We start from the raw sequence: 57,671 nt of genomic DNA on the forward strand, positions 1-57,671 counted from the left end.
TTCTCGTCCCAGGCGTCTTCGGTCGCCTTGCGCTTGTGTTTGCGCTTGACCGTGTAGGAGCCCTGCAGGCCAATGAGAAGGGAGGTCAGGCGCTGCTGCCCGTCGAGAACCAGTGAAACGCGGTCGTCCGCACTGAGGCCGGAGGGTTCGTTGTGAATGGAGCCCATGCGGAAATGGGTCACGAAGCGATAAATCTCCCAGTCGTCACGGCTGCCGGGCGGGAGGTCCCAGAACATCAGGGCGCCGATCGGATAGCCGCGCATGAGCGAGTCGAAGAGCCGAATGATCTGCTCGGGCGTCCATACGTAGGGGCGCTGGATGGCGGGGATGAAGAGTTCGCGGTTGATGCGGTTGAGCGTTTCGGCAACGGTCGTGGTCTGGTAACCCATGTATGCACCGGGGATCGAAAAGGAACTGGAAGGGATTGCGTGAGTCGGGAGGGTGACGACGGAATCTGCGGGCGTGTTGCCCGGTTCGAGGAGGTCTTGCGGCGCCTTTGCTGGCTGCGGCTCTGCAACGATCCCCTTCTGCTGGAAGTCGCCGTACCAGACGAGAAAACGAACGAGCCCGTCGAGCGTATGGAAAACCCAGTACAGCACCGGACTCCCGACACGCAGCCGCGGGCAGTTCTTCCGGTTGAGGTTCGAGTTGCGCGACTTCTCGGCCGCGTAGGCGCGCGCGGGCGCCGCCGGCGCGTCGTCAAGCGAGACTTGTTCGGTCCAGACGTAGATCTGCGCTCGGTCTCGCTCAAGCGCAATCTGGCGCCCGTTGGGCATGTCGAAACCGGCAATGTAGTTGCTCGGGGGCGCAACGCGGCGCGCGCGCGTCGCACACCAAGCCTCAGCCATTTTGACGATTTCGCTCATGTCAGAGCGTCTCCTGCGGGCGAACAGCACGCTCCAGCAGCAGGCCGAGATCCAGATTCTTGCTGGTCTCGGCCCAGTCCGGCTCCTGCTGGAAGGGCTGACGAACGTAATACGGTCCTTCTTGGTGGTCGCCATCGACAAGTACGATTCCGAGGATGAACTTGTCGGCCTGATTCAGTCCGTAGAGGATCTCGTTGCGGGTGACGGTGATGGTGGTGGCGCCCTTCGCCCGCCCCTTGACCTCGATGTGGCGCGAAGGCGGAATGCGGCCGTCGATGGACTGCGGGATGCTGGTCACATCCCAGCCGCATTTTTGCGCGGAGACGTCGATCACGTCGTGGCCTAGTGCACGCTCGGCGTCCATTACCGCCTGCATGGCGATGCGCTCGATGCGAGCGCGAGCTTCGGCGTCGGCCGACCAGCCACCTACCTCCTGCGACACGCCCTTGCGCTGCATCAGCAGGCCGGCGGGGATCACCAACGCGCCACCCAGCACAACAGGCGTGGCAGAGACGACGTGGCGCATGGCCTGCAGTTCGCGCTGGCGCGACTCAAGCCGGGCGGTGAGATCGTCGATCGTGCGGCGCACGTTCTCCAGCGTCAGCCGTACATCCTTACCGGCGGCCATGTCGTCCTGCAGCTTGATGTAGCGGTCGGACCAGAAGTTGATTTCCTTCACCAAGCGCTCGCGGACAGCCCCGAGCGTTTTGTCGACCGATTGCTCGCGGCGCTGGCGCACCTCGTCGAAGTGCATGGGCACGAGTTGTTGGGAAGCATGGGCGAGGGCGAGTTGCTCGAGATCTCGCGCGATCCAAGGCGCTGCAAGCACATCCTGTATCAGGGCCATGTCGGTAGGCTCAATGGGCTCCAGGTCCAGGTGTGGCGCCCAGCCGGCGTTGATCGCGTGGCCCTGCGGGTCGATCTCGACGAACTGCAAACGGCGTGAAACGACACGAGTCTGGTCTGCCCCTTCCCTCACCGAATGGTCGATGCTGAAAATCAGCCGCGGCGTAAGTCCCATGTCGGCCGGATCGATCAGCACCGCGCCCTGCTTGAGCTTGTTGCGATGCTGCTCCAGCACGATGTCGGTGACGGCCTGCATCAGCGGATGGCCGGGATGGATGAGGCTTGCCATCTTGGCCTCGGCTCGGCCGGGTACGCGGACGTGCTCCTTCTCGAAGCACACCCGCTCATAGCGACGCAGCACAGGCTCGTTGTAGCGCCGGTCCCGACCCGCGATCTGTCGATCACGCTCACGGATGACCGCCGGCACATGGGTGATCTCGGAGCGGCCGGCTTCGCGCGGACGCAGTTCGCCCCCGAGCGATTCGAATGCTTGGTTGAAAAAGGCACGGATAAAGTACGGCTGCAGCTTGCGGGCTTCGGCCTTCTCCATCTCTTCCTTCACCGCATAGAGGCGCTGCGGGTCCATGACTTCTTCGCACAGCGCGTTGCGACGGATGATGCTCTGCAGGTGGTCGGTGTCGAGCGCGCCCTCGATCTTGCGGAAGAGCTCGGCCTTGCGGGCGGGGTCTTCGCCGTACTTGATGGCCTCGATGAGGAGCTCGCGCAGGCTCTTTTCCTCGAACACTTCGCCCAGAATGTCGAACACCCTCCCGCCCAGGGCCTTGCGCTCGACTTCGAGCTTGTCGAACAGGCGCTGGAAGACGTCGCCTTCGCGGGTCTCATTGGCGACCATGTTCCACAGGTGGCAGATCTCGGTCTGACCGATACGGTGGATGCGGCCGAAGCGCTGCTCGATGCGGTTGGGGTTCCAGGGCAGGTCGTAATTGACCATGAGGTTAGCGTTTTGCAGGTTCACGCCTTCGCCGGCCGCGTCGGTGGCGATGAGCACGCGCACGACCGGGTCGTTGCGGAAGAGCTCCTGCACCTTGCGCCTGTCCTCGCGCTTGACGCCACCGTGGATGACCTCCACTGCATCTTCGCTACCCAGCACGCCGCGGATCTTCACGGCGAGGTAGTTCAGTGTGTCGCGATGCTCGGTGAAGACGATGAGCTTGCGCTGACGGCCATCGGCATCGCGCATCTCGGGCGTGTCCTGGAGCAGGCGTGAGAGTTCGTCCCACTTGCGGTCCTGGCCGGAATGCACCACTTGGCGGGCCTGTTCTTCCAGCCCTTCGAGGATGACGATCTCGGCCTGCAGTTCGACGATGGTGCGGGCGGCGGTGGCCTGATCGACGACGGATTCTTCGAACTCTTCGTAGTCTTCCGGGACGAGGTTGTCGGGAGCATCCCAGATGTCTTCGCCGGCGCCGTTGGTGAACACGCTGTTGGCGAGCACTTCGCCGCGCTGGCGCAGCTTCTCTTCTTCGACCCGGCGCTGCAGCTTGGTCCGGCGGCGGCGCAGCGACTGGTAGATGGCCTCGGGGCTTGAGGCAAGCCGGCGCTGCAGCGCGGTGAGCGCGAATCCGACCGTGCCGCGGCGCGCGCCGTCTTCGAGCTGGTCGGCGCGGTTCATCTCCGTCTTCACGTAGTCGGTGACTGCGCCGTAAAGCGCCGCTTCTAGATCCGAGAGGCGGTAATTGACCGTGTAGGCGTGGCGCTCGGGAAAAAGCTTCGTGCCGTCGAAGCGCAGCATCTCTTCCTTGACCATGCGGCGCATGAGGTCGGACACATCCACCTTGTGCGCCCCGTCGCGGAACTTGCCGTAGAAGCGATCGGAATCGAGCAGCGACAAAAAGAGCTGGAAGTCCTCTTCCTTGCCGTTGTGAGGCGTGGCGGTCATCAGCAGGAAATGGCGGGTGATGCTGCCGAGCAGTTCGCCGAGCTGAAAGCGCTTGGTCTTGTTGATCTTGTTGCCGAAGTAGTTGGCCGAGAGCTTGTGCGCCTCATCGACCACCACCAGATCCCAGCGCGTGAGCTGCAGCTTCTGCAGCAGGTCGTCGTTGCGCGAGAGCTGATCGACGCGGGCCACGAGCAGATCGGTGTCCTCGAACGGATTGCCGCTGACGCTGTTCTCGACGAGGTCGCGACCGAAGATGCGGAACTCCAGCCCGAACTTCTCACGCATTTCGTCCTGCCACTGCTCGACCAAGCTGCCAGGGGCGACGATGAGCACGCGCCGGGCATCGGCGCGCATCAGGAGCTCGCGGATAAACAGGCCGGCCATGATCGTCTTGCCCGCGCCGGGGTCGTCCGCCAGGACGTAGCGCAGTGGCTGACGCGGCAGCATGGATTCGTAGACCGCGGTGATCTGGTGCGGCAGCGGTTCGACGTTGGAGGTATGTACCGCCATCATCGGGTCGAACAGATGCGCCAGATTGATCCGCCACGCTTCTGCCGCGAGCTTGAACGCTTCGCCGGGCGCGTCGAAGGCCCATGGGCGGCCTTCTTCGGCGACGGACAAATTAGCCTCGTCGCTGCGGAACACCATGCGTTCGCCGAAGCGTCCATCGGCCGTCTTGTAGACCACAGTGAGCGCGTCGGGGCCGACCGGCTCGGTGGCGACGACGCGGACGATCTGACCCAGCTCGATACCAACCAGCGCGGTGTTCGGGGTGATCTGTTCGAGCTTGAGCATGGATGGTCGGGAGAGCGTGGCTGGGTGCGGAGGATCGACTCGGCATTATACCGATCGCAACCATGGCCCAAGTCGGACCATGGCTGGACGAGTTGCCGCACGCACTTGCGTTGTTTCGGCCTGATCACGAGGCGGCCGCAGTCAGGCGCATGGATCCACTTTGCCCCGCGGATCTTCGTGGATACCGGACTGGACACCGAGGCGACGGCCTCAAGGGGGCCCGGCAGCTCTGATGGCACTCCTCACGGGCTTGGTGAAAACCCATACGACCGACTGAACGCCCTCAACGCAAAGACTCCTGTAGTGGTGATTTGAGAACCTACATACCCGTCGGGCAGTGCACGTGGGCTGATCCGCAATCCGGCCACCGAGAAAGCGCTCGCCGGGCTAGCACGGCTGAGGGAGCGCGAGCTCGTCGGCGCCAGACGCCCGTTTGCGGCAAGATGAACTATCCTGATTCCATACCATGACGTTGGCGAGGCGGCATGGCGCATGTCGCACTGCCGCCTGCCGCGGGCAACCGGGAGGGAATAGCGATGACGCCGTCTATTGGAACCCAGCTTCAATCGTTCTCGCGACGCACATGCAGCCGCATCCAGCCTAGGCCATGGGAAACGGCAGCCCGAACGCTGGCGCTGGTCGTGATGGCCCTGCTGTGCATCGGCAGCGCCCAAGCGGACACGGCGCAAACCGCTGAAGCAGGCCCTGCAAGCGAACCGACGCGGCCCCTCGCCTACGTGGCGCTGCGCAATGCAGCAGCGGTGCTCGCGCTCGACATCGACAGCGGCGAAACCGTAGCGCGCATCCCAGTCGGGCCTCTGCCGCTGGGGACCACAGCAAGCCGGGACGGAACGCGGGTGGCCGTGGTGACGCGTGAACGCACGGCAGTCGAGCTGATCGACACCCGCACGCAGGAAGTAATCGGCCAGTGGCTCTTTCGCGATCTGCTGCGCACGGCCTACGAGGCCAAGCTGAGCACCGCCGGCCTGTCCGACCCGACCGAAGGGCAGATTGTCTCGGTACTGTCGCGCTACACCATCGGCTCGGTGATCCTGTCGGGCCGGGGTGACACGCTGTTCGTGATCGGCAGGGAGGGCACCATCCTGCGCTTCGACGTCGACAGCGGCAAGGCGGACATGTTCGGCTTCCAACTCGGGATCTCACCGGAGTTCCAGGCCCTGTTCGGACCGAGCCTGCACATCTTCGATGCGGTCGGCAGACTGTCTGCCGACGACCGGCGACTGTTCGTTCCGGATGCGAACCGCAACGGCATGATGATCCTGGATGCAGAGAAACTCGAGGTCATCGGCGAACTGCCCGGGCTGATATACGGTAACTTCGACCTCGCCCGGGACGACAGCCTGCTCGCCATGCTCGCCTTCCACTTCGACGTGGCCGACCTGTCCGCCTTCACCGTTCGCCGTGTCGGCCGGGCCGATTACAACCCGACCCACGGCGGCTTCGCCGGCGCAACCTCCTCGGCCCACTGGCCGGTCGCCCTTTCCCCGGACGCGCACATTCTTTACGCGCCCCGGAACGACGCGCTGGGCCGGGGAAGCGCAACCAAGCCCACCATGGTTGTCGCGCTCGACACTCGCAGCGGCAAGCGGCTCGCAATGCGCCACATTGGCGATCAGCCCACCGACGGCCTGGCGGTATCGCCCGACGGCCGTCGCGTAGTGGTCGTGGCGCCGGCGAGCAATGCCGTTCATGTCCTCGATGCGCAGAGCCTTGCGCCGATCAGGGTGATCGAGGTGGGGCCGACACCGCAGGCGGGGGTGCACTTCGTCGTCAGTGCGGGCAAGTAGTCCATCGCCATCTCGAGCGCCGGAGCAACCTGCGTCTGATTCGCCCCATGAATGCGACCCCCGTCACGGCGGCTTTCGGCTCAAGCGCTTAGCATTCCCATTTAGCCCAACTGGACCCCCTCGTCATTCTCGCATTAGAGGACGGCGACGTTCGACTCGATCATGATCCTGAAAGAAGCCGACCCCAAGGACTCTCAGCTCACCGCGCTGGAAACCTACCTCGCTGCCCCAGGCGTTCCAGAAGCGACCCGGCAACAGATAGAACGCGAGTTGAAGATTCTCCGCGCCGGCATCAAGGGCGAGCGCGAATCCGCCTACGACATCGATTTCTACAGCGGCGCGAGCAAGAACCGCATCGTCATCCACGACCTGCGCATCGAGCACAACGGCCGCGTCGCCCAGATTGACCATCTCATTCTCAACCGCCTGCTCGAAGTCTATGTGCTCGAGACCAAGCACTTCAGCGAAGGCGTGTCGATCAACGAGCAAGGCGAATTCTCGATCTGGTTTGCGGGCAAGCCGCGCGGCATCCCATCACCGCTCGAGCAGAACGAGCGCCACATCGCAGTACTTCAGGACGTCTTCAAGACACTCGAAATGCCCACCCGCCTCGGCTTCCGGCTGCAGCAGAGACCACGGGCGACACCTCCGCAAGCACCAGCAAGCTGACCACCTCCAAGCTCGCCAAGGCGCTGAATCTGAAGACAACTGAGCTGACCGAGCGCCTGGTCGCCCGCGGCCTGCTGGAGCTACGTGACGGCAAGACCTACATAACCGCAGAAGGCAAGGCAGCGGGTGGCGAGTTCCACATCAGCCAGAAGTTCGGCCCCTACTTCCTGTGGCCAGAGAATCTGGCCGTGCGACAAAGCGCACTATCGCATGTAGTTGATCACGCCACCGGTTTCGGATCATCGCGCAGCCGTCCTGGAGCGCTCCCCGGGACCATCGCACGAGAGTGATCATGAGTTTGAAGGAGAAGTGCGCGAACGCCTTCGGAAGGCTCGCGGCTTGCACCGCTCCTACAGCAGGCCGCGGCACGCCTCGCCCGTGGGACGAGCGCCGGCCGCGAGCTTTCCGCGCCGGGCCGCCTGCTTCACCATGCAATCCCCCGTCCTGCGATGAGCCCGGTCGCCATGCCCACCGTCCTCCACCTCGACGATGACCTCCTCGTCGTCGACAAACCTGCCGGCCTGCTCTCCGTCCCCGCCCGTGGCGCGGACCGCCAGGACTGCCTGGCCGCCCGCATCCAGGCACTTCACGCGGACGCGCTGATCGTGCATCGCCTGGACGCCCCCACCTCGGGGCTGGTGCTGTTTGCACGCGGGCTGGAAATGCTGCGCCGGATGAGCCTCGCCTTCGAGCAACGTACCGTGGGCAAGCAGTACGTGGCGGTGGTGCACGGGCACCTCGCACTGGATGAGGGCGAGATCGACCTACCGCTCGGCGAGGACGCCGCCAACCGTCCGCGCCAGATCGTCGACCACCTGCACGGCCGGCGCGCGCTTACCCGCTACCGGGTGCTGGCACGCATGGGGGAGGGCGCCGAGGCATGCACGCGCGTGGCGCTCAAGCCAGTGACCGGCCGCGCCCACCAGTTGCGCGTCCATCTGCTCGCCCTCGGCCACCCCATCCTGGGCGATCCGCTCTACGCGCCGCCCGCCAGCGTCGCACGCTTCGTGCGCATGCACCTGCACGCCACCCGCATCGCCTTCATCCATCCGCGCACCCGGGTACCACTGCAGTTCGAAAGTCCGGTACCGTTCTAGGCTGGCCGGGAAGATCGCCGCATGCGAAATGCGCGTCTCGATCCGCGCACCTGCGCATCCAGGCACCGGATTTGCTTCGATGACAGCGCGCCCGCCTGCGCGGCAGCGCCCCCACCCGACCCGCCTCATTTCAGTGCTCATCCAACCATGAACCGCACCGACACCGATCACCAGGCCCCCAGCGCCTGCTTTGCCTACGGCTCGCTGATGTGCGACGACATCATGACCGCCGTCTGCGGCACCCGCAGCACTCGGCGTCCCGCCACACTGCACGGTTACCGTCGCCGTGCGGTAGTCGGCGCGACGTGCCCCGGTGTGGAGCCGAACGCCGATCACCGCGTACAGGGCGTGCTCTACCTCGAGCTCCCGGACTCAGCGTGGCCGCGCCTGGACGGCTTCGAGGGCGATGAGTACGAGCGCCGCATCGTCGAGGTCGAGATGGCCGACGGATCTCGCCTGCGGGCGTGGACCTACGTCTTTCGCCCTTGCTTCGCGCACCGGCTGGCGCCAGACGACTGGGATTTCGAGCAATTCCTGCGCGAGGGCAAGGCGCGCTTCGTCGCCGACTACATCGGCTTCGACACCCTGCAGGCACGATGAGCAACCGCCGCGCACCCGCCTACCTCGCCGGCTACCCGCCCGCACTCGTGCATCAGGTGACGACCCTGATCGAGCAGGGGCGCTTCGCCGACGCCATGCGCAAGCGCTACCCCGACGCCCACACCGTGCGCTCGGACAATGCGCTCTACGACTACGTGCAGGCGCTCAAGGCCGAGCACCTGCGCAGCGCGCCACCGCTCGGCAAGGTGCGCTTCGACAACAGCCTGCACGTCATCCACGGCGCGCTCGGCACCCACACCGCCATCTCGCGCGTGCAGGGTGCACGCCTGCAGGCCAAGCGCGAGATCCGCGTCGCCACGCTGTTCCGCGCCACGCCGGAGGCCTTCCTGCGCATGATCGTGGTCCATGAGCTGGCCCACCTGCGCGTGCGCGAGCACGACAAGGCCTTCTACCAGCTCTGCCAGCACATGGAGCCCGACTACCACCAGCACGAGTTCGACCTGCGCGCCTATCTCAGCTATCGCGATGCGGGTGGCGAGGCGCTGTGGGGGGCCTGAGCGCCGCACACGCTCCCGGCCTGCCGGTGTCCGCTCCGCAAGAATCGGGTTGCACCTGCCAGGCGCGTCGCCATACTCGGGGCCAGCCGGGCCAGGCGCGCTGCGCGCCTGGCAGCCACCCACCGGGAGGACACCATGGATGCACTCGACCACCACGCACGCCATTACGACACCGTGGCGCGGGCGATCGCCTACCTCCGCGCCCGCGTCAGCGATCAGCCCGGGCTGGACGAAGTCGCCGCCGCCGTACATCTCAGCCCCGCGCACCTGCAACGCGTGTTCACCGAATGGGCAGGCATCTCGCCCAAACGCTTCCTGCAGCACCTCACCAAGGAATACGCACGCACACGCCTGCGCCAAGCGCTGGACATCCTGTCCGTCAGCGCCGAGGCCGGGCTGGGCAGTCCGAGCCGGCTGCACGACCTGATGGTGAGCTGCGAGGCCATGACTCCGGGCGAGATCAAGACCGCCGCACGCGGCATCGACATCGGCCACGGCATCGCCCCTACGCCCTTCGGCGCCGCGCTGGTGGCGTGGACACCACGCGGCGTATGCCACTTCGCCTTCCGCACGACCGACGACGCAGCCCTGCTTGCCGGACTGCGGGCCCAATGGCCGGCCGCCAGCCTGCACCGAGACGACGAGGCCGCCAGGCGCCTGATGCACGAGATCTTCCCACAAGCGCCAAGCCGCGGCCGCGTGCATGTGGTGCTGCGCGGCACGAACTTCCAGATCAAGGTCTGGGAAGCGCTCATCCGCATCGAACCCGGCCACATCCTGTCCTACGGGCAGCTCGCACACGAAATCGGCATGCCACGCGCCGCACGCGCAGTCGGCACGGCGCTGGCGGCCAACACCATCGGCTACCTGATCCCCTGCCATCGCGTCATCCGCGACAGCGGCGAAACGGGCGAATACCGCTGGGGCAGCGAGCGCAAGCTGGCAATGCTCGGTCGCGAGGCGGGCAGCTGCGCGCGTGGGCACGGCGACTGAACGCTGACGAACACCGGGAGTGGCCATACCGCCTCATGCCTGGCATGCATGTAGTTGCAGGAATGCAACGCGCCCCATAAACACCAGTAATGCCAACCATTCTCATTGTTATACTCCGCAACATACACGTCGGTAGCCAGCCACCCGATCGTCGCACCCAAGTGCCACATCAACCGGGAAGCCAGCCAAGGCCTCAACAGCTTTTCAGCCAAGCCTCGGAGTCTTCCCAATGTCCATGCGCGCCCCTCGCCGCAGCCCTCGCCCCCCGCATCGGCTGCTCGCCAGCCTCATCCCCTTGACGCTCGCTGCCGGTCTTGCACCGGCCCACGCCAACGAAGCCACCCGCCTGGACACCATGGTCGTCACGGCGGGCGGCTATGAGCAGGACATCAAGGATGCGCCCGCGAGCATCACTGTCGTGACGCGGGCCGAACTCGAACAGCGTCAGATCACGAACCTTGCCGACGCCCTGCGCGGGATCGAGGGCGTCGACGTCGATGGCCTGGATGCGCGCAGCAACAAGACCGGGAATCGCAGCATCAGCCTGCGCGGACTGCCCGCCGAATACACCCTCATCCTGATCGATGGCCGGCGCCAGAACGTCCCCGGCACGGTCGCACCGAACGCCTTTGTTGACTCGGCCAGCGTCTTCTTCCCGCCGGTCGCAGCGATCGAACGAATCGAAGTGATCCGCGGCCCGATGTCCACGCTCTACGGTGCCGACGCCCTCGGCGGCGTGGTCAATATCATCACCCGCAAGCCGGGCAACGACTGGGCTGGCAGTGTCAGTGTCGACGCCACGCTGCAGGGCGACTCTGCCTTCGGTGACAAGTACGGACTGGAGGCTTACCTGTCCGGCCCGCTCAAGGCCGACATGCTGTCGATGCAGCTATACGGCCGCAAGTTCGAGCGTGAGGCCTCGGATATCCGCTTCCCGGGGCAGGACACCTCATCCGACCGTCAGCGCACCATGGGCCAGAACCCGGTGCGTGCCACGGTCAACACAGCCGGCGGCAAGCTGATCCTCAGCCCGAACAGCGCACACGAGCTCTACTTCGGATTCGACGTCACCCGTCAATCCCTCAACAACGACCGTGGCCAGATGGGTAGCATCCGCCCTGGCGACGGATATGCGCCGAAGCTCGGATTCAACCGCGAACAGCTTTACCTGGGGCATACGGGCCGACTCGACATCGGCCTCATCGAGACCTCCATCACCCGCAACACCACCGAGACCACCGGCCGCCGGATTCCGAACGCCGCTGCATCGGCCGCCTCGGGCCGGCGCAACACGCCGCGCACGCTGGAGTCCGAAACCACCGTCTTCGACACCAAACTCGTCACCGGCCTGGGCAATCATCTGCTGTCCGTCGGCGCCCAGTACATGGACGCCCGCCTGACCGACGGCATTCCCCAGACAACGTTCAAGAACACCCAATGGGGCATCTTCGCCGAGGACGAATGGTCCCTGCGTGACGACCTCGCACTTACGCTCGGCCTGCGCCACGACCGCCACGACGTGTTTGGTGGCCAGACCACACCGCGGGCCTACCTCACCTGGAAGGCGAACGACAGCTGGACGCTCAAGGGCGGCGTGGGGCGTGGCTACCGTGCTCCCTTCCTCGAACAGTTGCACGATGGCATCGTCGGATATGGCAACCAGGGCCAGGACCCGCTGTTCGGCAACCCCAACCTGCAGCCGGAAAAGAGCACCAACTACGAGCTCGCAGCGCTCTACGATGCCGGCCCGCTTACGGCCCAGATGACGGTGTTCCACACCGACCTGAAAAACAAGATCGAGCGCCCCACGGGTGCCGGCGCGAACGTCACCGCCAACGTGGGCGAAGCGCGCATCCAGGGGGTCGAGTTCAGCGCGCGCTGGCTGTTGACCCAGGCGCTGACCCTGTCGGGCAACTACACCTTCATCGACAGCGAGGTCACCACCTCGAATGTGTTCGGCATCAACAAGGGCGACCCCCTGTTCGGAGTACCGCGCCACAGCCTGAATGCGAAACTGGACTGGCAGGCTACGCCCAAGCTCAACGCCTTCCTCGCCGCCGAACACCGCAGCAAGCGCTTCCGTCCGGCAAACTTCCATGAGCCTCACCAGGGCGGCAACGCACAGCCGGTCGACAAGAGCTTCCTCGGCGACTTCGAGGGCTTCACCGTCTTCAACCTCGGTGGTGCCTATGCGCTCACGCCCAACGTGAAACTGAACGCAGTGGTCTACAACCTGCTCGACAAGGACTTCAACAAGTACAAAGGGCCCTACGACTTCTGCGGCAACGCGGCCTGCACCACGGTCGGCGGCCAAACGTACAGCAACATCTACAACAACATCTACGAACCACGCCGGCTCTGGTTGTCGGTGTCGGCGTCGTTCTGACGTAACGAATCGGGGGGCATGATTGCCCCCCGATTCGCTTGTCGGCCCGGGAGCCCCCGCGTCACACGGCGCAGAGCGCCAGTTCAGAACCTGCGCAAGCCCTCATCCCCTGACAAGACACGGCTCAAGCCAAACCCCTTAAACCCACCGGCGACGCAACAAGCCAAGCAGGCTGAGGCTGAGCCCGGCCAAGGCCAGAGAGCCCGGTTCGGGGATCTGCACCGGCGCGGTCGTGATCATCGCTGCGAACTGGACCCGCGTCGTCGCATCCTCCGGCGTCACGAAGCCCAGGCACGGACTGCCGGTGGGCAAGCTCTGAGCGTTGAACACATAGTCACAGGCCGTCTGCGGCAGCGGATTGAGACCGCTCGTCAGCTCGAAGAAGCTGATGAAGTACTGCTGATCGATGCCGTCGCCGGTGTCATAAGTGAACATGAAGTTCAGCGCGTCACGGTCGAGCACGAAGATGTCGCCGCAGCCGTTCAGGTTGACCCCGACGCCGTTCGCCCCACCGTCTGCACAGGGGTTGGCGCCATTGGGCGTTTCCTCGAAGTAGACATTGAAGGTCTGCGTCACCGACGGCAATCCCGGCCCTGCAGGCACCAGGGGCGTCAAGGTCAGCGTCGACGCGATTGCGAAGCGCTCCGGGCGCGGGCTACCGGCCACGATCGGGTTGTTCAAGTGCGACAGGAAGATGTTGCCCACGGCGGCACCGTTGGTGTCCACAGAGGTGACAGCCGGACTGTTGGTAATATCGACACCGCTCTGCGGCCCTGTGGAAGGGCTTGGGTCGCCCCAGCGCAGCTGATGGTCGGTAACCGTCGTCCCGGCATCACCGAAGCGCCAGACGATGGAACTCGCATCGAACTTTGCATCAACCGTCACCTCCCATTGCGTGACGATAGCTGCCTCCGCAAGCGGCGCGGACATCATCCCGACCGAGAAGCCGGCGATTGCCAGCGCGATCAGGTGTGGCTTGGTGGTTTTGCGCGTGCCCATGACGATCTCCGTTATCCGAGTACCCGATCAAAGTCAAGCATCAACCAGGCCAGATTTAATTTTTCTTTAATATTCATGTGCTTGACAAAATAACCGGGGGCTCTGGCAAACCCGACTGTAAAAATACTCGACAATCGAGCGCAGTCTCCCCATCGCGAGTGCTGCCTTCTGCCCGAACGACGACTGATGAACCCGGCTGCACCCGGGCCAAGTTAATGGGACAATCCGCGCCCCGGTCCGGGTGCACCACGCAGCAACGGGCCGTCCATCGGACACATCCAGCCTCGAGGAAAACAACAATGGCAAGACACTGGGCAGCATTCATCGCCCTCGGACTGGCGAGCGCGACCCCCGCTTTCGCCGCCGGGCAAGCCGATGCCAAGGGTTTCGTGGAAGACAGCACGCTCAACGTGCTGCTGCGCAACGCCTTCATCAACCGCGACTACCGCGACGGCAACCAGGACAAGCGCGAATGGGGGCAGGGCGTGATCGCCAACTTCGAGTCGGGTTTCACCCAGGGCACCGTGGGCGTGGGCGTGGACGCCTTCGCGGCCTACGGCCTGCGCCTGGACAGCACCCGCCGCCGCGCCGGCGCGGGTGGCATCGACTTCTTCAAGCAGGAAGACAGCACGGGCAAGCCCGCAAGCGACCTGGCCAAGGGCGGTGCGTCGCTCAAGCTGCGTGTGTCCAACACCGTGCTGGCCTACGGCGACCTGCGCCCCTCGCTGCCGGTGCTGAACCACGACGACTCGCGCCTTCTGCCGGAGAGCTACACCGGCACCCTGCTCACCTCGAGCGAGATCGACGGCCTCGAACTGGTCGCCGGCCGCTTCCATGCGCAGTCGCGCAAGAGCGATGAAGGCCGCGACAGCGGTGGGCTGAAAGGCATCGACGTGATCGGTGGCAGCTACCAGTTCAACGACGCGCTGAGCGCGGCGCTGTATTTCTCCGACGTCGACAACGTGGTGCGCGACAACAGCTTCAAGCGCCAGTACGTGAACCTGAACTACGCGCTGCCGATCGCCAGCAACACGCTGAGCTTCGACCTCAACGGCTATCGCACCAAGTACGACGTGTCCGGCGACAAGAACCGCATTTGGAGCCTGGCCGCAACCTACGAGACCGGCCCGCACGCCTTCACGCTCGCCTACCAGCGCAGCAGCGGCGACGTCGGCTTCGACTACGGCTGGTACCAGAAGGCCGGCGGCACCGGTAACGGCGGGGCCTCGATCTGGCTGGCGAACTCCTACTGGTCGGACTTCAACGGCAAGGACGAAAAATCCTGGCAACTCGCCTACGCGGTCGATTTCGGCCAGTACGGCATGCCCGGCCTCAAGTACCGCGTCGCCTACGTGCGTGGCAGCGACATCGACACCGACGTCACCACCCGCGGCAAGGAGCACGAGTTCTTCAACCAGATCTCGTACACCGTGCAGAACGGCGCCGCCAAGGACCTGAACATCCGCCTGCGCACCTCGGCGCTGCGCGTGTCGAGCGATGCCGCCGACTACAACGTCAGCGGCCGCGAAGTGCGGGTCTTCATCGACTACCCGTTCAACGCGTTCTGATCCGCCTGACGCGCATGGGGCAGGGCTTGCCCCGCCGCCCCATGCGCTGCGACCGGATCCGATGCGCTGTGCGCCTCGCTCAGGGGCGCACAGCGCACACCGCCCGGGCGCTCACTTCACCACGAGCAGGCTGTCGTCCCACTTCGGGTGCTTGTCCAGCCCAAGCAGGTTGGCCACGGTGGCGGCGATGTTCGACAGACCGGCGCCATCGGCCTGCTTCAGGCCCAGCCTGCCGCCGCTGACGTTGTCGTACAGGATCAGCGGCACCGGGTTGAGGGTGTGCGCGGTCTTGGCCTTGTAGCTGCCATCGGCGTTGCGCGCCGGCTCCTTGGTCTTCTTGTCGAGCTCGAACATCTCGTCGGCGTTGCCGTGGTCGGCGGTGATCAGCGCCACCCCGCCGGCAGCGTCGATCGCCGGCAGCAGGCGCGCCAGCGCCAGGTCGACCGCCTCGATCGACATCGTCGCGGCGCGGAAATTGCCCGTGTGGCCGACCATGTCGCCATTAGCGTAATTGCAGCGCATCACCGCATACTTGCCGGACTGGAGCGCAGCGATCATGGCATCGGTGATCTCGGCCGCCTTCATCCACGGCCGCTGCTCGAAGGGTACGACGTCGCTCGGCACCTCCTCCCAGGTCTCACCATCGAAACGCCCGGAGCGGTTGCCGTTCCAGAAATAGGTGACGTGGCCGAACTTCTGCGTTTCCGAGCACGCGAACTGCGCCAGGCCCATCTTGCTGAACCACTCGCTGGAGGTATCGGTGATCGCCGGCGGGGCGACCAGGAAACGCTTGGGCAGTTGCAGGTCGCCGTCGTACTGCAGCATGCCGGCGTAGGTCACCTTGGGCACGCGCACGCGATCAAAGGCGTCGAAGTCATTCTCGACGAATGCGCGCGTGATCTCGATTGCGCGGTCGCCACGGAAGTTGAACAGGACCACGGCATCGCCATCCTCGATGGTGCCGATCGGCTGACCGCAACCGTCACCGTCGAATTCGGCGATGACAAACTCGGGCAGGTCCTGGTCGATGGTGCCAGGGTGCTTGTCGCGCAAGGCCTTGACCGCCTCGGCCGCACTGGCGAACTTCGGCCCTTCGCCCAGCACGTGGGTCCGCCAGCCGCGCTCGACCATCGGCCAGTTGGCGTCGTAGCGGTCCATGGTGATGTACTGGCGGCCGCCGCCCGAGGCGATGCGGGCGTCGAAGCCGTCGCTGCTGATCCCGGCCAGGAAGGCCTCGAAGGGTTCGACGTAGTCCAGCGCGCTGGTTTCGGGCACGTCGCGGCCGTCGAGCAGGGCGTGGATGCGCACCGTGCGCACGCCATCGGCCTTGGCCTGCACCACCATCGCCCGCAGGTGGTCGATGTGGCTGTGCACATTGCCATCCGAGAACAGGCCGATGAAATGCAGCACGCCCGCCTTGCCCGCAGTGCCTGCCCTGGCTGCGGCCACCACCTCCTGCCACGCCTTGCCCTCCCAGATCGCGCCGCTGGCGATCGCGTTGGCGACCAGCGCCGCGCCCTGGGAATACACTTGGCCGGCACCAATGGCGTTGTGGCCCACCTCGGAGTTACCCATGTCCTCGTCCGACGGCATGCCGACCGCCGTACCGTGCGCACGCAGGGTGATGTTCGGATACTCGGCGAACAGGCGGTCGAGGGTCGGCTTGCGCGCGGCGTCGATCGCACTGCCCACATCGTGCCTGGGGATGCCATAGCCATCCATGACAATCACGACAACGGGGCCCTTTACGCCGGCGAAGGCGGGGAGTTTCTGCAGCATGGTCGCTTCCTGGGATCTGAAGATGTCGATGGCGGCAACCGGCGGCCTGCCCGGTGCCCATGTCCAAAGGGCGGAAGATAGCATCAACGCGGCGCTGCAACATCCCGCCCGTTGCAAGGCCACGCTCGAACCCCACGCAATGGGATGCATCCCATTGCCGAGTGGCGTCGATCGAGACAAAATAATAAAGTATTACCTTTACAGGGAAAGCCGACGACATGAACACCAAGACCCAGAACGCATTGCGTGCCGCCCTCCAGCATGAAGACTCCGCGCTCGAGAAGCGCCTGCCCGAGCCGGCCCAGACAGAAGCGGCCGCGACCACGCAGCCACCTGTAGCCGACGTGCAGGAAGCCAGTTCCACCGCTGCACCGGAGCCGGTCGCAGCACCTGCGGGAGCTCAGAACGGCACTGCCGACACCACCGCCGCCAACAGTACGCCGGTTGCCACTGCGGCGGCCGGTGCAGAGCCCCCCGCAGCACCGGCTGCCAGCGCGCAGGCGCCCGCTGAGCCGGTCGCAGCCGACAAGCCGCAACGCGAAACCTTCGTGATCGGCGAGAACGACTGCAAGCGCCTCAAGGTGCTGCGCGCAGACCTGGCCGACAGCGGCAAGCGGCCCGGCAAGTCTGAGCTCGTCCGCGCCGCGATCGGCGCCCTCGCCGCTCAGGGTACGGACGCGGTAAGGGCACTGCTGCGCGCACTGGCGCCGCTCGGCACCGGCAAGAAGGCCAAGGCCGCAGAGAAGAAGAAGGATGAGTCCAAGCGCAAGAAGACCGCGGCCAAGAAGGCCGGCGGACGCAAGGAAGCCACCGCCAAACGCAAGACCAACAAGAAAAAGCGCTGAGCGGCGCCGAGCGCAGGGTCAGTGCTTCTTGCTGCGCTTGCCCTTGGCGACCTTGGGCAGGGCGGCGATCACCTGCGCGACACCCGCGGTGTCGCGCTCGGCCAGCAGGGCGAGCCCCGCGCGCAGGATCTCCGACTTGCTCACCAGCACGCCGGCCTTGCCCAGCGCCTCGCGCAAGGCCTTGATGCGGCGGTGCTCGCTCGCCGGCATCGAAAAGGAGTCGCGCTCCACTTTCTCGTGGCGATCCTTGCGCTCGGCCTCCTGCGCTCCCAGCGTGTCGATACCGTCGTCCATCTCGCCGGCCACCCCGCTGGTCACCTCGCTGGCCGCAGGCTGCACCGGCACCTTCGCCGGGCCGGCGCTCGCACGTCGTTTACGCGTCGTCGCTGCAGTCATGCTCACCCCTCGATCAGCCGGACGACGGCCGAGACCAATCGATCGACTTCTTCCTGTGCCGCCGCTGCGGCACGGCCCAAGCCATAGACGGAGGTACCGCGCACCGCACTCAAGGCATACGCACTACGCTGCGACAAGGCTGCGTCCAGCACCGGCAGCTTGAAATCCTGCAACACCTCGAGCACATCGCCGGCGAGCGCCGTACGCATGACGCGGTTGGGCAGCAGCACGCCGCAGAGGGCAGGGCGGCTGCGCTGGCGATCGAGGATCAGGCGTTCGATGCCGCGCGTTGCCCACAGATCGGTCGGGCTTGGCACCACCGGCACCAGGGCCACATCACATAGCTCCAGCGCACTCATGGTATGTGGGTGTTCGATCGACGGCGGGCAATCCATCACGACCACATCGACCCGCCTCGCCACCGGACGCAGGGCCTCGGCCATGTCGACAGCAGAGCCCTTGAGCTGCAGCACCTCGCTCGCAATCGGCGCGTCCGCCGGGGCAAGCTCCGCCCAGCGCGATGCGCTCTCCTGTGGGTCGAGGTCGGCAAGCGCGACCCGGTAGCCCTGCAAGCCGAGGCCTGCCGCCAGTTGCAGGCTGACCGTCGTCTTGCCTGAGCCTCCTTTCTGCGAAATCAGCGCGATCAGCCGCCGTGCGCTCATGGTGCGTCCCGTTCAGGCGTGTAAAGGTAATACCCGACAGTCTAGCGAATCGGCGCCGGCTTGCACGCCCTGTCGACGCCCCCGCGCCTGCATTGGATCATTTCACTTGGCAAATCGTGTTGCGCAGCGCACCATTCGGCACAGTTCTTGCCACTGTCATCGATTCGCAGCCGTGGTGTTTCCCGCCCGGCCGCCAACAACGGGAGATCCGTCATGACATCGCTATCGAAAGCGCTCGCATCCGGCCTGCTCGCCCTCGCCACAGTTCTCTCCACCCCCGCAGCGGCCTCGCCTCCCGGGCCACTTCCCGCGCTCAACATCGACATCCGCGAGACCTCGGTGTCGGGCATCTCCTCCGGCGGTTTCATGTCTGCGCAGTTGCAGGTCGCGCACTCGTCGATCATCAAGGGCGCAGGCATCGTCGCCGGGGGCCCGTACTACTGCGCCCAGAACGACGTCATCACCGCCACCACGCTGTGCTCATGCACCGGCGAACCGATGCTCGGCTGCAAGGTCACCGAGCACAGCGCGGCCGTTCAGGCGCTGGTGACGGCCACCCAGGGCTTCTTCGCAAAGGGCTTGATCGACGACCCTGCCAACATCGCCCGCCAACGCGTTGCCACGGTCGTCGGCGGCGAAGACCGGCTGGTACCCACACCGATCGCACGCCAGCTGCACGACTACTACGGCGCCTTCGGCCTGCCGCCGGACAGCCTGAAAGCCATCGCCCTGGACGGCGCGGGGCACACGATGCCCACCATCGACTTCGGCGCCGCCTGCGCGGCCACCGATGAACCCTATATCGGCAAGTGCGATTTCGACGCCGCAGGCGCAATCCTCGGCTGGATCTATCCCGACGCTGTCCCGCCCGCCCCGGCGGGCACGCCGGCGGCCGGCCGTTTCGTCGAGTTCGACCAAAGTGGCTATGTGCCCAAGGGCGGCCTGTTCGACTTCCTGTGGGGCTCGGGCATGGACAAGACAGGCTGGGTGTATGTCCCCGAGGTGTGCGAAGCGGGCGAGCGCTGCCGCCTCCATATCGCACTGCACGGCTGCAAACAGGGCCAGAGTTACCTGCCTCTCAAGCGCCCGCCGGGCGGCGGGCTCTATAACGGCACCACCTTCGTGAAGAACACCGGCTACGACCGCTGGGCCGATGCCAACCGCCTGGTCGTGCTGTTCCCGCAGGCAGTGTCCATCCCCTGGCGTAACCCGAACGGCTGCTGGGACTGGTGGGGCTACACCGACGAGCACTACGCGACGCGTAACGGCGTCCAGATCCGCGCCCTGCGCGCCATGATCGACCGCCTCGGCGCAGGCCTGCGCCCAGGGTCGTAGCACCCGCAGCGCCGCTTGCGGCACACTACCGGCCTCATCCCAGACCAGGAAGCCCGGCATGGCCTCATCCTCGACACCCTCCTCCCGCAGCGCGGGCGCACCCGCAGCGCGCCAGGCGCGCCTGGTTGCGCTCATTGTCGGCGGCCTTTTCCTGCTGCTGATCGTGGCCTTCGTCGCCATGGTGTTCACGGTGCGCGACGAGGCCCGCCTCAACGCCGTGGGGCCGATCCCCCCGGCGCCCGGCGCCGAGCGCGGCGGACTGGTGTTCCACGGCACGGCGAACATCTGGGAAGTGCGCGGCCGCATGACGCTCGACGCCGAGCGTCAGGTGAGCTTCAGCTTCGACCTCATCGGCCCCACTGCTCAGCCTGCACCCGCCACGCTGGCGTTCGACCTCAGCCTCGACATGCCCGACCACGACCGCGCGCCCATCCCGCTGCAGCACACGCTCGCCGGCCCCGGCAGCTATGTCGCCAAGGCGGCCCTGCCCGAACCCGGGCGCTGGCGCCTGCGCCTGCAACTGCCCGAGATCACCGGTCTGTTCGAGTTCGAAGTCGATCGCTGAAGCCTCGCCCTGGGGCATACTGGCGCGCCCAGCGCCGGAGCGCCCCATGTCCTCGACCCTCACCGACCTGCTCGCCACCGCGCTCGCCGCCCGCGCGCCCCTGATCGAGCGCCTCGCCGCCGAACACACCGACGCCTACCGCCTGTTCCACGGCACGGTCGAAGGCGAGCCCGGTCTCACCGTCGACCGCTACGGGCCGATGCTGCTGGTGCAGACCTTTCACCACCCGCTCAGCCTCGACAGCCTCGCCGAACTGCAGGCCTTCTACGCCACCGCCCTGCCCGGCCTGCCGCTGATCTGGAACGATCGCAGCGGCAAGCATTCGCGCATTGCCAACCCACTGCCGCCCGAACAGCAGGCGGTCGCCGAAACACCCTGCGAGTTCTCCGAACTCGGCGTGCGCTACCGCTTCCAGGCCCGCCACGCCGGCCAGGACCCCTGGCTGTTCCTCGACCTGCGCGCCGCACGCCGGCGCATCATGCAGGAAGCGCCGGGCAAGTCCTTGCTCAACATGTTCGCCTACACCTGCGGGGTCGGCATCGCCGCTGCCAAGGCCGGCGCACGCCATGTGATCAACGTGGATTTCGCCGAATCCAGCCTTGCCGTCGGCAAGGACAACGCCCGCCTCAACACGCTGGCAACTCGCCCGCGCTTCATCAAGTGCGACGCCTTCGCCGCCCTGCGCCAGTACGCCGGCATCGGCCAGCCCCGGATGGTGCGCGGCAAGCACCTGCCGCCGTTCCCCGCCCTCGAACCGCACCGCTTCGACATCGTCTTCGTCGACCCGCCGCGCTACGCCAAGAGCCCGTTCGGCGTCGTCGACCTCATCAACGACTACGCCGCCCTGTTCAAGCCCGCGCTGCTCGCCACCGCCGAAGGCGGCACCCTGGTGTGCTGCAACAACGTCGCCCAAGTCGATCGCGAGGCCTGGCTCGACCAGCTCGAACGCAGTGCGCGCAAGGCCGGCAGGCCGCTGCGCGAGGCCGAATGGATCACCCCCGAAGACGACTTCCCCAGCCTTGACGACAAGCCGCCGCTGAAAACGGTGCTACTGCGCGTGTAAGCGACACATACGCCGCGTGCAGACACGCACAGGACTGAGCTGTAACGGTGAACAATGCGTTTTATTGTTGATCTACAATCACTTGCACCGTTTCATTCAGAGTTTTTCTCATGATCCGCCTGTCCACGATCGCCATCGCTACCCTACCTCTCCTGCTGTCGGCCTGCTTCAGCTCCGTACGCCCATCCCCGGTCGCCCAACTGCCGGACGCGGGCCCGGCGCACCGCAACGGACAGCTCGACTTCGCGCTTGCCAGTGGCGACTACGGCTGCGAGCACGGTGTGCGCGTGCAGGTTCGGCGCGACATGCAGGAGCGCATCAACAACCGCATCCAGCTCGGCTGGAACGGCAATCAGTACCTGCTCGAGCGCGACCTGTCGCACTCCGGCCTGCCACGCTTCGAGGACCCCGCCAGTGGCCTGGTGTGGATCGACCTGCCGTGGAAGAGCGTGCTGCTCGATGGCCGCAGCCACAAACCCATCGCCAGCGAATGCCGGCAGGTGCCGGTGCGCGTGGCCAACAGCGGCTAGACCACGAGCGGCCACACCACGCTCAGGCCAGCCGGCGAATCAGGCCCGCAATCTCGCCAAAATCGTCAAACCAGAGCGGGCGCACCCCCATCGAGAGATAGGGCGCCGAGGCCAGCGCAAGCTCCATCGCGCTCGCCTCGGAATGGCGACAGGACCCTGGCCACTTCAGTAGCGCGTAGTGGTAACGCCCGGGCAAGACCTTCGCGGCATCGCGCAGCAGCCGGTTCATCTCCTCGTCCGCAAACGAGCAACCGACGTACAGCGCATGATGCACGGGGTTGGCGAGCCAGCGTGCGAAAACCTCGCCGACGATACCGGCGCGGCTGCCGCCATACGTGCACTCGTACTGGCTGGTGGAAAACACGAAGCGCACATGGGTGATCAGGAAAAGCCTCCGCGGCGTGTAGCCATGCACATGGTAGATACCCTGATGCAAGGCGTGCTGGCCCTGCTCTCGCGCCAGCGTGTTCGGGTCGCCAGCGAGCTCATCTCCGCGCATTGCGTAGGCCGCACGCGCGAGTCCGGCCTCATCGAGCGCCTCGCCCATCAGGTCGTCGAAGTTGTAGGTGATGATCGCGTCCCAGCCTGGCAGCAACCCGCCACGATCGGGCACATTGACTGCCGGCGCGAGTTCGGCAATCGCACGATGGATCAGCCCTGGCCGGCGATCGTTCTCGTAGAGGATGTCCGTAAGATCGGTAAACAGGTGCTGGCCGAGAAAGTCGTAGCAGATCTGCGCCCCCTCCATCAGCGCCTCGGTATCGGCCTGGCCCGCCTCGATCGATGCCAGTACGGCACGTGCGCGCAGGTCCTCGCCGGCCGCCAGATGCTCGACAGCGGTGACCACACGCTCGAACTCGGCGTTCTCGCGCGTACCGCCCGGCCGCGGCCGCATCTCCGTCTGCTCTCGTCCGCGCTCGATCACTCGCAGCAGCAGGCGTCGCACCAGTTCGGCCCACGACGGTCCACCCGCGTCCATCGTCGCGCCGGCGCCGATCACCACCGACAGACAGGACGCTCGCCGCATCCACTGCATGAGGCCGATGTCGAGTTCCCGCTGTGCGGGCCCGAGCGCCTCACGAAAGCGCTCCGCGTTGAGCGACAGCCAGCGCGCCTTCAGCTCGACCTCGCCCCGGCGGTCTTCGTCCACGGACAAGCCGAAGCGCTGGGCCAGCGCCTGCGACATCTGCAGCGAGCGATACAGGCCGTTGATCTGGGTCTCGATCTCGAAGAACGCAGCGCCGATCTCGTCACGCTCGACAAGATCGGCAAACAGCTGCGGCTCCCAGCTGCGTGCGGTAAAGAACGCCCGCCAGGCGTGCGCATGCTGCGATGGTCCGACATACATGGCGCCCACCTCCTGGTCGTGCCGGACGCAGCACCGGCCTGCCGCGTCCTACATCAAGAGATTGCTCGGATTGCGGCACGCCTGGGCCGCCCCCGCCCGCGGAGCCTGTCCCGAGAGATCGATGGTAGCGCCATAGTACGAGTTGGCATTTGCCGTCGGCGCAACGCGCTGCGCCACCTCGAGCCTGAACGGCGCGCGCCCTGGAGCCACGCCGGAAAAAACGCGCTGCCACTCTCCGCTGCCGAACTCCTCGCAGGCGATCTCGGTCAGCTGCACACCACGCGCACGCATCGCACCGACGATGTCATAGGGTGGCTCAGCGCCGACTGCCATCCAGTTCATGGCCAGTGTCCTGGCCGCGGGCGAACCGCTGACCGACACCTCGAACCTGCCCAGCTTGCCGCTCGCCGACAGTTCGCGCGAACTCGCCTTCGCTGCCCAGCGCACACCGCCGAGACGTTGGCGCAGGGCGGCGACGGGCAGCGCCTCGCCCGCTGCCGCCGGCAAGGCGGCCAGCAGGGCATCGGTTGCCGCCGCACTCGCGCCGATCTTTTCCCAGTCGGCTGCGCATTGTTCGTCTGCCCAGCGCGCCGCATCCGCGCTGAGCGACACATAGAAGTGGCGGCAATCGGCCAGAAAACGCGGCCGCGCCTCGGGCTGGACCACCAGCGGTGGCGGGGCCGGACCAGCAGCAGCCGTATTCCCTGCCGGCGCTGCAGCTACCGCCGCCGTGGCTGGCCGAGGCGCCGCAGCCTTGCCCTCGCTGGCATCGCTGACGGCAACCGCCTCGCCAAAACCATGGCCATTCCAGGCCAGCTGGGCAGCGCACTGCGTACTGGCGCTGCTGCCCGGCCCACAGGCCGCACCACGGCGCGCAATCTGCACCTTGGCTGGCTTGCCGGCGAGTACACGGTAGGCAATCAGCTGATCCGAATAGACCCGGCGTGCATTGTTGCGCGCGTCGACGACGAAGATATCGACCCGCGCCACACCCCCCTGGCGGAACAGGCCGGGGCGGCCGGTGCAATCGTAATCGCCTTCGGACAGCAGGTAATCGAGGCGGCCGTCGCCGGTGAAATCCTGTGCAACGACATAACGCCCGCTGCCGGCACGCCCGCCGGCTGCAGTGCAGCGGCGGTCCAGGTCGTTCATGTGCGTGAGCACGACGGCAGGAATGGGCGGGCGGGCCTGCGCCAGGACGGCGGAGGATATGCACGCCCCGACCAGGACGGACAAGAGGAATCTGCGCATGGCGGCGGCCTCCAGGCTGTTGCTGCAGCCTAGACGCCAGCCCCGCAGCCGGCAAGCTCAGCCGAAGGGCGCCACCCCGAACAGCCAGGCGTGCAGGTAGCGTGCAAACACGAACCAGACCCCGGCGCCGATCAGCACGGCGAGCGCGTCGCGGCCGAGCGCGCCATCCGCGCGTACCACGCCATGTGCGCGATCACGCTTGCGCGCACTGGCGAACGCGGCGATCGACCACACCAGGAAACTGCCGAACAGCAGCACGTCTGCCAGCGTACCGTTCGAAATCAGATGCGCCAGCGCCCACAGCTTCACCCCCGCGCTCATCGGGTGGCCGAGCGCCGACTTCATGCGCGTGCCCGGCAGGTAGGTCGCCACCAGCAGGATGAAGGCCGGCAGCAGCAGCAGGGCTGCCAGATGGCGCGTCCACACCGGCGGGAACCACAGGTACACCGGGTCGTAGCGCGCCTGCGCGTAGCCCCAGACAATCAGCACCAGGCCAATCACCGAGACGATCGAGTAGGCCAGCTTCCACTTTGCGGCGCCGTAGTGTGCGATGTACTGGGCGCGGTTGTCCTCGGCAACGATGCGCGCCGAATGCGTACAGAGAAACAGCACCAGGCCGATGATGAGTGCGGTCATGAAACAGGTCTCCAGCGTTTGAATCGAGCGAGTCAGACCCCGTCGATCGAATTTCGCTCCCGATCGACGAGCCCGTCACACTATGGCCCGCTCGGGCAGACCACGACAATTCGCTTAACGCCTCTGCGCGCCGCCACTTGCATGCGCAGTGATGAGCACGTAACACAGGCGCGCGTCGTCCGCGACCCTGGAGAAGGTGAGCGGTGATGCGGCCTTGTCGTCCTCGCCGGCAAGCGAGCAACCGGGCAGTGACTCGAGGTCATGCACGACCATACCCCAGTCGACAAACACGCGACGGGCCGCCGAGCCCTCGACGACGACGCGGATGTCACGGTGCAGCGGATCCTGTCGAATCCTGCGCATGAGCGCTTCGACCGCCTCGCGCTGGCCCTCAATCATCTGCATGAACTCACCGTTCATGTAGAGCAGGCAACCGGACAGCCCCTCGAGACGATTGCGGCGCTGCATCACCTGCCGCAACGCCTTGAGCGTATCCGTTCCGACCTCCACCTGTGCGCGGCTCACATAGATGAGGTAGTAGAGCGACGGCGCGTTTGCCTCTCCCCCATCAGCCTGCTGAGCCTGGAAGTGACGCGCGAAATCGGCCTCGATGAGAGGGCGGTAGAAATGGTAGCCCTGCAGCATTTCACAACCGCAGGCGCACAACTCCTGCCGCTGTGCATCGTTCTCGACGCCTTCGGCGACAAGCTTCAAGCCCAGCGCTGCGCCAAGGCCGGCCACCGCGCGGATCACGGCACGGTTTTCCTCGCTCCGTTCTAGACCGTCCACGAAGGCGCGGTCAATCTTCAGCACATCTACCGGGAGCCGTGTCAGCTGCGACAGCGACGAGTAGCCCGTGCCGAAGTCGTCGACGGCCACGCGCAGGCCGAACTCGGCCAGGCGCCGCAATACGCGCAGATTCGCCTCGACATCGGCCATCAGCGCGGTCTCTGTGATCTCCAGCAGCAACCGCGAAGGGTCCGCCCCCGTGTCGCGCAGGATGGCGGCGAACACCTCCGGCAGATTCTCCTCACCCAGTTGGCGTGCCGACAGGTTCACCGAAACATACGGCGCCTGCTCGCCCCAGCGCTGACGCCAGCTTGCCTCGCAGCGGCAGGCCTGCCTCAACACCCACTCACCGATCGGCACGATCGCACCACTCAGTTCGGCAATGGGAATGAAGATGGCCGGCGACACTTCGCCCGTCGGCGGGTGCCAGCGCAGCAGGAGCTCTGCGCCCACAATCCTGGCCGTTTCCGCCGCCACGATGGGCTGGTAGCGCAGGGACAACTCGTTGCGCTCGATCGCCAGGCGCAAACCGGTACTGATCATGAGCCGCTGACGCGCCTTCTCCTCCAGCCCCTCGCTGAAGAACTGCCAGCCGTCCCCGCTGCGGGCCTTCACTGCATGCATGGCCGTATCGGCATGACGCAGGAGGTCGTCCGGGGCGTGGGTGGTGCCGTTACCAACCGCGATGCCGATGCTGGCAGTGACGTACAGGGCGTTGCCGTCGACCTCGATCGCCAAGCGCAAGGCGTCGTTGATGCGTTCGGCCAGCACCGACATGCTGGTCGGTTGCTCGACCTGCTCGCACAACACCACGAACTCATCGCTGCCCAGACGCGCAACTGTGTCCCCGGGCCGAATCTGTTCGATCAGGCGCCTCGCGACCGTCTTCAGCAACTCGTCACCGGCTGCGTGGCCATGCGCACCGTTGATCAACTTGAAGCCATCCAGATCAATGAAGAGCAAAGCCACGATCAGGCCGCTGCGCCGCGAGCGTTGCAGCGCATTGGTGAGACGGTCCCGGATCAGCGCGCGGTTCGGAAGTCCTGTCAGCGTATCGTGGGTTGCCTGCCAGGTCAGGGTAGCCTCGGCCTCCTTGCGCTCGGTGATGTCACGCAGGGTGACCACCAGCAACCAACCCCGACCGTCATGGAACTTCGCGATCGAGGCTTCGAGCGGAAAGAAGCTGCCATCCTTGCGATAGCCGGTGATCTCGTTGCGCCGACCCATGCGGCGCTCGGTTTCCTCACTGTCGATGAAGGCCTTGACCAAGGCCGTATGGCGCTCACGAAAATGCGGGGGTACGAGGTGATGAACCGACAGGCCGACGAGCTCGCCAGCCTCGTAGCCAAACATCGCCTCCGCGCTGAGGTTGCACTGGCTGATCACGCCTTCGCCATCGGTCGTGATGATCGCCATGTCGGCCACCGACAGGATGCGCTGGGCCGACTCGAGGGGCTGCCGGCTGGCGCCGATCTCCGCAGCGAGCCGGGCCGTCAGCGCCGGGCTTGGCAGCTCGAGGCCCCGCTCCTGGTCGATCTCGGCCTGATAGCGCGCAGGGATGCGCGGCTCGATGCAACCGAAGTGCTCGACGATCTCGAACACCCCGTCGCGGGTGCAGCGTGCCAGATGGACATTGACGCTTGCATGCTGGGTCACGGGATCCATCCGGACTTCGCCCTGCGGACCACTTACCTCGACTCGGCGCAGGCAATCGTCGCCGCGGCGACGATCTCCGGGCCATAAAGACTGACCACGCCACTCAAGGGAGCCATCAAACCGATGCGAAACTTACCGCTCAAAACGTTCAAGCTCCATATTCGTGATGCTGCGCGCGAGCCCCAAAAGCTAGCATCCAAGCGCCAAAGCGCCTCGCGATTTTGTCACATCATCAAGAAATCAACATTTTTTGGAACACAAGCCAGCACGACGGAACTACAGGAACAGGTAGGAGCAGATCGCTACCGCGGCTGCCACCGCGACCACGTCCGCGGTCAGCGCCGCCGCCAGGGTGTGGCGGATGCGGCGGATCTGCACCGCGCCGAAATACACCGCCAGCACGTAGAAGGTGGTCTCGGTCGAGCCCTGCAGCGTGGTGACGAGGTAACCGACGTAACTGTCGGGCCCGATCGCCGGGTCGTTGATGATCGAGGCCATCACGCCGTAGGCGCCCGAACCGGACAGCGGGCGCAGCAAGGCCATCGGTAGTGCCTCCGGCGGCAGGCCGACGCGGGAGGTGAGCCCGCCGAGCAGGTTCACCATCACGTCCATCGCCCCGCTGGCGCGGAACATGCCGACCGCGACCAGGATCGCAACCAGGTAGGGAATGATGCGCAGCGCCACCTGGAAACCGTCCTTGGCGCCGTCGACGAAGACCTCGTAGATGCGCACCCCGCGCAACACGCCAAAAAGCAGGAAGCCCATCATCAGCCCGGGGATGATCCACGGCGAGATCACGCGCCCCCATACGATGGTCGCGGGAATGAGCGCGATGATGGCGCCCAGGGCGAGGACGGACACCCACAAGGGGTAAGCGCCGGGGTCGTCCACCGCCTCACGCGCCGGATCGTCGGCCACCCAGGGCCGCTCCATCGCAGCGGCGGCCGGATCGACCGGGCCAAGGGCCGAGAAGCGCTTGTAGATCAGTGCCGCGGTGATGGCGGCAATGGTGGCGCACACGGTCGCGAACAACGTCGTCGGCAGGATGGCAGCGGGATCGGCCGAGCCGGCCGCAGCGCGGATGGCGATGACGCCGGTGGGCAGCAGCGTGATGCTGGAAGTGTTGATGGCAAGGAACAGCGCCATCGAGTTGGTCGCCGTACCGGGCCGGGTATTGAGCTTGTCGAGCTCCTGCATGGCACGGATGCCGAAAGGCGTGGCGGCATTGCCCAGGCCAAGCGCATTGGCCGACAGGTTGAGGATCATCGCCCCCATCGCCGGATGGTTGGGCGGTACCTCGGGGAACAGCCGGGTCATCAAGGGCCGGATCAGGCGCGCGATGATCACCAGCAGCCCGCCAGCCTCAGCCACCTTCATCAGGCCAAGGAACAGCGTCATTACCCCCACCAGGCCGAGCGCGAGTTCCACCGCGCCGCTGGCGGACGAGATCATGCCTGCGGACAGCACCTCCATCGGCGACTGCACGCCGTCGACCGGGACGTGGCTGAACTGCCGCCAGGCGGCGGCGACGAAGGCAATGAGGACGATGCCGAAGAAGATCCCGTTCATGACCGGAAAGATATCGAAACCAAGAAAAAACGCGTGGGCGAACCGCTCGGCGGCTCGCCCACGCGTCTCATTGCTGCACGCCGGTCAGGCCGGCGCCTGCATCAGGCCCCTGCGGCACGCAGGATGCTGTTGAGCGTGGCGCTCGGACGCATCACTGCCTTGCACTTCTCGGGGTCGGCCTTGTAGTAGCCACCGATGTCAGCGGGCTTGCCCTGAACTTCGGCCAGTTCGGCGATGATCTTCGCCTCGTTGTCGGCCAGGTCCTTGGCGAGGGGCGCGAACTTCGCCGCCAGTTCTGCGTCCTCGGTCTGCGTAGCCAGGCGCTCGGCCCAGAACTTGGCCAGGTAGAACTGGCTACCGCGGTTGTCGAGCTGGCCGGTCTTGGGCGAGGGCGACTTGTTCTCGTCGAGCAGGCGGCCGGTCGCTTCGTCCAGGGTCTTGGCGAGCAGCTTGGCCTTGTCGTTGCCGGTCTTGATGCCGAGGTCCTCGAGCGACACCGCCAGGGCAAGGAACTCGCCCAGCGAATCCCAGCGCAGGTGGTTCTCCTGCACCAGTTGCTGCACGTGCTTGGGTGCCGAACCGCCGGCGCCGGTCTCGTACATGCCGCCACCGGCCATCAGCGGAACGATCGACAGCATCTTGGCGCTGGTGCCCAGCTCCATGATCGGGAACAGGTCGGTGAGGTAGTCGCGCAGGATGTTGCCGGTCACAGAGATGGTGTCGAGGCCGCGGATCACGCGCTCGAGCGTGTAACGCATCGCACGCACCTGGCTCATGATCTGGATGTCGAGGCCTGTGGTGTCGTGCTCCTTGAGGTAGGTGCGCACCTTCTTGATGAGCTCGTTCTCGTGCGGACGATAGGGATCGAGCCAGAAGATGGCCGGCATGCCGGAGTTGCGCGCGCGCGTGACGGCGAGCTTGACCCAGTCACGGATCGGCGCATCCTTGACCTGGCACATGCGCCAGATATCGCCCTCTTCGACGTTCTGCGACAGCAGCACCTCGCCGGTGTCGAGATCGGTGATGTTGGCCACACCGTCTTCGACGATCTCGAAGGTGCGGTCGTGCGAGCCATACTCCTCGGCCTTCTGCGCCATCAGGCCGACGTTCGGCACCGTGCCCATCGTGCGCGGGTCGAAGTTGCCGTGCCACTTGCAGAAGTTGATCATCTCCTGGTAGATGCGGGCGAAGGTCGATTCCGGCATGACCGCCTTGGCGTCGTACTGCTTGCCGTCCGCACCCCACATCTTGCCGCCCTGGCGGATCATCGCCGGCATCGACGCGTCAACGATGATGTCGTTGGGCGAGTGGAAGTTGGTGATGCCCTTGGCCGAATCGACCATGGCCAGCGCCGGACGATGCTCCTGGCAGGCATGCAGGTCGCGGATGATCTCGTCGCGCTTGGATTCGGGCAGGGTCTTGATCTTCTCGTAGAGGTCGACCATGCCGTTGTTGACGTTGATGCCCAGCTCTTCGAACAGCTTGCCGTGCTTGGCGAAGGCGTCCTTGTAGTAGATCTTGACGCAGTGACCGAAGACGATCGGGTGCGAGACCTTCATCATCGTCGCCTTCACGTGCAGCGAGAACAGGATGCCGGCCTCGCGGCAGTCGTCGAGTTCCTTCTCGTAGAACTCGCACAGTGCCTTCTTGCTCATGAACATCGAGTCGATGATCTCGCCTTCGAGCAGGTCGGTCCTGGGCTTGAGCACCACGGTCTTGCCCGACTTGGTGATCAGCTCCATCTTGACCGAGCGTGCGCGGTCGAGCGTCATCGACTTCTCGCCGTGGTAGAAGTCGCCGTGGTGCATGTGCGAGACGTGGGTCTGCGACCACTGCTTCCACTCACCCATCGAGTGCGGGTTCTTCTTGGCGAAGTTCTTGACCGCGGCCGGTGCGCGGCGGTCGGAGTTACCTTCGCGCAGCACCGGGTTGACCGCAGAACCGAGGCAGCGGCCATAGCGCGCGCGGATGTCCTTTTCCTCGTCCGTCTTCGGATCCTCGGGGAAGTCGGGGATCTTGTAGCCCTTTTCCTGGAGCTCCTTGATGCAGGCCTTGAGCTGCGCCACCGAGGCACTGATGTTGGGCAGCTTGATGATGTTGGCGTCGGGCTCGAGGGTCTTCTTGCCCAGCTCGGCGAGCGTGTTGGGCACGCGCTGATCTTCACTCAGGTACTCGGGAAACTCGGCAAGCACACGCGCCGAAACCGAGATGTCGGCCTTCTCCACCTCGACGCCTGCGGGTGCGGTGAAGGTGCGGACGATCGGAAGGAACGCGCACGTCGCCAGCAGCGGCGCCTCGTCGGTGAGCGTGTAGATGATCTTCGAATTCCCTGCAGACATTGTTTCCCCCTGGACCTTGATCTTGTGGTGACGAACGATGGCCGGCCCCTCATCGCCCCTGTAGGAACGTGAGGACCGTGCGCGCAGCAGACGCGAAAAAATAGCACGCGCTGCGCGCGCATTTTCGCACTTCACGGCCATGGAGGGGAAATTTGTGCGGCCCCCGATGGATCAGGCGGCGGCGCCTCGCAACCCGGGTTGGCCCCTGCCGCGGCTCAGGCCCGCGCACCCTCGCGGTCGCGGCGCTCCACCGCCTTCAGCATCAACAGCAGGATGGTGCCCACCACCATCATGGCGGCGGCAAAGTACAGGCCACCCGCATAGCTGCCGAAGGTGGCGCCCAGCCAGCCGGTGACCGCCGGGCCGAGGATCTGCGCGACGCCGTAGGAGATGGTCATCTTGCCCATCATCTTCGCTGGCCGCGTGGGGTAGTAGCGTCCGGCCATGGTCAGCACCAGGCTCACCATGCCGACGAAGGTGCCGCCGAAGAGCAGCGCGCCTGCGATCGCCCCCACCATGCCGCCCACCACCACCGGCAGCAGGATGCCGACGATCTGCAGCACGGCGGCAAGGATCAGCGCATTGAGGGCGCCTGTGCGACGGGCGACGAAATCCCACACGATACAGGCCGGCATCGCTGCCAGGCCGATGGCAAGAAAGCTCCAGCTACCCTGGCCTTCCAGCCCCGGCAGGCGGTTGACGATGGCGACGATGAAGGTCGCGCTGACCACGAAGCCAATCCCGGCGCAGAAATAGGACGCCATGAAGATGCGCATGAACAGCGGGCTGGGCGGGTCGTCGTGCATGGGTGCGCCGCTCCGCGTCACCCCGCTGGTATCAGGCGCCGGTAGCCAGGACAGCGCCGGCACCAGCAGCCCGCAGGCGATCACCGTGAAGACGAACCACTGCGCACGCCAGTCGAGCCACTGGCTCATCAGCGCCACCGCCAGCGAACAACCCGCGATGCCCAGGCCGATGCCGGCGAAGTGGATACCGAGCTCGCTGCGGTGGTTGTGGCGGATCAGCCAGTTCAGGATCAGCCCGGTACCGAGCAGCATCGACGCCGCGCTCGACAGCCCAGCCAGGTAGCGCGACGCGGCCCATACCCAGAAATCGGTCGTCAGCCCCATCATCACCGTGGTCAGCACCGCCATCACCATGCCGATACGGTACAGGCGGTCCTTGAGCACCAGATTGCTGATCGATGCCGCGAGCAATGCACCGCTCAGATAGCCCAGGTAGTTGATCGCCGCCAGCCAGCCGCCCTCGGCAAGCCCGAGGCCGGCCTGTGCCTGCATCAGCGGCAGCAGGGGCGTATAGGCGAAACGTGCTACGCCGAGCGCAAGCATCAGGCTGAAGATGCCGGCGCCGAGCACCTTCATGCGTTGGAACTGCTCATCCATTGTTGTTGTTTTCCGTCTCTCTTGGGGCACACACCATAGTCTGCGCAGGACGCAGACTCAAGCACCGGGCGCGGCCGCCCGCGCCCGCGCTAGGCGCCTTGCCCCCGCGGCGACAACAGCAGCCGCCCGGCCTGCAGCATCCCCCACATCACCAGCACAGGCAGCACCAGCGTCTGCAGCAGGAACACCACCGCGATGCGGATGGTGTGATCGACGATGCGCTCGGCTGCTGCCTTGAGCGCGTCGATCCGCTCGCGCACCTCCCACCAACGCAATTTCGCCGCCTCCTCGGCCACCGGCAGCGCGCCGAAGGAGTCGGCCGCCTGCTCGATGCCCTGCTGGTGCACGCGGTACTCGTCAGCCATGAAGGCCTGGAAGGCATACTCGCTCGTCAGCGCCGCCACCGGCACGATGAAGCGCACCAGCAGCAAGGCCACCAGCACCCGCGACAGCCAGGCCGGCGGCGGCCCGCGCAGGCAACACACGGCCCAGGCCACCGCGACCACGGTGAGGGCCGCGGCCACCAGCCAGCCCGCACCGATCTGCATCAACAGCAACTGTGCGCCAAACGCGATGCTCGCTGCCAACATCAGGGTGGAGAACTGCTCGATCAGGTCATTCACCGGGTCCAGCACCTGGCCGGGCGCGAGCTTGACACCCACCACCACGCCCCCGCTGACTTCGGTGCCCTGCACCACCGAGATCACCGCGTTCAAGGCGCGCGCCGCGGCGAAACTCGCCACCGCACGCTTGAGCCCCGCCTCGGCGTGGGCCTCGGCGATCTGATCGAGCGGTTTCAGCCACGCCAGCGCGGCAATCAGAAGCACCAGCAGAGGCAGGATCAGGCGAACAGGTGATGGCATGGCGGCGATTGGCGGCAGGTTGATCGAGTGCTCTCGGTGAGTGGGGTCACGACCGGAAAGAGTTCCGGGGCGCTGCCGTCGCGCCGACCCACACCCACCCATGCTGGAGGAACACTGCGCTCGCCGCGCAGCAGGGTACACTCCGCTCTTGCCCAGATCGCTCCTTACGCGCATGCCCTCGTTCCCGCACCTGGTCCGCCTTCTCGTCCTCCTGCTCCTGCCACTGCTCGTATTGCGGGCAGCGGCAGAACCGCCCCTGCCGCCGGCGGCCAAGGAATTGCAGGCTCGCGCCGCTGCACTGGCGGAGCGCCAGCTGCCCGAATCCGAGCGCCAGGCGGCTCAGCAAGCCCTGGACCAGGCCTTGTCGCGGCTCGCCGCCGCGGAGGATTACCGCCAGCAGCTCAGCACGCTGAACGAGCGCCTGGCCGCAGCCCCCCGGCAGATTGCCACTGCACGGACTCAACTGGATGCGTTGCAGGCCAAGGCGGAGCCTGACCAGGCTGCAGCCCTCGGCCCGGAGCTGTCCGCCGGTGTGCTCGAACAACGCCTGGCCGAGCGCAATGCCGAACTCAGCCAATGGCAGCGCAGTCTCGATGAGGCCGACGCACTCTTGCTGAGTGCCCGCACTGGCCCGGAGCGCGCCCAGACCGAGATCAGCACCAACCAGACACGCATGACCGCCATCGAGGCCGCCCTGTCCGCCAACCGCGAGCAGGGCCCGGGCCGCGAGGCCCGCTCGCTGACCACCGAGCGGCGCGACGCGCTCGCGGCCGAATGGCATGCGCTCGACGCACAGAACCGCCTGCGCCAGCTCGAACTCTCGGGTAGCAGCGTACTGCAGGACCTCGGCCAGGCACGGCGTGAACTCGCTGCCGAGCACCTTCGCCGCCTCGGCGCCGAGACCCACGCACTGCAATCCGCGATCAACGCACGGCGCAGCGCCGACGCAGTGGAAACCGTGGAGGCGCTCAGGCGCGAGCAGGCCCAGACACCCGACACCGGCGGCCTGATCGCGCGCGAGATCGCTGCCAACCAGCGTGTGTCCGAATACCTGCTGCGTGCCACCGAGCACCTCAACACGCTCACCCAGCGCAATCTGGCAACCCGCCAGCAGCTCGACAGCCTCAACCGCGCCGGCACCATCATCGACGAGCAGATCAACGTACTGCAGGGCAGCCTGCTGCTGTCGCGCATCCTGCTCGAGCAGAAGCGCGCGCTACCGCAGCCGCGCGTGGACAAGCAGCTCGCCGAGCAGATCGCCGACATCCGCCTCTACCAGTTCGAGGTCAGCAAGCAACGCGAACAGCTCGGCACCCCCGCCGCCCATGCCGAACGCCTGCTCGCCGAACTGCCGCCTGAGCAGGCCGACGAGACCATGCGCAGCCAGCTGCTCGGGCTGCTGACGGCACGCGCGGAGCTACTCGAACGGCTCAACCGCGAACTCAGCGCCGTCCTCAACGAATCGATCACACTGCAGCTCAGCGAACGGCAGCTGCAGGCCACGGCAGACCGCCTGCGCAGCACGCTGGACGAGCAGATGTTCTGGATCCCCAGCAACCGCCCGCTCGATGCCGCCTGGGTCATGGCCGTTCCTGCCGCGCTGCAGGCGCAGCTGGCCGCCATCCCGTGGCAGTCGGCGAGCACGGAACTGTGGGCAGGTCTCAAGGCTCGTCCGCTGCTGTTCTTGCCGGTGCTGCTGCTGACCCTGTGGCTGTTGTCGCGGCGGCGCTGGCTGCGCGCCCGGCTGGACGGTCTGCATGCAGACATCGGCTACGTGCGCCGCGACAGCCAGCTGCACACGCCGCTCGCGATCCTGTTCAACATCCTGCTCGCACTGCCGGTGAGCCTGCTGCTCGCCCTCGCCGGGCTTGCCCTGCAGATGGACGCCCGCGGCCAGAACGCCAGCCTGGGCGCCGCCCTGCTGCAGATGGCCCAGGCCTGGCTGGTGTTCTACACCGCGTATCGCGTGCTCGCGCCCGCTGGCGTCGCCGAGCGCCACTTCCGCTGGCCGCTCGAGCGCGTGCGCGAGCTGCACCGCCACATGCGCCACCTCGGCCTGGTCGTGCTCGCGGTGGTGGCGGTGGTCGCCATGGCCGAACGCCAGCCCGAGGCGCTCGCCAACGACGTGCTCGGCATCCTGATCCTGCTCGCCGGCTACGCCACCATGGCCTGGCTGATGGCGCGCCTGCTGATCCACCGCTCGCAACAGGACCGGCCCTCGCCGCTGCGCGTCGCCATCGGCGTCGCCCTCGGACTGATGCCGCTCGCCCTCATCGCGGCCCTGCTCATGGGCTACTACTACACCGCGCTCAAGCTCACCGGGCGGCTGATCGACACCCTGTTCGTGCTCATCCTCTGGCGCCTGGTCGAAGCCACCGTGATCCGCGCCCTCGGCGTCGCCGCCCGCCGCCTCGACCACCAGCAGGCGGTCGCGCGCCGCGAAGCCGCCGAGCGCGAAGGCCTGCCCGGCGCCGACACCGACGACGGCATCGAGCCACCTCGCTTCGACATCGATCGCATCAGCCAGCAATCGCTGCGCCTGCTGCATCTGGGCCTGCTCGCCGGGCTGCTTCTGAGCCTGTACTGGGTATGGGCGGACCTCATCACGGTGTTCGCCTACCTCGACAACATCACCCTGTACGAATACGCCAGCGGCAGCGGCGACACCGCCAGCGTCACCCCGATCAGCCTGCGCGACCTCATCGCCGCGCTGGTCATCGGCAGCATCGCCTTCCTGCTCGCGCGCAACCTGCCTGGCCTGCTCGAGGTGCTGGTGCTGTCACGGCTGCAGCTGGCGCAGGGCAGCGCCTACGCGACCACCACACTGCTGTCCTACGTGATCATGGCGGTGGGCATCGTCGCCACGCTCGGCTCGCTGGGGGTGAGCTGGGACAAGCTGCAGTGGCTGGTGGCAGCGCTGTCGGTGGGCCTGGGCTTCGGCCTGCAGGAGATCTTCGCCAACTTCGTATCCGGCCTCATCATCCTGTTCGAGCGCCCGGTGCGCATCGGCGACACGGTCACCATCGGCAACGTGTCGGGCACGGTCACCCGCATCCAGATCCGCGCCACCACGATCACCGACTTCGACCGCAAGGAAATGATCGTCCCCAACAAGGCCTTCATCACCGGCCAGCTCACCAACTGGTCGCTCACCGACACCGTCACCCGCATCACGGTCAAGGTGGGCGTGGCCTACGGCTCGGACCTCGAGCTCACCCGCAAGCTGCTGCTACGGATCGCCGAGGACAACACGCGCGTACTCAAGGAGCCCAAGCCGCTGGTGTTCTTCCTCAGCTTCGGCCCCAGCACACTCGACCATGAACTGCGCGTGCATGTACGCGAGCTGGGCGACCGCAACGCCGCCATCGACGAGATCAACCGCGAGATCGACCGCCTGTTCAAGGAGCACGGCATCGAAATCGCCTTCAACCAGATGGATGTGCATATCCGCAGCATCGACGGCAAGGAAGCGCGGCTGCAGACCATCGAGGCACCGCGGGCCGGCGGCGGCGGCGAGTTGAAGTGAGGGCGGGCGGCCTGCTCAGCGTCCGCGCTCGTCCTGGCCCGCGCCGTCCTCGATCTTGACCTCGCGAATCACCTCGCCCTCGATGATCAGGCCACGCGCGGCCTGCGCCCCGCCGGACTCGCCCGCACGCATGCCGGCCTCGGCCATGCGCGCATCCATCTGCTCACGCATGGCCTTGCGCAGCGCGCGCGTCTTCCACCAGAAGTAAGCCCATACGACCACGCCAACGGTGATCACCACGGCGAACAAGGCCACCGAGAAGGTCAGCGCCAGCACGAACACCCCGAGCGCCGCCACACCGCCGACGATCTTCTGCCACAGCGATGGCGGCGTGGCACTGCCACCGCCAACATTGAGGAATACACCGGAGAAACGAGGATCCTTGTGCATGAACTTGTCCTGAAGTGAATGCGCAGTATGCGCCTGCGTCGCGTCTTGGCAGATCAGAGCGCTGCGCGGAAGAAAGATTCCGCATCATCGCGCACGCGGATTGAGGCTATGCATTCTCGCGCACACGCGCCCTCGGCACCTAGCCAAAGCACGACGAACACCGATTGAAAACCCGCGTGCCGCGCGGGAAGATGGCGGCCATGGCAACGCTCGCCCTGCACCAGTTTCAAGCCTTGCACGTCGGTCCGCTCGATCTCACCGTCGGCGCGGGCGAATGCGTCTGCATCCGGGGCGCCTCGGGCAGCGGCAAGTCCCTGCTGCTGCGCGCCATCGCCGACCTCGACCCGCACCAGGGAGAGGCCTGGCTCGACGGCCGTCGCTGTTCGGCCATGCCGGCCCCGAGTTGGCGGCGACAGGTCGCACTGCTGGCAGCAGAAGCCCAATGGTGGTCGGATACGATCGGCGCCCACTTCAGCACGGGCTGCAAACCCGTCTGGCTGGACAGGCTCGGCCTCCCACCGACCGCCCTTGATTGGGAGGCCGCACGCTGCTCGACCGGCGAACGCCAACGCCTGGCGCTGCTGCGGACCCTGATGCAAGGTCCCGCCGCGCTGCTGCTCGACGAGCCCACCGGCAACCTCGATGAGGACAGCACGGCGCGCGTCGAATCATTGCTCGACGATTACCGCCGCTCGACCGGCGCCGCCCTGTTGTGGATCAGCCACGATCCCCGCCAGGCATCACGCGTGGCGCAGCGCTGCTTCCTCCTCGTGGACGGCCGCCTCACGGCCGAATGCACGACCACAGCGGAGCCAGCCCGATCTTGATCACGCTCTCGGTCTTCGACCTCGCGCTTGCTGCCGTGCTGATACTGGCCCTGGCCGTGCTGTCACTGCGCCTCCAGTTGGGCATCGAGCGCCGCCTCCTGGTGTCGGCCATGCGCACCACGATGCAGCTGCTGCTGATCGGCCTGGTGCTCAAGCTGCTGTTCGACAACGCACATTTCCTGTGGGTGGCGATCATGGCTGCCATCATGATCACCGCAGCCGGACACGAAGTCATGGCGCGCCAGAAGCGCCGCTTCGCAGGCGGCTGGGGCTTTGGCCTGGGCACGCTGTCGATGTTCGTTTCCTCATTCACCGTCACCGTGCTGGCCCTTGTCCTGGTAATCGGCAGCACGCCGTGGTACGCCCCGCAGTACGCCATTCCGCTGCTCGGCATGGTACTTGGCAACACCATGAACGGCATTGCACTCGGGCTGGACCGCCTGACCCAGGAGGCAAGCACAAGACGCGCCGTACTCGAAACCCGGCTCGCGCTCGGCCAGGACTGGAACGAGGCCATCGCCGACAGCCGACGCGAGGCAATTCGCGTCGGCATGATCCCGATCATCAACGCCATGGCTGCAGCCGGCATCGTCAGCCTGCCGGGTATGATGACCGGTCAGATCCTGGCCGGCACGCCACCAGTCGACGCCGTGAAGTACCAGATCCTGGTCATGTTCCTCATTGCAGGCGGCACCGGTTTCGGGACCGTGGTGGCCGTCAGCCTGGGCGCGCGCCGCCTGTTCGACGAACGCCAGCGCCTGCGCCTCGATCGCCTGCGGGCCGCCACGGATTAGCGCCTGTGAGCGCTTAATCCATCCAAGACGAACTTGGTCAAATCTACATGGCGCATCCATCTGCTCCGCGCATGCGCCCTGCTAACCACCCCAGGTCGACTGCCTTGCTCAGGTCTCCACCATCCGCCGGAACGCCCCGAAGCTCCACTGCGCACCCACGGTCAGCACCACCACGCGCAGCACGTGGCAGACGGTGACCAGCGGCACGCCGAGCTGCAGCACCTTGGCAGTGATGCACATCTCCGATACCCCGCCCGGCGCAGTCGCCAGTATCAAGGTCGGCAGCGGCACCCCCGAAGCCAGTGCGAGCAAAGCGGCGAAAGCGCCGGCAAACACGATCGACATTACCGCAGTCAGCCCAGCCACCGCCATGAAGCGTGGCGCAGCACGAAAGAACGCACGCGAGAAGCGGCAGCCCAGCGCGCAACCGATCAGCAGCTGTCCGCCGTTGACCACCCAGACGGGCAGGGCGGACAGCGGAACCCCAGCGAGCGTCGCGACTGCCACACCGAGCAGCGGACCAAGCACCCAGGCGTTGGCAATGCGCAACAGCTTGAACGCCGCCACGCCAAGCAGGCTCGCCACCACCAGCTGCGGGAAATGCCGGGCATCCACGGCCTGGGCGATCGGCACGTAGAGATCACTGCCGTGCACCCCACCAAAGGTGAGCGCGAAGGGCAGTAGCGACACCACCATCATTACTCGAATAGCATGTGCTGCGGCAATGCGATCCACCGCGCCGCCGTAGCGGTCAGCGAGATTGGCCATCTCGGAGGCACCGCCGGGTAGCGCCGCGAAGAAGGCGGTTGGCGTATCGACGCCACCCAGGCGACGCATGATCAGCGCACAAAGGACACCGAGCACGAGCGAACCGACTGCAGCAGCCACCACCAGCGCTGCATGCAGGCTCAGCTGCGCCACGACCTCGGGACTGAAGTACAGGCCGAGTGCGGCACCGATCGCCCATTGCCCGCTCTGCCGACCACCGGGCAGCGGGCGCAGCTCGATGTCGGCCATGCGCACGGCGGCGACGGCAAACAGCGGACCGATCATCCACGGCAGCGGCAGGTGGAAGCGCTCGGCCAGCCAGCCGGCGACGGCCGCGAGCACAAGCGTGGCCAGGACATAGCGCCACGAAGCGCCGCTGTTCTTCTGTGTTGAGGACGACATCTAGGGTTCGACGGACGGCCGTGTGGCAGCGTCCCATTGGCGCAGGAAGGCCTGGCGCTTGGCCTGGTCCTGGTAGGTGAGCAGTCCCGAGCCGATGCGGATCGGGCGGAAAGCATGGCGCAGGTTCTCATGCAGCAGGGCAGCCGCACTGTCGGCCCCCGCCGTGCCGGCATCGGCACGTACCGGCAGCAGGCCGAGGTGCTCGGCGAGCAAAGCCTGTCCGCGCGGCGACAGCAAGTGGTCCAGCCACAGCCGCGCCGCGGCCGGATGGCGGGCATCGCGGGCGATGAAGGCAACCCGGCTCAGCACCAGGGTATAGTCCTGCGGCCACACCACGCCGAGCACCGCCTCGCTGCGTGCGCGCTTGTGCGCATAGGAACCGAGCACGTTGTAGGCCAGCACCAGCTGGCCTGCGGCGAGACGGTCGAGCATGTCGCGGCTCGAGCTGTGCTGCTCCAGCCCCAGCTCGCCCATCCGGCGCGCCAGCTGCCAGAACACGATCGGGTTGGCTTGTGCATCCTGGGTATGCAGCAGCAGGCCCAGGCCGGAGCGCTCGGGATCATAGCTGGCCAAGCGCCCAAGCAGTCGTGAAGGCTGCTCCCCGAGCAGACGGATCAGCTCGGCATGGGTGTCAGGTACCTCGGCCTCAGTCAGCAGGCGCTTGTTGTAGACGATCGCCGCCGGCTCATAGGTAGTGCCGAAAGCCTCGTCCTTCCATACCGCCCAGCGCGGCAGCGCGGCGGTCTCGGGCGAGCGGTGGGGCTGGGCATAGCCATCGTTGACCAGCTTCACCTGCAGGTCCATGGCCGAACTCCACACCACGTCTGCACCTAGCGTACCGGCTGCACGCTCATCCACCACCCGCTGGTAGAGCTCGTTCGAGCTCAGGTCGTGGTATTCGACGCGGATCCCTGGGTGCAAGGCCTCGAAGTCGTCGAGGATGGGTTGCACCACATCCTGGTCAGCCGCCGCATACACGACCACCACGCCTTCACGCACCGCCGCCTCGCGCGCATCGGGCGCCTGCCGGGCGAGGGCGCTGCCCGCACACAGCATGGCCAGCCCGAAAACCGCCACGCGCAGCCCGCACAACGCCTCACGGCAAGCTCGGACCATCGCCATCACGGCGCCGGCGCCGGTCCTCGTCCGCACTGTTCTCATATCCCGATCTCCCTGCAAGTCGGCGGCTTGGACGCCATCCGCCTTTGCCCCGATAATCGCCGACACGCCTTTCGATTCACTTTCACCGGAACGCCAATGCGCCTGCTGCTGGTCGAAGACCACGCCGAACTCGCCGAGTGGGTCGCGCGCTCGCTGCGCCAGAGCGGCTTCGTGCTCGAGGTGCTTGGGCGTGGCGACCATGCCGACCAGGCCCTGCGCAGCGAGCGCTACGACGTGGTGATCCTGGACCTCTCCCTGCCGGGTCTCGACGGCCTGGACGTGCTGCGCCGGCTGCGCACCCGCGAGAGCCGTGCCGAAGGCAGCACTCCCACCCCGGTGCTGGTGCTGACTGCCCGCGGCAGCACCGAAGAACGCGTCGAAGGCCTCAATCTCGGTGCCGACGATTATCTGACGAAACCCTTCGAACTCGCCGAGCTCGAGGCCCGCATCAAGGCCCTGCTGCGCCGCGCTGGCAACCAGGTGCCGCGGGTGCGCCTGGGCCGGCTCGAGTTCGACACCACCAACCGCATGGCGACGGTGGACGGCCAGATGCTGGCGCTGACGCCGCGCGAGCTGGCGGTGCTCGAGGTGCTGCTTTCGCGCGTCGGCCGCCCGGTGGCGCGCGAGGCCCTGTTCCAGAAGGTATTCGAGTTCGACGCCGACGCCCGCGTGGAGGCCATCGAGATCTACGTCTCGCGCCTGCGCAAGAAGCTCGAAGGCGCCGACGTCGTCATCAACACCTTGCGCGGGCTCGGCTACCTGCTCGCCGAACGGCCGGCGCCCTGATATGCGCGCAGCCCCCAGGGCCGAGCAGGGCGGACGCGCGGATGGCGCCGCCGTCCAGGGTGACGGCGAGGCTGCGGCCGCAGCCGTCGAACCGGCCGTGTCGCGCCGCCACGGTGGTAGCCTGCGCCGTCGCGTCCTCGGCTGGCTGCTGCCCCCGCTCGGGCTCATGCTGATCGTCAGTGCTTGGTTGAGCTACCGCGGCGCACTCGACGCAGTCAACCAAGCCTACGACCGCACGCTGACCGCCTCGGTGCGAGCGATCGGCGAGCGCACCCACTCGCTCGAGGGCGAGATCCAGGTCGACATTCCTTACGCTGCCTTCGAAGGCTTCGAGGACAGCGCCGCCGAGCGTATCTTCCACGCCGTGTTCGACGCCGCGGGCGTGCTCGTCACCGGCTATGCCGATCTACGCCCGCCCACGCTGCCCGCCGGCGAGGGCATGGTAAGGATCTTCGATCTCGCCTACCGCGGCGAGACGGTGCGCATGGCCGCCATGTACAAGCGCCTGTACGACCCCGCGCTGGAAGGCGGCGACGCCGTACTGATCGTGTTTGCCGAAACCACCGGCGCGCGCGAGACCCTCGCCCGCGAACTGTTCATCGCCAGCCTGCAACGCCAGTCGGCCCTGGTCGCCGTCGGGGCGGTGCTGGTGCTGCTCGCCCTCGGCACGGCGTTTCGCCCGCTGGTGGCGCTGCGCGACCACATCCGCAACCGCGACGAGGAAGACCTCACCCCGGTGCGGGCCGACGGCGTGCCGAGCGAGGTCGCGCCTCTGATCGACGCCATCAACCACCACATGCAGCGCCTGTCGGCCATGCTGGCCGCACGCCGACGCTTCCTTGCCGACGCCGCGCACCAGATCCGCACCCCGCTCGCGGTCCTCACCACCCAGGCCGAGTACGGCCTGCGCCAGACCGACCCGGAAGAGATGCTCAACACCTTCGCCAGTCTGTTGCGCAGCACCCGCGCCGCGCGCAGGCTGGCCAACCAGATGCTCACCCTGTCGCGCGCCGAGGCGGCCAACGGCCTCATCGACGAGCGCGCGCCGCTCGACCTCGCCGGCCTGGTCAAGGACGTAGCAATGGAGCTCGCCCCGCTCGCCCTCAAGCGCAGCATCGACCTCGCCTACGAAGGCATCGGCCACGCGCTGATGATCGAGGGCAACGCGCCAATGCTGCGCGAGATGGTCTCCAACCTGGTCGACAACGCGATCCGCTACAGCCCGCCCGACTCGGCGGTCACCGTCGCTGTCGCCGCCTTCGACGGCGAGGCGGTGGTGAGCGTATGCGACCAGGGGCCGGGCATTCCCGAGGCCGAGCGCGAACGCGTGTTCCAGCGCTTCTACCGCATCCTCGGCCAGGGCGACAGCGACGGCAGCGGCCTAGGACTGGCCATCGTGCGCGAGATCGCGCTCGCCCACGATGGCCGCATCACGCTGCGCGACGGCGAGGGCGGGCACGGCCTGTGCGTGGAAGTGGAGCTGCCGCTCGGGGCCGCCCCGGCACCCTGAATTGTCGACGACAGCCCTGCAACGGGCGCAGTCATCGGTCCATCCTCCTCACGGACCGGCAGCAGTGAAAGGCGATCGAAAGGCGACGGCGCTGCAATGCGGGCCGCGCCAACGTGTCTGGCGCGCCCACTCACAAGATCGAGGAGACTTCCATGCAACGCCTTTCCAAATCGGTCCTGCTGGCCGCCGCCGTCGCCACCCCGTCGCTCGCGCTCGCCCAGTCCAACGTCACCATCTACGGCCTCATCGACCTCAACCTCAGCCATGAGCGATCGGGCGACCAGCGCTACGAGGGCGTCCACCACGGCGAGCTCAACGGCTCGCGCCTCGGCTTTCGTGGCAACGAGGACCTCGGCAACGGCATCAAGGCCGTGTTCGTGCTCGAGAGCGGCTTCGACCCCTCGACCGGCCTCGCCGAGCAGGGCGGACGCCTGTTCGGCCGCCAGTCCTTGGTCGGCCTCGAGAGCAGCCTCGGCCGCCTGACCCTGGGCCGCCAGTATTCGCCCGCCTTCGTCGCCCTCGACCCCTTCGACGCCACCGGCAACGCCGATCGCAGCGCCGGCCTGCTGCTGCGCAAGACCGGCGCCGTAAAGCCGGCCTACGAGGTGCGCTTCGACAACATGGTGAAGTACCGCTCGCCCAAGCTTGCCGGCTTCGAGCTCGATGCCGGCTACTGGCTGGGCGAGAAGGTCGCCACCACGTCCACCGCGCGCAAGGAAGGCGACGGCCACGGCCTCAGCCTGCTCTACGGCAACGGCGCCTTCTCCGGCGCGCTCACCACGCAGAGCGTGCAGCGCGACGCCAGCGGCGGCAAGGTGCGCACCAGCGGCGTCGGCCTGGCTTACGACTTCGGCATCGTGAAGCCGTACTTCGCCTGGTCGCAGGACAAGGAGAGCGGCACCGTCGGCAACGGCAAGGCCCGCACCTGGGCCGTGAGCGCCGAGATCCGTCTGAACCCTGCGAACACGGTCGCGCTCAGCTATGCCGATCGCGACGAATCGGACGGCGCCGCCGGCGAGGACGCCAGCGGCTGGTCGGCCTACTACCTGCACGCCCTCTCCAAGCGCACCACGCTCTACGCCGGCTACTCGCAGCTCTCCAACGAGAGCGGTGCCAACTATGCAATAGGCAACATCACGCCGGCAGCCGGCGACAACCACCGGGTGATGATGGCCGGCATGCGCCACCGCTTCTGACCCTCGACAACCGCACACTGGAGAACCCGACATGAACATCACGGGAATGCTGTACGGCGCGCGTCTGCTGCAGTTCGCCGACTTCCCCACCGCCGAGGTGCTCGGCCCGGACGCCAGCGAGGAGCAGATCAAGGCGCTCATCGAGCGTCACGGCTCGGTCTTCGTCAAGCCGCTGTTCAAGGGCGGTGTCGGCAAGAAGGGCAAGGCCGGCCTCATCGGGCGTGCCAAGGACCTGCGCACCGCGCTGGCCGAGAAGGAGCGCCTGTACTTCGTCGAGCATCGCCACGGCCACCAGGTGGCGAAGGCCAACGGCGTCACCTTCGAAGCTGCGGTGCCGGCCGAGCACGAGGTCTATTTCTCGATCACCGACTCGACCGAGTTCCGTGCCCCGACCATGACCCTGACCCACCGCGGCGGCGTCGACATCGAGGAACTCGACAAGTCGCAGGTCGCGCGCGTGCCCTTCGACCCGCTCACCGGCCTGAAGGCCTTCGTCGTCGCCAACGCGCTCGCCGACATCGGCGCGCCCAAGCAGATCATCTCGCCGCTGGTGCAGCACCTGCCGCGGCTGTGGGAGCTGTACCACGACTTCGGCATGACCACCCTCGAGCTCAACCCGATCCGCATGCGCCCCGACCGCCGCGGCCGGCTCACCCCTGTGGCCTGCGACTTCAAGTGCGGCTTCGACCGCGACGATCCGCGCTGGCACCGGCTCAACCTGCCCGCCCACCTGTTCGCAGTGGACTATTCCGACTTCGAGCAGGAGATCAACCAGCTGCGCACCCACCAGGGCCAGAGCGACGTCTACGTGATCAACGCCGGCGGCACCATCCTCGCCCCCACCTTCGGCGGCGGCGCCAACTCGCTGGTCACCGAGATGCTCGGCGACGACGCCATCATCTCGTCCGACTTCGGCGGCAACCCCCCCTACGAGAAGATGAAGTCGGTGGCGTCGATCTGCTTCAAGCACTGGCTGCGTCAGGCCAACGTGCTCTTCATCATCGGCGGCAAGTCCAACAACACCGACATCCACGAGACCTTCCGCGCCATGGCCGACGCGCTGCGCGAGCACTTCGGCAGCCATGGCCCGACGCCGCTCTACGTCGTCGCCGGCCGCGGCGGACCGAACCTGGTGCGCGGCATGGGCGTGCTGCGCGACACCTGCGAGGCGCTCGGCCTGCCCTACCGCCTGTTCGGCTTCGATTCGGCGATGAGCGAGGTGGTCGACTACGCCCGCGAAGCCAATGAATGGATGAAGGCCGGCGGCCGCGACGCCGTCGCCGCGCGCCTGGGGCTCGCCCCCGCGGCCACGGCCGCCTGAGCCCCGACACCCCGATTCCAAGGAGACAGCCATGTACCAACAAGGCGTTGGTGATTTCAAGTATTACGTGGGGATCAGTTCGCTGGCCCACATCGCGACCCGGCACGACCGCGTGTGCGTGCTCAACATCCTCGGCGGCGAATCCAGCGAGGTCACGCCGGTCGGCCATGCGTGGTCGGGCGGCAACGTGGTGTTCGGCACCTCGCCGGGGCGCCGCGGCCAGGTGCTGGAGACCCCCCTCGGCAACGTCCCGGTGTACAACAGCGTGCGCGAGGGGCTGGACGATGGCCACCGCTTCAATTGCGGCGTGGTCTATCTGCCGCCGTCGGCGGCGCGCGACGGCGTGGCCGAGCTGATCCGGGTGAATCCGGAGCTGAAGAAGGTCTTCATCATCACCGAGAAGATCTCGGTGCATGACGCACGCGAGATCCGCGCCATGGGCCAGCAGCACGGCATCGACATCTTCGGCGCCAACTGCCTGGGCGTGGCCGACTCGTGGAACCAGGTGCGCATCGGCGGCGCCCTCGGTGGCGACAACCCGTCCGACACGCTGCGCCGCGGCTCGATCGCGGTACTGTCGAACTCCGGCGGCTTCACCACCACCATCGCCCAGTACCTGCGCATGGCGGGCTGGGGCACGACCACGCTGGTCTCCAGCGGCAAGGACGTCTACATCCATTACGCCGCGCCGGAGTTCGCCTTCGCCCTCGCCAACGACGCGCGCAGCAAGGCTGCGGTGCTGTATTGCGAGCCCGGTGGCTACTACGAGCGCGACGCCGAGTTCACCAAGCCGGTGGTGGCCTGCGTGGTCGGGCGCTGGAAGTCGCGCCTCACGCGCGCCGTGGGCCATGCCGGTGCGATGGCCGGCGGCGAGGACGATGCCGCCGCCAAGGAACGCTGGTTCATGGACAAGTTCGGCGTCGACGGCCTGTACACGCCGGACAACCCGGTGTTCTCGGCGAAGGGCGCGGTGGTCACCAACATCGCCCACATTCCCGCCGCGCTCACCGCGGTGATGCGCGCCAACGCCACCCTGCCGGACTTCGAGCCTGAAGGCACGATGGAGCTCAAGCCCTGGTTCGGCGCCAACCTCGGCATCGCCCTGCCGCCGCAGCTCGACCTGCCGGTGGTGCCGGCGATCGAGCCCTATCGCAGCCAGATCGCGCGGCTGGCCGAACAGGTCGGCGCGGTGTTCCCGCGCGGGTCCATGAAGGACGCCTCGGGCGCCTCGCAGATGGACCCCGCGACCCAGGTCTCGAGCCTGCACGGGGTCAGCGTGCTCGAGGCCGCACGCCGCCCGCTCGAGGCCAACCTCGGCCTGGCCCTGCTGCGCGAGGCCGGCGGCGACAACGACCGCAAGCTGATCGCGGTGGCGGTCGGCGCCCACCTCAACCTGCATGGCGACCCCGCGCTCGCCGCGGCCGAGGCCGCACGCGCCGCCGGTAATGCGCCCAACGCAGTGCTCGCCGCCGCCATGGCAATCGTCGGCCCGCGCCGCGCCGAGCGCGCGCGCACGATCGTCGCAGCGCTGATCGAGCGCCTGCATGCCGCCGGCCTGCGCGACGCGCTCGACGAGGACTTCGATTGCCGCACCCTCGCCGACGACGCCGATCTGGTCGCGCTGGTCCACGCCCCGGCGCCCGACGCCCGCGCCGAGGCGATGCTCGCCGGGCTGGCGGCACGCGACGCGCGCTCGTTGCCCGTGCGCCTGTTGCAGCACACCGGCGTGCCCCTGAGTGCCGATGCCGTGCTCGCCGCGATCACCACCACGCTCGCGTGGGGACCGCTGATGCGCAAGCGCGTCTCGCGCCTGACCGCCGAGAGCCTGCCATGGTGGCTGCAGCTGGTCGGCACCCTGATCGGCGCCTCGGCCCCGGCCGAGCAGCACGAGGCCGGCCGCTTCTGCGGCATCGACGAGGCCGAGATGCTCGGTAGCGGTTCGCTCACCGCGCTCGCCTGCCAGGCCCTGCTCGGCCGCGTGCCACGGCTGGCCGACCTGTTCGCCTACCAGACCCTGGTCGGCATCCTGCTCAGCAACGGCCCCGGCACCATCTCCGCCCAGGGCGCCAAGGGTGCGGTCTCGGCCGACGGCCCGGAAACGCCGCAGCGTGTGCAGCTCAACAAGGCGGTCGTCGGCTTCCTCACCCACACCGGCTACGCACACGGTGGCAACGGCTTCGAGGGCGTGCAGTTCCTGATCGAGCAGTTTCGCGACAGCGGCCTCGACGACCCGACGGCCGCCCACGGCATCGACGTCGCCGCGCTGGCCCGCCACTGCGCCGAGGACTACGCGCGCTACAAGGCCGAACGCAAGCAGACCGGCAGCGAGGACATCCGCAAGATCCCGGGCGTGAACCACCCGGTGTTCAAGGACCGGCCGGTCAACATCGATCCGCGCGAAGCCTTCATCCACGAGCTGATGACCGCGCGCGGCGAGGCCAACGTGTTCCACGACTTCTACCACGCCCTGGTGCAGGCGCTGCACGAGGCCGGGGTATCGCGCACGGTGTATTGCGTGAACATCGACGCGGTGATCGCCGCCCTGCTGCTGCGCCTGACCTGGCAGCCGTGGCGCGAAGGCCGCATCGACGAAGCGCGCCTGGAAGACGCCGCATTCACCTTGTTCCTGCACGCCCGCATGCTGGGCTGCGCGGCCGAGATCGACGACCACCTGAACCGCGGGCGCAACATGGATACGCGCACGCCGGCGTCGAAATGCCGTCACGTCAGCTGACGCCGCTCACCCGGGGGCGGGCACTCCGCCGCCCCCGGCGAGCCGCGGGCAGCGCTTCCCCCACCCCCACCGGAACCTCACCATGAACGACTCGACCACCATGCCGCGCGGCGAACCCGCAATCCGCACCATCGCCATGCCCGCCGACGCCAACCCCGCCGGCGACATCTTCGGCGGCTGGCTGATGGCGCAGATGGACCTCGCCGCCGGCAACGTCGCCGCCCGCCGCGCGCGCAGCCGCTGCGCCACGGTGTCGGTGGACCGCATCACCTTCCTGCGCCCGGTGTTCATCGGCGACGAGGTCAGCCTCCACGCCGAGATCGTGCGCGTCGGCCGCAGCTCGATGACGATCGAGGTCGAGGCCTGGCGCCGCTCGCGCGACGGCGAGGAACAGGTCAAGGTCACCGACGCCAGCTTCGTCTTCGTCGCCCTCGACCAGGGCGGGCGGCCACGGGTGATCAGTCCTGGATCCCAGTCCGCGGCAAACACGTAAAGTCGAATCACTGGCAGGCGCGCAGCTACCCTGATGGAGGCGGAACTCGCCAGAGTTCCGCCTCTATTGCTGTGCGCAAGGGCGGCAGGACAGCGAAAGTGTCGCGATTCGGCCATCACCGGCAGAGGCTTCGAGCAGATCTCCCGGAAGACGCCCGAGATGGCGATCAAGCGGCGACGCACAGTCAACGGGATCGGTAGGGAAGACACCGCTCAGCCACGCCGGCGACCTCAACCTCACCGTCGAGCAGAAGAGGTTCAAGGTGAGCCGTCGAGTCCTCGGGCCTTGCCGCAAAAAAACGGGCGCCCGCAGGCGCCCATCAAAGGCGGCGACCCGGGACGGGGCCACCGCAAGCCGGATTCCGTCGCAACGCAGAGGACGGAATCCGTGGAGGTGAGTCTTCAACTCATGCCTGGGCCACCGCGCGGCGGCTGTCGAGCATGCGTGCGACACGCGGGCCCACCAGCATGGCGATGGCCGCCACCCACAGGCCGATGGCGATCGGGCTGGAGAACAGCACGCCGATCTCGCCGTTGCTGATCGACAGCGCGCGGCGCAGGTTCTGCTCCATCATGTCGCCGAGCACGAAGCCGAGGATGAAGGGCGCGATCGGGAAGTTCATGACGCGCAGCGCATAGCCCAGCGCACCGACCAGCACGCCGACGATGAGGTCGAAGGTGTTGCCATGCACCGCATACACGCCGACCATCGAGATTGCCGCCACGCCCGGCACCAGCAACCACACCGGGATCGACAGGAACTTGACGAACACGCGGATGAGCGGGATGTTCATCACCAGCAGCATGACGTTGGCGATGAAGAGCGAAGCGATCAGGCCCCACACGATCACCGGCTGGTCCTGGAACAGGGTCGGGCCGGGGGTGATGTTGTACAGCGTGAGCGCGCCCATCATCACCGCGGTGGTGCCAGAACCGGGCACGCCCAGGGTCAGCATCGGCACCAGCGAACCGTTGGCCGAGGCGTTGTTGGCCGCCTCCGGCGCGGCCACGCCGCGCATGTCGCCCTCGCCGAACTGGTGATCCTTGCCCGCCATGCGGCGCTCGCTGGCGTAGCACATCGCCGAGGCGATGGTGGCACCCGCGCCGGGCAGCACGCCGATGAAGAAGCCGGCGACCGCCGAGCGCAGCATCGTCCACTTGGCGAGCATGAACTCCTTCAGGTTGAACATCAGCCGCCCCGACAGCGCGATCGGCTCGGGGTTGGCATGCAGGCTCTGCAGCATCAGCAGGATCTCGCTGACGGCGAACAGGCCGATGACGATGACGATGAAGGGAATGCCGTCGGCCAGGTGCAGCATGTCGAAGGTGAAGCGATACACGCCGCTGTTCGAGTCGATGCCCACCGTCGATAGCAGCAGGCCGATCAGGCAGGCGATCATCGCCTTGGGCAGGGAATCGCCCACCAGGCCGCCCAGGCAGGACAGCGCCAGCACCATCAGCACGAAGTATTCCGCCGGGCCGAAGGCGATCGCCCATTCGGCGAGCAGCGGCGCGAAGGCGACGATGCCCAGGGTGGCGACCATGGCGCCGGTGAAGGACGCCACCGCCGACATCGACAGCGCCGGCCCGGCGAGGCCCTTCTTGGCCAGCGGATAGCCGTCGAGCGTGGTCATCACCGCGCCGGCATCACCCGGCACGTTGAGCAAGATCGCCGAGATGCGGCCGCCGTATTCGCAGCCGGCATACACCGCGCACAGCAGGATCAGCGCCGACTCCGGTGGCAGCTTCATGGCGAAGGCGATCGGCAGCAGGATGGCCACGCCGTTGATCGGGCCCAGGCCGGGTAGCAGGCCGACGACGGTGCCGAGGAAACAGCCGATCAGCGCGATCATCAGGTTTTCGGGCGTCGCTGCGACGGCAAAGCCCTGGGCGAGAAGCGTCAAGGTTTCCATGATTTACCCCGTGATCGCGTTGAGCCACAGCCCGGTCGGCAGCGCGACGTCGAGCAGGCGGTCAAAGAAATAGAACAGGCCGATGCCGAGGCCGACGCCACTCACCAGCGCCTGCTTCCAGCTCGCGCCGAACAGGCGCGCGACCGGCAGCGTCACCAGCGCGGTGGCGATCACGAACCCGAGACGGTCGAACAGCAGCGCATAGCCGAGCACGACCAGGAACAGCAGGCCGATGCGCTGCATCACCGGACCCGGCGCCCAGGCGGTCTTCTCGGTCTTGCCGAAGACCAGCGCCAGCGCGAACAGGCCGAGCAGCGCCAGCACGATCATCGGAAAGGCCTTCGGCCCGACCGGCTCATAGGAAAACGGCGCTTCGAAACCGCGCGCGATGAAGAGGCCGACGAGGCTGATGAGCACCAGCACGCCGCCGAAGATGCGTTCGCTCATGGCGATCTCCCTTCAGGTGAGGGCCGCGCCCGGCAAGGCGCGGAGGGGACAGGAGTGGGGGCAGCGCGCCAGCCGGAGCCTGCACGCGGCGCGGGCGGGTCGTGCCCGCGCCCTTGCCCGAGCGGCGAGGCTTACTGCGCCGTCAGGCCGAACTCGGCGGCGAGCTCGCGATAGCGCGCCACTTCCTTCTGCACGTAGGCCGTCAGGGCGTCACCCGTCAGGTGGTAGGGAAAGAGCCCGCGCTCCTCGCGCAGCTTGTCGAACTCGGGCGTGGCCATCATGGTGTCGAAGGCCTGCAGCCACCACTGGTAGTCGGCATCGGCCACCTTGGGGCCAACGTAGAAGCCGCGCGTGATCGTCCAGTCGACGTTGTAGCCTTGCTCCATCGCGGTCGGAATGTCGGCCAGCTCACCCTTCAGGCGCTCGGGCGCCAGGATGGCGAGCACCTTGATGCGACCGCCCTTGAGGTGGCCGAGCACCTCGGAGGCGTCGCCGGAGTAGGCCTGGACATGGCCGCCCATGAGCGCGGCCATCGCCTCGCCACCGCCTTCGAAGGCCACGTAGCGCATGTTCTTGTGATTGACGCCGGCCTCGCGCGCGATCAGCGCCGACTTCATCCAGTCCTGGCTGCCGACCGAACCGCCAGCGCCATACACCACCTTGCCCGGGTTGGCGCGGGTGGCCTCGATCAGATCCTTCAGGCTCTGGAAGGGCGCGTCGGCGCGCACGATGATGGCGCCGTAGTCGGCACCCACCGCAGCCAGCCACTTCACGTCGTTCTCGTTGTACTTGCCGAACTTGCCGATCGCCAGGTTCAGGAAGGAACCGCCCGAGAAGGCGACGATGGTACCGGCTTCGGCGGGGCGGTTGGCGATCACGGTGTTGTAGGCCACGGCGCCGATGCCGCCCGGCATGTAGGTGACGCGCATCGGCGCCTTCAGGAGGCCGCCGTCCTGCAGGCCGCTCTGTGCCAGCTTGCAGGTGAGGTCGAAGCCACCACCCGGCTTGGCCGGGGCGATGCACTCGGGCTTGGCCGGCTCGGCGTGGGCGACGCCCGCGGCAAGGGTGGCAAACACCGCGGTAGCGGCGGCAAAAAGGGTCTTCTTGAGCATCACGGCGATCTCCTCCGATTATCGATTCGTCTATCCCGGAGCAGAACCGCCTCGCCCCAAGTGGAGCGGACGATACGAAGACGTGCTTTCGATAGCCTTTCAGTGTTGCAGGCCTCCTCTGCCGATCCTCACGACAGGCCCTCGCCCAATGCCGCCGCCGCCGCCGCGAGCACCGCTGCACGCCGGTCATCCCCGGCGTCTGCGCGCAACGCGAGGAAACCGGCCAGCAAGCCAAGCTGCTTCGCCACCGAACCGAGCTGCCGCGGCGACACCGCAAGCATGCCCAGTGCATCGCGGTAGGCCTGCACCAGCCTGGCGGCCGCGGCGTCCTCCTCCTCGACGACATCGCCGACGAGCCAGCGCGTAAGCGCGCAGTCCGCAACCACGGCACCGTCGAAGAAATCGAAGCTGCGCGCAAAGCGCTTGCGTGCGGTAGCCAGACAGGCATCGAGCACGGCAGCGTCGATCGACTCGCCGAGCAGCCAGCCCAATTGCAGGCGGTTCATGCACGGGTAGGGGTTCCAGTCGGCCTGCGCCGGATCGCCCTCGCCGAGCGCGTAGGCTTCATGCGCGCGCAACAGGTCATCGCGCACACGTGCCCAGGCGGCCGTGCCCGCAGCGCGTGCGGAAGGCTTGCCGCCGTCGGCCACCAACCCGGCATCGGCCTGTAGCTGGCGCAGCTGCACCAGGGCGCGCCGCTTCCAGGCGCTGCCCAGGATCGCCTGACGCTGCAGGCTGGCTGGCATCCCAGCCTGCGGCGAGGATGCGTCCGCCACGGCCGGCGCGGCAGAAGCGATCAGGATCAGCGCGCGCATGCGCGCAATGGCGTCATCCACAAGGCCCAGCGCACGCACCAGATCCTGCCCCTCGCCCGGCTGGCTGAGCTGCTCGGCCAGCCGGGCCTCGACATTGGCCAGCAGTTCGATCGCCGCGATCGGCACCGCCCCTCGCGACGAATCCTCCGCGATTGCACGCAGCAAGGGCGCTCGGGCCGCGTCGAAACCGCCCACATCGCCGTAGGCGGCATACAAGCGGCCGAGCGCCTGCTGCACATCCGGGCGCGCTACCCACTGCGCGGGCAGCCGGCCCAGGCGGCGGTCGATGCGGCGCTGCAGTGCCCGCAAGCCGGATTCGCGCTGCTCGCTGCGGATGCTGTGGCCGTCCAGCCAGAGTTGGTCCAGCCAGTCGAGCAACTCCTCGGGCGCCAGCAAGGTCCCGTCCTCGCGCTCGGCACGCTGGTCCACCCGGAGCTGGAAGGCGGGATCGCCATAGGCCTGGTAGGCGCCCCAGGTGTTGCAGTCCGGATGGCGGTGCAAGGCCTCGGCACGCGCCTCGAACACTGCATCGCCGAAGCGCATGCCCTCGATCGCCATCGCGCTGAAGAAGCGCTCGGCAAAGGTCTGCGCCGCATCGTCGCGCACCTCCCAGCCGGCTGCGACCACACAGCGCACGCCCATGTCGATGAGCTCGCGCGCCAGGCTGGCAGCCAGACGGTGCGCACCCTGTGCAACGTCGACCTTGCCGAGGTGGCAGCAGCTCAGGAAGACGAGGTCGGGTACCGTCTCCATCAGGGCAATCTCGGCTGCGGTCAGCAACAAGCCATCGGACAGCACGACCCCGCTGCGGTAGCTGCCGTCAGCGGCACGGCAGGCGTGGATGCCATGCGCAGCAATCACCAGCACGCGGCTGGGGCGCGCAAAGAGACGGGCATACACATCGCCGGCCAGCGCGTCCGGCGGCGCATGGCTCACCGTATAGCCGGCACCCTCAAGGATGCGCACCACGGCCTCACCCTCGCGCGCAGCGCCCTCCAGACTGGGCAGGCGGTCGGGGCGCGGCGTGCCGTCGGCATCCACGCGAGGCTTCCAGCCCGGCCCGCCGAACTGCACGTGGTATCCCTCGGTACTCGGGTTGGCGATGACGCAGGCCGTCATGGCGTCGGTACGCACGACATTGTGCCGGTAGCTGCGGGTCATGAACTGGCGCACCATGCGGCTGCGGCTCACCAGCGGCTCGCCGTCATCCTCCAGCAGTTCCCAGGGCAGGTTGGCAGTGCTTTCGTCGACCACCAGGATCAGGTTGCGCGCCTTGCGCGCTGCCGCCTTGAACTCCACCGGCACCAGCAGCTGGAACAGGGTGTGGCCGAAGCTGCCCTCACCGCCGCGGTAGCGGGTGGACGCAGGCCCGGTCAGTGCTTCGTCGGCCAGGCGTTCGATGAGACCGGGCTGGCGCGCTTGCACGACAACTTCTGCACGCGCCTTCTCGCCCATGAAGGTAAAGCGGAAGCGCCGGGCATGGCGGATCAGCGGCGTGGGCGCATCGATCAATGCTGCGGTCTCGCCGTCGGCATCGGTGACCGCAAGGCGCGGCCAGTAGTCGCCGAAGGGGGTCACGCTCAGGCGCTGGCGCACGCCTTCGCCATGGCGCAGCGGCTCGGACAGGTCGAGGCGGGCGCCCAGGCGCTCGAGTTCGGCGGCGAGGCTCTTGTCGAGCGCGCTCACCGCATGGGCCGCAGAGATGGCGGCATCACGATAGAGCTCGATCAACTCCAGTTCGACAATGCGCCCGACCGGCCCTCTGCGCGCCTTGGCGCACTGGGCGTAGTCGCGATTGGCGAGCAGCACGCCGCGCACCACCGCCTTCACCGCCTCGCCGACGTCCAGGCTGGCCGCGGAGTTGCTGCCGACCAACAGGCTTGCGAGGCGCAGCGGAATCGCAGTATCGGGCTGACGGCCGCGGCCATCGCAATGGTCCTCGCCGTAGCGGTCGGACGCATGCAGCAGGTAGCGCAGCGCGCCGGCCCGCACGGCCTCGGTCACCCCCTCGGCACCGAGCGCCCCCATCTCGCCCAGGCCGACCACCACCGCGCCACGGCTGGTGCCGCGCAGGCGCTCCTCGGCGCTGCGCGGCATCAGAACCACGGTCGCATCGCCCAGCTCGCCGGAATGGATGCCCAGGCGCTGGCGGTGGCTGAGGGCACCATCGACCAGCCAGCGGTCGATGACGGCCTCGGCGCCCGCGATCGGGTCACCACGGTAATGCCCGCACAGCAGCGGGATCTGTACGAAGCGCAGATCCATCGCGCGCACACCCACGCGCAGCACGCTGCGTCGCCGCTGCGGCAGCGCCGGAACACGGCCGCCGAGCGCACGGCTGGCGAGCTCGGCCTCGGTCGGCCAGGCGGGCGGTGGCCCGGCGCGGTAGTCACGCACGGGGACGCGCGCCGTCTCGCTGCGGCTGAGCGGCAGCCGGCCCAGGCGCAGCGGTGTCCCGCGCGTGAGCAGGGCCTCGATGTCGGCAAAATGATCCGCCGTGCTGGTCAGCCCCATGTGGTCGGCGGCCATGTGCCAGCAGCGCTCGTCCGGCAGGCCGGCAAGCCGCCCCGAGGCCCAGGTCACCGAACCGTCGCCATGGGGCGTGCCGCGCATGCGCACGAAGGGCCGGCTGCCCTCGTCGAGCAGGACCAGGCCGCAGGGCGTGTTGTCCGCGTTGCCGAACACGTAAGCGATGCGTTCGGGCGCCTGCGCGACCCAGCCGGTATCGGCGACTGCATTCCAGAACGCGCGTGCCTCGTCGAGCACGCGCTGGGTCGGCTTGCCGGCAAGGCGACGGCCGAACCAGAAGTCATCATTGATCGCGCCGAGCTCAGCCCAGGTCTCGGCGCGGTAGTAGTCCTTGGGCGCCACGCCGCCGCTGTCGACAAAGCCGGGCGCAGGCAGCAGATGCACGGCACCGGGGAAGCCGGCGACGATGTCGAGCACGGCCTGCAGGCCCTGGCGCAGGTCCAGGCGGGCGAGCATGCGAATGGTGTCGGACTGGCCTAGCAGGGTCTCGACCAGCAGGTGCGAGCCCTGGTTGGGCGTGCCGAGCATGAGCAGGCGCACACCCTGGCCGGGACGGGCGACGATCTCGGCCCACAGGCCGGGGTCGGCCGCGAACGCCGCGCGCGCCACCAGCCCGCCCATGCTGTGCGCCAGGATGCGCAACGGCTGGTCGGGGTGGTCCTGCAAGGCCTGGCGCAGGCGCCCGGCGAGCGCCTTGCCGAGCTCGGCGATCGGCTGGCGCCAGTCGTAGTCGTGGCGGATCACGCGGTGGCCGGACTCGAGGTAGCCGGCGAGCCGACCGTAGGCCATGCCGACCAGGCCGGCCGGACTCACCGCCTTGCTGCTGTCGATGGCGATGCGCACCAGCCTGCCGCGCGCCAGTTCGATCGGGTCG

At 67.1% G+C, this 57,671-nt stretch carries 43 protein-coding genes (2 of these 43 running past the window's edge); 22 read left to right on the plus strand and 21 right to left on the minus strand.

Annotation, left to right across the window (positions count from 1 at the left end; genetic code table 11):
• Both B447_RS02420 and B447_RS02425 read right to left on the minus strand, forming a co-directional pair.
• On the minus strand, positions 1 to 866 hold the start of the coding sequence (locus tag B447_RS02420; RefSeq protein ID WP_002936079.1) for a DUF262 domain-containing protein. Its footprint begins 1,408 nt before the window's first position; 866 of the gene's 2,274 nt are visible here — the first part of the coding sequence; it begins with the start codon at positions 864 to 866; its stop codon lies off the left edge, out of view.
• A gap of 1 nt (position 867) precedes the next feature.
• Positions 868 to 4,407 (minus strand): helicase-related protein, encoded by a 3,540-nt coding sequence (locus B447_RS02425; RefSeq protein WP_002936081.1) that lies wholly within the window; start codon positions 4,405 to 4,407, stop codon positions 868 to 870.
• 644 nt (positions 4,408 to 5,051) lie between these two features.
• Here B447_RS02425 and B447_RS02435 point away from each other — a divergent pair.
• The 7 genes from B447_RS02435 to B447_RS02465 all read left to right on the plus strand — a co-directional run bounded on the left by B447_RS02435 (position 5,052) and on the right by B447_RS02465 (position 12,478).
• Positions 5,052 to 6,215, plus strand: a complete 1,164-nt coding sequence (locus tag B447_RS02435; RefSeq protein ID WP_002936083.1) for a YncE family protein — start codon at positions 5,052 to 5,054, stop codon at positions 6,213 to 6,215.
• Positions 6,216 to 6,377: 162 nt separating this feature from the next.
• The gene (locus tag B447_RS02440) at positions 6,378 to 6,884 is read left to right on the plus strand and encodes a nuclease-related domain-containing protein (protein WP_002936084.1); all 507 of its coding nucleotides are present in this window, start codon (positions 6,378 to 6,380) and stop codon (positions 6,882 to 6,884) included.
• A 464-nt stretch (positions 6,885 to 7,348) separates the two neighbouring features.
• Positions 7,349 to 7,981 (plus strand): RluA family pseudouridine synthase, encoded by a 633-nt coding sequence (locus B447_RS02445; protein WP_002936087.1) that lies wholly within the window; start codon positions 7,349 to 7,351, stop codon positions 7,979 to 7,981.
• Positions 7,982 to 8,128: 147 nt separating this feature from the next.
• Positions 8,129 to 8,581: a gamma-glutamylcyclotransferase family protein gene (locus tag B447_RS02450; protein WP_002936089.1), complete on the plus strand. Its 453-nt coding sequence runs from the start codon at positions 8,129 to 8,131 to the stop codon at positions 8,579 to 8,581.
• Positions 8,578 to 9,099: a M48 metallopeptidase family protein gene (locus B447_RS02455; RefSeq protein ID WP_002926213.1), complete on the plus strand. Its 522-nt coding sequence runs from the start codon at positions 8,578 to 8,580 to the stop codon at positions 9,097 to 9,099. The genes B447_RS02450 and B447_RS02455 overlap by 4 nt, the downstream gene beginning before the upstream one ends.
• Before the next feature lie 135 nt (positions 9,100 to 9,234).
• Positions 9,235 to 10,092, plus strand: coding sequence for a methylated-DNA--[protein]-cysteine S-methyltransferase (locus B447_RS02460; RefSeq protein ID WP_002936091.1), 858 nt, complete (start codon positions 9,235 to 9,237; stop codon positions 10,090 to 10,092).
• 229 nt (positions 10,093 to 10,321) lie between these two features.
• Positions 10,322 to 12,478, plus strand: coding sequence for a TonB-dependent receptor domain-containing protein (locus B447_RS02465; RefSeq protein WP_002936098.1), 2,157 nt, complete (start codon positions 10,322 to 10,324; stop codon positions 12,476 to 12,478).
• Between the two features lie 138 nt (positions 12,479 to 12,616).
• Here the strand turns inward: B447_RS02465 and B447_RS02470 are convergent, their stop codons facing one another.
• Positions 12,617 to 13,477, minus strand: coding sequence for a THxN family PEP-CTERM protein (locus tag B447_RS02470; RefSeq protein ID WP_002936099.1), 861 nt, complete (start codon positions 13,475 to 13,477; stop codon positions 12,617 to 12,619).
• A gap of 299 nt (positions 13,478 to 13,776) precedes the next feature.
• Here B447_RS02470 and B447_RS02475 point away from each other — a divergent pair, with 299 nt between their 5' ends.
• A complete protein-coding gene (locus B447_RS02475; protein ID WP_002936101.1) occupies positions 13,777 to 15,045 on the plus strand; it encodes an OprD family porin in 1,269 nt (422 codons plus the stop codon).
• A gap of 111 nt (positions 15,046 to 15,156) precedes the next feature.
• On the opposite strand, the gene gpmI is transcribed toward B447_RS02475, so the two are convergent.
• Positions 15,157 to 16,824, minus strand: coding sequence for a 2,3-bisphosphoglycerate-independent phosphoglycerate mutase (gpmI, locus tag B447_RS02480; protein WP_002926231.1), 1,668 nt, complete (start codon positions 16,822 to 16,824; stop codon positions 15,157 to 15,159).
• A 218-nt stretch (positions 16,825 to 17,042) separates the two neighbouring features.
• Here gpmI and B447_RS02485 point away from each other — a divergent pair, with 218 nt between their 5' ends.
• On the plus strand, positions 17,043 to 17,669 hold the full coding sequence (locus B447_RS02485; RefSeq protein ID WP_002936103.1) for a hypothetical protein: 627 nt from the start codon (positions 17,043 to 17,045) through the stop codon (positions 17,667 to 17,669).
• Between the two features lie 18 nt (positions 17,670 to 17,687).
• Here B447_RS02485 and B447_RS02490 read toward each other — a convergent pair whose 3' ends face one another.
• Together B447_RS02490 and parA are read right to left on the minus strand one after the other, a co-directional pair.
• Complete coding sequence (locus B447_RS02490; protein ID WP_002926235.1) at positions 17,688 to 18,065, minus strand: hypothetical protein; 378 nt, start codon at positions 18,063 to 18,065, stop codon at positions 17,688 to 17,690.
• A gap of 2 nt (positions 18,066 to 18,067) precedes the next feature.
• Positions 18,068 to 18,727: a ParA family partition ATPase gene (gene parA, locus B447_RS02495; protein WP_002926237.1), complete on the minus strand. Its 660-nt coding sequence runs from the start codon at positions 18,725 to 18,727 to the stop codon at positions 18,068 to 18,070.
• Positions 18,728 to 18,940: 213 nt separating this feature from the next.
• On the opposite strand from parA, the gene B447_RS02500 reads away from it, so the two are divergent.
• From B447_RS02500 to B447_RS02515, 4 genes are all read left to right on the plus strand, one after another.
• Entirely contained in the window at positions 18,941 to 20,062 is a 1,122-nt protein-coding gene (locus B447_RS02500) for an extracellular catalytic domain type 2 short-chain-length polyhydroxyalkanoate depolymerase (RefSeq protein WP_002926238.1), read from the plus strand.
• Positions 20,063 to 20,120: 58 nt separating this feature from the next.
• Positions 20,121 to 20,627, plus strand: a complete 507-nt coding sequence (locus B447_RS02505) for a hypothetical protein (RefSeq protein ID WP_002926240.1) — start codon at positions 20,121 to 20,123, stop codon at positions 20,625 to 20,627.
• 46 nt (positions 20,628 to 20,673) lie between these two features.
• Positions 20,674 to 21,690 carry a class I SAM-dependent rRNA methyltransferase gene (locus B447_RS02510; protein ID WP_002936106.1) on the plus strand — a complete coding sequence of 339 codons (1,017 nt, stop codon included), beginning with the start codon at positions 20,674 to 20,676 and terminating at the stop codon, positions 21,688 to 21,690.
• Positions 21,691 to 21,800: 110 nt separating this feature from the next.
• Complete coding sequence (locus B447_RS02515; RefSeq protein ID WP_002926243.1) at positions 21,801 to 22,220, plus strand: hypothetical protein; 420 nt, start codon at positions 21,801 to 21,803, stop codon at positions 22,218 to 22,220.
• Positions 22,221 to 22,242: 22 nt separating this feature from the next.
• Here B447_RS02515 and B447_RS02520 read toward each other — a convergent pair whose 3' ends face one another.
• From B447_RS02520 to B447_RS02555, 8 genes are all read right to left on the minus strand, one after another.
• Positions 22,243 to 23,568 carry an SIR2 family protein gene (locus tag B447_RS02520; RefSeq protein WP_002936108.1) on the minus strand — a complete coding sequence of 442 codons (1,326 nt, stop codon included), beginning with the start codon at positions 23,566 to 23,568 and terminating at the stop codon, positions 22,243 to 22,245.
• A gap of 48 nt (positions 23,569 to 23,616) precedes the next feature.
• Positions 23,617 to 24,819: a hypothetical protein gene (locus B447_RS02525; RefSeq protein WP_002936109.1), complete on the minus strand. Its 1,203-nt coding sequence runs from the start codon at positions 24,817 to 24,819 to the stop codon at positions 23,617 to 23,619.
• Positions 24,820 to 24,876: 57 nt separating this feature from the next.
• Positions 24,877 to 25,455, minus strand: a complete 579-nt coding sequence (locus B447_RS02530; RefSeq protein WP_002936112.1) for an NnrU family protein — start codon at positions 25,453 to 25,455, stop codon at positions 24,877 to 24,879.
• A gap of 114 nt (positions 25,456 to 25,569) precedes the next feature.
• Positions 25,570 to 27,909 (minus strand): EAL domain-containing protein, encoded by a 2,340-nt coding sequence (locus B447_RS02535; RefSeq protein WP_002936113.1) that lies wholly within the window; start codon positions 27,907 to 27,909, stop codon positions 25,570 to 25,572.
• Positions 27,910 to 28,176: 267 nt separating this feature from the next.
• Complete coding sequence (locus B447_RS02540) at positions 28,177 to 29,469, minus strand: nucleoside recognition domain-containing protein (protein ID WP_002926251.1); 1,293 nt, start codon at positions 29,467 to 29,469, stop codon at positions 28,177 to 28,179.
• Between the two features lie 101 nt (positions 29,470 to 29,570).
• On the minus strand, positions 29,571 to 31,808 hold the full coding sequence (locus B447_RS02545; RefSeq protein WP_002926254.1) for an NADP-dependent isocitrate dehydrogenase: 2,238 nt from the start codon (positions 31,806 to 31,808) through the stop codon (positions 29,571 to 29,573).
• Positions 31,809 to 32,023: 215 nt separating this feature from the next.
• On the minus strand, positions 32,024 to 33,211 hold the full coding sequence (locus B447_RS02550) for a YbfB/YjiJ family MFS transporter (protein ID WP_002936116.1): 1,188 nt from the start codon (positions 33,209 to 33,211) through the stop codon (positions 32,024 to 32,026).
• Positions 33,212 to 33,300: 89 nt separating this feature from the next.
• The gene (locus tag B447_RS02555; protein WP_002926259.1) at positions 33,301 to 34,074 is read right to left on the minus strand and encodes a hypothetical protein; all 774 of its coding nucleotides are present in this window, start codon (positions 34,072 to 34,074) and stop codon (positions 33,301 to 33,303) included.
• A gap of 172 nt (positions 34,075 to 34,246) precedes the next feature.
• On the opposite strand from B447_RS02555, the gene mscK reads away from it, so the two are divergent.
• Complete coding sequence (gene mscK, locus B447_RS02560; protein WP_002936118.1) at positions 34,247 to 37,600, plus strand: mechanosensitive channel MscK; 3,354 nt, start codon at positions 34,247 to 34,249, stop codon at positions 37,598 to 37,600.
• A 15-nt stretch (positions 37,601 to 37,615) separates the two neighbouring features.
• On the opposite strand, the gene B447_RS02565 is transcribed toward mscK, so the two are convergent.
• Entirely contained in the window at positions 37,616 to 37,990 is a 375-nt protein-coding gene (locus B447_RS02565; RefSeq protein ID WP_002926263.1) for a hypothetical protein, read from the minus strand.
• Between the two features lie 164 nt (positions 37,991 to 38,154).
• Between B447_RS02565 and B447_RS02570 the strand changes: the two genes are divergently transcribed.
• Complete coding sequence (locus B447_RS02570) at positions 38,155 to 38,817, plus strand: ABC transporter ATP-binding protein (protein ID WP_232431453.1); 663 nt, start codon at positions 38,155 to 38,157, stop codon at positions 38,815 to 38,817.
• Entirely contained in the window at positions 38,814 to 39,611 is a 798-nt protein-coding gene (locus B447_RS02575) for an ABC transporter permease (RefSeq protein WP_002936121.1), read from the plus strand. The genes B447_RS02570 and B447_RS02575 overlap by 4 nt, the downstream gene beginning before the upstream one ends.
• A 108-nt stretch (positions 39,612 to 39,719) precedes the next feature.
• Here B447_RS02575 and B447_RS02580 read toward each other — a convergent pair whose 3' ends face one another.
• The gene (locus B447_RS02580) at positions 39,720 to 40,781 is read right to left on the minus strand and encodes an AbrB family transcriptional regulator (RefSeq protein ID WP_002936124.1); all 1,062 of its coding nucleotides are present in this window, start codon (positions 40,779 to 40,781) and stop codon (positions 39,720 to 39,722) included.
• The gene (locus tag B447_RS02585) at positions 40,782 to 41,942 is read right to left on the minus strand and encodes an ABC transporter substrate-binding protein (RefSeq protein WP_232431455.1); all 1,161 of its coding nucleotides are present in this window, start codon (positions 41,940 to 41,942) and stop codon (positions 40,782 to 40,784) included.
• A gap of 96 nt (positions 41,943 to 42,038) precedes the next feature.
• Here B447_RS02585 and B447_RS02590 point away from each other — a divergent pair, with 96 nt between their 5' ends.
• The 6 genes from B447_RS02590 (at position 42,039) to B447_RS02615 (ending at position 49,982) form a co-directional block, all read left to right on the plus strand.
• Positions 42,039 to 42,728: a response regulator gene (locus B447_RS02590; RefSeq protein WP_002926268.1), complete on the plus strand. Its 690-nt coding sequence runs from the start codon at positions 42,039 to 42,041 to the stop codon at positions 42,726 to 42,728.
• Position 42,729: 1 nt separating this feature from the next.
• A complete protein-coding gene (locus B447_RS02595) occupies positions 42,730 to 44,238 on the plus strand; it encodes a sensor histidine kinase (protein WP_002936132.1) in 1,509 nt (502 codons plus the stop codon).
• Between the two features lie 152 nt (positions 44,239 to 44,390).
• Positions 44,391 to 45,434 (plus strand): porin, encoded by a 1,044-nt coding sequence (locus B447_RS02600; RefSeq protein WP_002936133.1) that lies wholly within the window; start codon positions 44,391 to 44,393, stop codon positions 45,432 to 45,434.
• Positions 45,435 to 45,465: 31 nt separating this feature from the next.
• Complete coding sequence (locus tag B447_RS02605) at positions 45,466 to 46,755, plus strand: ATP citrate lyase citrate-binding domain-containing protein (RefSeq protein ID WP_002936134.1); 1,290 nt, start codon at positions 45,466 to 45,468, stop codon at positions 46,753 to 46,755.
• Positions 46,756 to 46,786: 31 nt separating this feature from the next.
• The gene (locus tag B447_RS02610) at positions 46,787 to 49,489 is read left to right on the plus strand and encodes a CoA-binding domain-containing protein (protein WP_002936135.1); all 2,703 of its coding nucleotides are present in this window, start codon (positions 46,787 to 46,789) and stop codon (positions 49,487 to 49,489) included.
• Positions 49,490 to 49,571: 82 nt separating this feature from the next.
• Positions 49,572 to 49,982, plus strand: coding sequence for an acyl-CoA thioesterase (locus B447_RS02615; protein WP_002936137.1), 411 nt, complete (start codon positions 49,572 to 49,574; stop codon positions 49,980 to 49,982).
• Positions 49,983 to 50,388: 406 nt separating this feature from the next.
• Here the strand turns inward: B447_RS02615 and B447_RS02620 are convergent, their stop codons facing one another.
• From B447_RS02620 to B447_RS02635, 4 genes are all read right to left on the minus strand, one after another.
• Positions 50,389 to 51,894 carry a tripartite tricarboxylate transporter permease gene (locus B447_RS02620; RefSeq protein ID WP_002936138.1) on the minus strand — a complete coding sequence of 502 codons (1,506 nt, stop codon included), beginning with the start codon at positions 51,892 to 51,894 and terminating at the stop codon, positions 50,389 to 50,391.
• 3 nt (positions 51,895 to 51,897) lie between these two features.
• Complete coding sequence (locus B447_RS02625) at positions 51,898 to 52,341, minus strand: tripartite tricarboxylate transporter TctB family protein (RefSeq protein ID WP_002936139.1); 444 nt, start codon at positions 52,339 to 52,341, stop codon at positions 51,898 to 51,900.
• Positions 52,342 to 52,472: 131 nt separating this feature from the next.
• On the minus strand, positions 52,473 to 53,453 hold the full coding sequence (locus tag B447_RS02630; RefSeq protein ID WP_002926290.1) for a Bug family tripartite tricarboxylate transporter substrate binding protein: 981 nt from the start codon (positions 53,451 to 53,453) through the stop codon (positions 52,473 to 52,475).
• Between the two features lie 128 nt (positions 53,454 to 53,581).
• Positions 53,582 to 57,671, minus strand: the 3' portion of a protein-coding gene (locus B447_RS02635; RefSeq protein WP_002936140.1) for a DUF7379 domain-containing protein. 1,946 nt of this gene lie beyond the right edge of the window; only the last 4,090 of its 6,036 coding nucleotides appear in the window; its start codon lies off the right edge, out of view; it ends in the stop codon at positions 53,582 to 53,584.

Origin of the sequence: Thauera sp. 27 (assembly GCF_000310125.2) — a bacterium.
GTDB lineage: Bacteria > Pseudomonadota > Gammaproteobacteria > Burkholderiales > Rhodocyclaceae > Thauera > Thauera mechernichensis.

Excerpts from the sequence above, each read along its gene's own strand:
- B447_RS02425 (WP_002936081.1), bottom strand. The coding sequence starts at position 4,407 with ATGCTCAAGCTCGAACAGATCACCCCGAACACCGCGCTGGTTGGTATC.
- B447_RS02435 (WP_002936083.1), top strand. The coding sequence starts at position 5,052 with ATGGCCCTGCTGTGCATCGGCAGCGCCCAAGCGGACACGGCGCAAACC.
- B447_RS02440 (WP_002936084.1), top strand. The coding sequence starts at position 6,378 with ATGATCCTGAAAGAAGCCGACCCCAAGGACTCTCAGCTCACCGCGCTG.
- B447_RS02445 (WP_002936087.1), top strand. The coding sequence starts at position 7,349 with ATGCCCACCGTCCTCCACCTCGACGATGACCTCCTCGTCGTCGACAAA.
- B447_RS02450 (WP_002936089.1), top strand. The coding sequence starts at position 8,129 with ATGAACCGCACCGACACCGATCACCAGGCCCCCAGCGCCTGCTTTGCC.
- B447_RS02455 (WP_002926213.1), top strand. The coding sequence starts at position 8,578 with ATGAGCAACCGCCGCGCACCCGCCTACCTCGCCGGCTACCCGCCCGCA.
- B447_RS02460 (WP_002936091.1), top strand. The coding sequence starts at position 9,235 with ATGGATGCACTCGACCACCACGCACGCCATTACGACACCGTGGCGCGG.
- B447_RS02465 (WP_002936098.1), top strand. The coding sequence starts at position 10,322 with ATGTCCATGCGCGCCCCTCGCCGCAGCCCTCGCCCCCCGCATCGGCTG.
- B447_RS02470 (WP_002936099.1), bottom strand. The coding sequence starts at position 13,477 with ATGGGCACGCGCAAAACCACCAAGCCACACCTGATCGCGCTGGCAATC.
- B447_RS02475 (WP_002936101.1), top strand. The coding sequence starts at position 13,777 with ATGGCAAGACACTGGGCAGCATTCATCGCCCTCGGACTGGCGAGCGCG.
- gpmI (WP_002926231.1), bottom strand. The coding sequence starts at position 16,824 with ATGCTGCAGAAACTCCCCGCCTTCGCCGGCGTAAAGGGCCCCGTTGTC.
- B447_RS02485 (WP_002936103.1), top strand. The coding sequence starts at position 17,043 with ATGAACACCAAGACCCAGAACGCATTGCGTGCCGCCCTCCAGCATGAA.
- B447_RS02490 (WP_002926235.1), bottom strand. The coding sequence starts at position 18,065 with ATGACTGCAGCGACGACGCGTAAACGACGTGCGAGCGCCGGCCCGGCG.
- parA (WP_002926237.1), bottom strand. The coding sequence starts at position 18,727 with ATGAGCGCACGGCGGCTGATCGCGCTGATTTCGCAGAAAGGAGGCTCA.
- B447_RS02500 (WP_002926238.1), top strand. The coding sequence starts at position 18,941 with ATGACATCGCTATCGAAAGCGCTCGCATCCGGCCTGCTCGCCCTCGCC.
- B447_RS02505 (WP_002926240.1), top strand. The coding sequence starts at position 20,121 with ATGGCCTCATCCTCGACACCCTCCTCCCGCAGCGCGGGCGCACCCGCA.
- B447_RS02510 (WP_002936106.1), top strand. The coding sequence starts at position 20,674 with ATGTCCTCGACCCTCACCGACCTGCTCGCCACCGCGCTCGCCGCCCGC.
- B447_RS02515 (WP_002926243.1), top strand. The coding sequence starts at position 21,801 with ATGATCCGCCTGTCCACGATCGCCATCGCTACCCTACCTCTCCTGCTG.
- B447_RS02520 (WP_002936108.1), bottom strand. The coding sequence starts at position 23,568 with ATGTATGTCGGACCATCGCAGCATGCGCACGCCTGGCGGGCGTTCTTT.
- B447_RS02525 (WP_002936109.1), bottom strand. The coding sequence starts at position 24,819 with ATGCGCAGATTCCTCTTGTCCGTCCTGGTCGGGGCGTGCATATCCTCC.
- B447_RS02530 (WP_002936112.1), bottom strand. The coding sequence starts at position 25,455 with ATGACCGCACTCATCATCGGCCTGGTGCTGTTTCTCTGTACGCATTCG.
- B447_RS02535 (WP_002936113.1), bottom strand. The coding sequence starts at position 27,909 with ATGGATCCCGTGACCCAGCATGCAAGCGTCAATGTCCATCTGGCACGC.
- B447_RS02540 (WP_002926251.1), bottom strand. The coding sequence starts at position 29,469 with ATGAACGGGATCTTCTTCGGCATCGTCCTCATTGCCTTCGTCGCCGCC.
- B447_RS02545 (WP_002926254.1), bottom strand. The coding sequence starts at position 31,808 with ATGTCTGCAGGGAATTCGAAGATCATCTACACGCTCACCGACGAGGCG.
- B447_RS02550 (WP_002936116.1), bottom strand. The coding sequence starts at position 33,211 with ATGGATGAGCAGTTCCAACGCATGAAGGTGCTCGGCGCCGGCATCTTC.
- B447_RS02555 (WP_002926259.1), bottom strand. The coding sequence starts at position 34,074 with ATGCCATCACCTGTTCGCCTGATCCTGCCTCTGCTGGTGCTTCTGATT.
- mscK (WP_002936118.1), top strand. The coding sequence starts at position 34,247 with ATGCCCTCGTTCCCGCACCTGGTCCGCCTTCTCGTCCTCCTGCTCCTG.
- B447_RS02565 (WP_002926263.1), bottom strand. The coding sequence starts at position 37,990 with ATGCACAAGGATCCTCGTTTCTCCGGTGTATTCCTCAATGTTGGCGGT.
- B447_RS02580 (WP_002936124.1), bottom strand. The coding sequence starts at position 40,781 with ATGTCGTCCTCAACACAGAAGAACAGCGGCGCTTCGTGGCGCTATGTC.
- B447_RS02585 (WP_232431455.1), bottom strand. The coding sequence starts at position 41,942 with ATGAGAACAGTGCGGACGAGGACCGGCGCCGGCGCCGTGATGGCGATG.
- B447_RS02590 (WP_002926268.1), top strand. The coding sequence starts at position 42,039 with ATGCGCCTGCTGCTGGTCGAAGACCACGCCGAACTCGCCGAGTGGGTC.
- B447_RS02595 (WP_002936132.1), top strand. The coding sequence starts at position 42,730 with ATGCGCGCAGCCCCCAGGGCCGAGCAGGGCGGACGCGCGGATGGCGCC.
- B447_RS02600 (WP_002936133.1), top strand. The coding sequence starts at position 44,391 with ATGCAACGCCTTTCCAAATCGGTCCTGCTGGCCGCCGCCGTCGCCACC.
- B447_RS02605 (WP_002936134.1), top strand. The coding sequence starts at position 45,466 with ATGAACATCACGGGAATGCTGTACGGCGCGCGTCTGCTGCAGTTCGCC.
- B447_RS02610 (WP_002936135.1), top strand. The coding sequence starts at position 46,787 with ATGTACCAACAAGGCGTTGGTGATTTCAAGTATTACGTGGGGATCAGT.
- B447_RS02615 (WP_002936137.1), top strand. The coding sequence starts at position 49,572 with ATGAACGACTCGACCACCATGCCGCGCGGCGAACCCGCAATCCGCACC.
- B447_RS02620 (WP_002936138.1), bottom strand. The coding sequence starts at position 51,894 with ATGGAAACCTTGACGCTTCTCGCCCAGGGCTTTGCCGTCGCAGCGACG.
- B447_RS02625 (WP_002936139.1), bottom strand. The coding sequence starts at position 52,341 with ATGAGCGAACGCATCTTCGGCGGCGTGCTGGTGCTCATCAGCCTCGTC.
- B447_RS02630 (WP_002926290.1), bottom strand. The coding sequence starts at position 53,453 with ATGCTCAAGAAGACCCTTTTTGCCGCCGCTACCGCGGTGTTTGCCACC.